Annotated in this window: 47 protein-coding genes and 1 tRNA gene (1 of these 48 running past the window's edge); 21 read left to right on the forward strand and 27 right to left on the reverse strand. The window is 67.3% G+C overall.

The features are described 5' to 3' along the window. The 4 genes from KXR53_RS28340 to KXR53_RS28355 all read right to left on the reverse strand — a co-directional run. Nucleotides 1-986 carry the 5' portion of an ABC transporter permease gene (locus tag KXR53_RS28340; RefSeq protein ID WP_437378652.1) on the reverse strand. Its footprint begins 52 nt before the window's first position, so the window shows 986 of its 1038 coding nt (coding positions 1-986); its start codon is at nt 984-986; its stop codon lies off the left edge, out of view. Nucleotides 987-1050: 64 nt separating this feature from the next. Continuing rightward, nucleotides 1051-2982 carry an ABC transporter substrate-binding protein gene (locus tag KXR53_RS28345; protein ID WP_437378653.1) on the reverse strand — a complete coding sequence of 644 codons (1932 nt, stop codon included), beginning with the start codon at nt 2980-2982 and terminating at the stop codon, nt 1051-1053. 187 nt (nt 2983-3169) lie between these two features. Then, nucleotides 3170-4096, reverse strand: coding sequence for an ABC transporter ATP-binding protein (locus KXR53_RS28350; RefSeq protein WP_437378654.1), 927 nt, complete (start codon nt 4094-4096; stop codon nt 3170-3172). Next, nucleotides 4093-5016 carry an ABC transporter ATP-binding protein gene (locus KXR53_RS28355; protein WP_437378655.1) on the reverse strand — a complete coding sequence of 308 codons (924 nt, stop codon included), beginning with the start codon at nt 5014-5016 and terminating at the stop codon, nt 4093-4095. Before KXR53_RS28355 ends, KXR53_RS28350 begins: the two co-directional genes overlap by 4 nt. Before the next feature lie 124 nt (nt 5017-5140). Between KXR53_RS28355 and KXR53_RS28360 the strand changes: the two genes are divergently transcribed. Then, nucleotides 5141-5968, forward strand: a complete 828-nt coding sequence (locus KXR53_RS28360; protein WP_437378656.1) for a M55 family metallopeptidase — start codon at nt 5141-5143, stop codon at nt 5966-5968. A 55-nt stretch (nt 5969-6023) separates the two neighbouring features. Here KXR53_RS28360 and KXR53_RS28365 read toward each other — a convergent pair whose 3' ends face one another. After that, nucleotides 6024-6632, reverse strand: coding sequence for a helix-turn-helix domain-containing protein (locus KXR53_RS28365; RefSeq protein WP_437378657.1), 609 nt, complete (start codon nt 6630-6632; stop codon nt 6024-6026). A 142-nt stretch (nt 6633-6774) separates the two neighbouring features. Here KXR53_RS28365 and KXR53_RS28370 point away from each other — a divergent pair, with 142 nt between their 5' ends. Genes KXR53_RS28370 through KXR53_RS28380 form a run of 3 tightly spaced genes read left to right on the forward strand, consistent with a single transcriptional unit; the run spans nt 6775 to nt 11053 of the window. Further along, on the forward strand, nt 6775-7938 hold the full coding sequence (locus tag KXR53_RS28370; RefSeq protein ID WP_437378658.1) for an NAD(P)/FAD-dependent oxidoreductase: 1164 nt from the start codon (nt 6775-6777) through the stop codon (nt 7936-7938). After that, nucleotides 7935-9398, forward strand: a complete 1464-nt coding sequence (locus KXR53_RS28375) for a M81 family metallopeptidase (RefSeq protein ID WP_437378659.1) — start codon at nt 7935-7937, stop codon at nt 9396-9398. The genes KXR53_RS28370 and KXR53_RS28375 overlap by 4 nt, the downstream gene beginning before the upstream one ends. 23 nt (nt 9399-9421) lie before the next feature. Beyond that, nucleotides 9422-11053: a serine hydrolase domain-containing protein gene (locus tag KXR53_RS28380; protein WP_437378660.1), complete on the forward strand. Its 1632-nt coding sequence runs from the start codon at nt 9422-9424 to the stop codon at nt 11051-11053. A gap of 36 nt (nt 11054-11089) precedes the next feature. Here the strand turns inward: KXR53_RS28380 and KXR53_RS28385 are convergent, their stop codons facing one another. Continuing rightward, nucleotides 11090-12835, reverse strand: coding sequence for a hypothetical protein (locus tag KXR53_RS28385; protein ID WP_437378661.1), 1746 nt, complete (start codon nt 12833-12835; stop codon nt 11090-11092). A gap of 84 nt (nt 12836-12919) precedes the next feature. Here KXR53_RS28385 and nanR point away from each other — a divergent pair, with 84 nt between their 5' ends. From nanR to KXR53_RS28425, 8 genes are all read left to right on the forward strand, one after another. Continuing rightward, nucleotides 12920-13627: a transcriptional regulator NanR gene (gene nanR, locus KXR53_RS28390; protein ID WP_437378662.1), complete on the forward strand. Its 708-nt coding sequence runs from the start codon at nt 12920-12922 to the stop codon at nt 13625-13627. Beyond that, nucleotides 13627-13932, forward strand: coding sequence for a putative quinol monooxygenase (locus tag KXR53_RS28395; protein ID WP_437378663.1), 306 nt, complete (start codon nt 13627-13629; stop codon nt 13930-13932). The genes nanR and KXR53_RS28395 overlap by 1 nt, the downstream gene beginning before the upstream one ends. 58 nt (nt 13933-13990) lie before the next feature. Beyond that, on the forward strand, nt 13991-14779 hold the full coding sequence (locus KXR53_RS28400) for an HpcH/HpaI aldolase family protein (protein WP_437378664.1): 789 nt from the start codon (nt 13991-13993) through the stop codon (nt 14777-14779). A 4-nt stretch (nt 14780-14783) separates the two neighbouring features. Next, on the forward strand, nt 14784-15839 hold the full coding sequence (locus KXR53_RS28405) for an NAD(P)-dependent oxidoreductase (protein WP_437378665.1): 1056 nt from the start codon (nt 14784-14786) through the stop codon (nt 15837-15839). Nucleotides 15840-15962: 123 nt separating this feature from the next. After that, nucleotides 15963-17618, forward strand: a complete 1656-nt coding sequence (locus KXR53_RS28410; RefSeq protein WP_437378666.1) for an extracellular solute-binding protein — start codon at nt 15963-15965, stop codon at nt 17616-17618. Nucleotides 17619-17681: 63 nt separating this feature from the next. Next, nucleotides 17682-18623 (forward strand): carbohydrate ABC transporter permease, encoded by a 942-nt coding sequence (locus KXR53_RS28415; protein ID WP_437378667.1) that lies wholly within the window; start codon nt 17682-17684, stop codon nt 18621-18623. Next, a complete protein-coding gene (locus tag KXR53_RS28420; RefSeq protein WP_437378668.1) occupies nt 18623-19486 on the forward strand; it encodes a carbohydrate ABC transporter permease in 864 nt (287 codons plus the stop codon). Before KXR53_RS28415 ends, KXR53_RS28420 begins: the two co-directional genes overlap by 1 nt. A 13-nt stretch (nt 19487-19499) precedes the next feature. Then, on the forward strand, nt 19500-20600 hold the full coding sequence (locus KXR53_RS28425; protein ID WP_437378669.1) for an ABC transporter ATP-binding protein: 1101 nt from the start codon (nt 19500-19502) through the stop codon (nt 20598-20600). 106 nt (nt 20601-20706) lie between these two features. Here KXR53_RS28425 and KXR53_RS28430 read toward each other — a convergent pair whose 3' ends face one another. Then, on the reverse strand, nt 20707-21282 hold the full coding sequence (locus tag KXR53_RS28430) for an RNA polymerase sigma factor (protein ID WP_437378670.1): 576 nt from the start codon (nt 21280-21282) through the stop codon (nt 20707-20709). A 193-nt stretch (nt 21283-21475) separates the two neighbouring features. Here KXR53_RS28430 and KXR53_RS28435 point away from each other — a divergent pair, with 193 nt between their 5' ends. The 3 genes from KXR53_RS28435 (at nt 21476) to KXR53_RS28445 (ending at nt 24593) form a co-directional block, all read left to right on the forward strand. After that, nucleotides 21476-22276: a LuxR C-terminal-related transcriptional regulator gene (locus tag KXR53_RS28435; protein ID WP_437378671.1), complete on the forward strand. Its 801-nt coding sequence runs from the start codon at nt 21476-21478 to the stop codon at nt 22274-22276. A gap of 226 nt (nt 22277-22502) precedes the next feature. Then, nucleotides 22503-23747, forward strand: coding sequence for a glycosyltransferase family 4 protein (locus KXR53_RS28440; protein ID WP_437378672.1), 1245 nt, complete (start codon nt 22503-22505; stop codon nt 23745-23747). Nucleotides 23748-23855: 108 nt separating this feature from the next. After that, entirely contained in the window at nt 23856-24593 is a 738-nt protein-coding gene (locus tag KXR53_RS28445) for a hypothetical protein (RefSeq protein ID WP_437378673.1), read from the forward strand. Nucleotides 24594-24680: 87 nt separating this feature from the next. On the opposite strand, the gene KXR53_RS28450 is transcribed toward KXR53_RS28445, so the two are convergent. The 8 genes from KXR53_RS28450 to KXR53_RS28485 all read right to left on the reverse strand — a co-directional run bounded on the left by KXR53_RS28450 (nt 24681) and on the right by KXR53_RS28485 (nt 33608). Beyond that, nucleotides 24681-26114 (reverse strand): hypothetical protein, encoded by a 1434-nt coding sequence (locus tag KXR53_RS28450; protein WP_437378674.1) that lies wholly within the window; start codon nt 26112-26114, stop codon nt 24681-24683. Further along, nucleotides 26111-27823 carry a murein biosynthesis integral membrane protein MurJ gene (gene murJ, locus KXR53_RS28455; protein ID WP_437378675.1) on the reverse strand — a complete coding sequence of 571 codons (1713 nt, stop codon included), beginning with the start codon at nt 27821-27823 and terminating at the stop codon, nt 26111-26113. The genes KXR53_RS28450 and murJ overlap by 4 nt, the downstream gene beginning before the upstream one ends. Beyond that, on the reverse strand, nt 27799-28482 hold the full coding sequence (locus KXR53_RS28460) for a hypothetical protein (RefSeq protein WP_437378676.1): 684 nt from the start codon (nt 28480-28482) through the stop codon (nt 27799-27801). The genes murJ and KXR53_RS28460 overlap by 25 nt, the downstream gene beginning before the upstream one ends. A gap of 51 nt (nt 28483-28533) precedes the next feature. After that, the gene (locus KXR53_RS28465) at nt 28534-29568 is read right to left on the reverse strand and encodes a GNAT family N-acetyltransferase (protein WP_437378677.1); all 1035 of its coding nucleotides are present in this window, start codon (nt 29566-29568) and stop codon (nt 28534-28536) included. 210 nt (nt 29569-29778) lie between these two features. Beyond that, on the reverse strand, nt 29779-30561 hold the full coding sequence (locus tag KXR53_RS28470) for a polysaccharide deacetylase family protein (protein ID WP_437378678.1): 783 nt from the start codon (nt 30559-30561) through the stop codon (nt 29779-29781). 108 nt (nt 30562-30669) lie between these two features. Then, the gene (locus tag KXR53_RS28475; RefSeq protein ID WP_437378679.1) at nt 30670-31416 is read right to left on the reverse strand and encodes a sugar transferase; all 747 of its coding nucleotides are present in this window, start codon (nt 31414-31416) and stop codon (nt 30670-30672) included. Continuing rightward, complete coding sequence (locus KXR53_RS28480) at nt 31400-32530, reverse strand: DegT/DnrJ/EryC1/StrS family aminotransferase (protein WP_437378680.1); 1131 nt, start codon at nt 32528-32530, stop codon at nt 31400-31402. Before KXR53_RS28480 ends, KXR53_RS28475 begins: the two co-directional genes overlap by 17 nt. After that, nucleotides 32511-33608 (reverse strand): Gfo/Idh/MocA family protein, encoded by a 1098-nt coding sequence (locus KXR53_RS28485; protein WP_437378681.1) that lies wholly within the window; start codon nt 33606-33608, stop codon nt 32511-32513. Before KXR53_RS28485 ends, KXR53_RS28480 begins: the two co-directional genes overlap by 20 nt. 520 nt (nt 33609-34128) lie before the next feature. Here KXR53_RS28485 and KXR53_RS28490 point away from each other — a divergent pair. Together KXR53_RS28490 and KXR53_RS28495 are read left to right on the forward strand one after the other, a co-directional pair. Further along, a complete protein-coding gene (locus KXR53_RS28490; protein ID WP_437378682.1) occupies nt 34129-35343 on the forward strand; it encodes an NAD(P)-binding domain-containing protein in 1215 nt (404 codons plus the stop codon). Further along, nucleotides 35318-36595, forward strand: a complete 1278-nt coding sequence (locus tag KXR53_RS28495) for a carboxylate--amine ligase (protein WP_437378683.1) — start codon at nt 35318-35320, stop codon at nt 36593-36595. The genes KXR53_RS28490 and KXR53_RS28495 overlap by 26 nt, the downstream gene beginning before the upstream one ends. A 149-nt stretch (nt 36596-36744) precedes the next feature. On the opposite strand, the gene KXR53_RS28500 is transcribed toward KXR53_RS28495, so the two are convergent. The 3 genes from KXR53_RS28500 to KXR53_RS28510 all read right to left on the reverse strand — a co-directional run bounded on the left by KXR53_RS28500 (nt 36745) and on the right by KXR53_RS28510 (nt 38282). Beyond that, nucleotides 36745-36820, reverse strand: a tRNA-Glu gene (locus KXR53_RS28500). Between the two features lie 70 nt (nt 36821-36890). Beyond that, the gene (locus KXR53_RS28505; protein WP_437378684.1) at nt 36891-37952 is read right to left on the reverse strand and encodes a threonine aldolase family protein; all 1062 of its coding nucleotides are present in this window, start codon (nt 37950-37952) and stop codon (nt 36891-36893) included. A 24-nt stretch (nt 37953-37976) separates the two neighbouring features. Then, entirely contained in the window at nt 37977-38282 is a 306-nt protein-coding gene (locus KXR53_RS28510) for a hypothetical protein (RefSeq protein ID WP_437378685.1), read from the reverse strand. A gap of 8 nt (nt 38283-38290) precedes the next feature. On the opposite strand from KXR53_RS28510, the gene KXR53_RS28515 reads away from it, so the two are divergent. Further along, a complete protein-coding gene (locus tag KXR53_RS28515; RefSeq protein WP_437378686.1) occupies nt 38291-39310 on the forward strand; it encodes an RluA family pseudouridine synthase in 1020 nt (339 codons plus the stop codon). A 101-nt stretch (nt 39311-39411) separates the two neighbouring features. Continuing rightward, nucleotides 39412-40278, forward strand: coding sequence for an RNA polymerase sigma factor RpoH (gene rpoH, locus KXR53_RS28520; protein ID WP_437378687.1), 867 nt, complete (start codon nt 39412-39414; stop codon nt 40276-40278). A 58-nt stretch (nt 40279-40336) separates the two neighbouring features. Here rpoH and KXR53_RS28525 read toward each other — a convergent pair whose 3' ends face one another. Then, nucleotides 40337-40930 carry a phosphoribosyltransferase family protein gene (locus KXR53_RS28525; RefSeq protein WP_437378688.1) on the reverse strand — a complete coding sequence of 198 codons (594 nt, stop codon included), beginning with the start codon at nt 40928-40930 and terminating at the stop codon, nt 40337-40339. A 120-nt stretch (nt 40931-41050) separates the two neighbouring features. Between KXR53_RS28525 and KXR53_RS28530 the strand changes: the two genes are divergently transcribed. Then, nucleotides 41051-42208 (forward strand): PQQ-dependent sugar dehydrogenase, encoded by a 1158-nt coding sequence (locus KXR53_RS28530; protein WP_437378689.1) that lies wholly within the window; start codon nt 41051-41053, stop codon nt 42206-42208. A 47-nt stretch (nt 42209-42255) separates the two neighbouring features. Here KXR53_RS28530 and KXR53_RS28535 read toward each other — a convergent pair whose 3' ends face one another. The 5 genes from KXR53_RS28535 to KXR53_RS28555 form a co-directional block, all read right to left on the reverse strand. Further along, nucleotides 42256-43548, reverse strand: coding sequence for an adenylosuccinate synthase (locus KXR53_RS28535; RefSeq protein WP_437378690.1), 1293 nt, complete (start codon nt 43546-43548; stop codon nt 42256-42258). Between the two features lie 22 nt (nt 43549-43570). Continuing rightward, nucleotides 43571-44713, reverse strand: a complete 1143-nt coding sequence (locus tag KXR53_RS28540; RefSeq protein WP_437378691.1) for an ATP phosphoribosyltransferase regulatory subunit — start codon at nt 44711-44713, stop codon at nt 43571-43573. A gap of 72 nt (nt 44714-44785) precedes the next feature. Next, the gene (locus KXR53_RS28545; RefSeq protein WP_437378692.1) at nt 44786-46039 is read right to left on the reverse strand and encodes a trypsin-like serine peptidase; all 1254 of its coding nucleotides are present in this window, start codon (nt 46037-46039) and stop codon (nt 44786-44788) included. A gap of 3 nt (nt 46040-46042) precedes the next feature. After that, on the reverse strand, nt 46043-46291 hold the full coding sequence (locus KXR53_RS28550; protein WP_437378693.1) for a hypothetical protein: 249 nt from the start codon (nt 46289-46291) through the stop codon (nt 46043-46045). Next, nucleotides 46288-46980 (reverse strand): ion channel, encoded by a 693-nt coding sequence (locus KXR53_RS28555; RefSeq protein ID WP_437378694.1) that lies wholly within the window; start codon nt 46978-46980, stop codon nt 46288-46290. Before KXR53_RS28555 ends, KXR53_RS28550 begins: the two co-directional genes overlap by 4 nt. 137 nt (nt 46981-47117) lie before the next feature. Between KXR53_RS28555 and ypfJ the strand changes: the two genes are divergently transcribed. After that, nucleotides 47118-47969: a KPN_02809 family neutral zinc metallopeptidase gene (gene ypfJ / locus KXR53_RS28560; protein ID WP_437378695.1), complete on the forward strand. Its 852-nt coding sequence runs from the start codon at nt 47118-47120 to the stop codon at nt 47967-47969. A gap of 6 nt (nt 47970-47975) precedes the next feature. Here ypfJ and KXR53_RS28565 read toward each other — a convergent pair whose 3' ends face one another. From KXR53_RS28565 to KXR53_RS28575, 3 genes are all read right to left on the reverse strand, one after another. Beyond that, nucleotides 47976-48509, reverse strand: a complete 534-nt coding sequence (locus KXR53_RS28565; protein WP_437378696.1) for a cupin domain-containing protein — start codon at nt 48507-48509, stop codon at nt 47976-47978. 71 nt (nt 48510-48580) lie between these two features. After that, complete coding sequence (locus tag KXR53_RS28570) at nt 48581-49975, reverse strand: NAD(P)(+) transhydrogenase (Re/Si-specific) subunit beta (protein WP_437378697.1); 1395 nt, start codon at nt 49973-49975, stop codon at nt 48581-48583. Between the two features lie 43 nt (nt 49976-50018). Next, nucleotides 50019-50216, reverse strand: a 198-nt coding sequence (locus KXR53_RS28575) for a proton-translocating transhydrogenase family protein (RefSeq protein ID WP_437378698.1), incomplete at its 5' end; no start/stop codon positions are given.

The following is a 50216-nucleotide window of genomic DNA, read 5'->3' on the forward strand; positions in this document are numbered from 1 at the left end:
AGGTTCAGGGCCACCAGCACCAGCGAGAAATAGAGGGCGAAGCCCAGCACGGCCGGGAAATCCAGGTTGGCGGCCGCGTTCGCGGCGAACTGGCCGAGGCCGTGATAATCGAAGATCGTCTCGGTGATGACGACGCCACCCAGCATCGCCGCCACCTCCATCCCCGCGACCGTGATCACCGGCAGGAGGGCGTTGCGCCGGGCGTGCCGGTTCTGCACCACCCGCTCGCTGAGGCCCTTGGCGCGGGCGGTGCGGACATAGTCCTGGCGCAGCGATTCCAGCATCGAGGTGCGCATGATCCGGGTCATCGAGGCCAGGTTGACGTAGCTGAGGGTCACCACCGGCAGGATCAGGTGGCGCAGCGCATCCAGGAAGATCGGCAGGTTGCCGTTCAGCACTGCGTCGACCGTGTTCAGCCCGGTCCAGCGCCGGAAGCCGTCGCCCCCGACCTCCACCAGCGCCCATTGGCTCAGCCGCCCCGGCGGGAACCAGCCGAGCGACCCGTAGAACACCATCAGCATCAGGAGGCCGAAGACGAAGACCGGGAAGGACCAGCCGAGCACGGTGAACAGGCGGATCCCGTGGTCGACCGGCCGGTTCAGATGCACGCCGGCCCGGCTGCCCAGCCAGATCGCGCCCAGAATGCCGGGCACGAAGGCGAAGAGCACCAGCTCCAGCGACGCCGGGAAGAGCGAGACCAGCGCCTCGGCCACCGGCATCCGCGCCGTCTCCGACCAGCCGAGATTGCCCTGCAGGATGTTGCCGATCCAGCGGCCGTATTGCAGGTGGAACGGGTCGTTCAGCCCGTATTTCTCGATCAGCGCCTGCACCTGCGCCGCGCCGCCCTTCAGCGCGTCCGGGCTGCCGACATAGGTGACCACGCGCTGGGTGGGCGTCAGCATCATCTGCATCGCGAAGATCATCAAGGTCAGCGCGAAGAAAACGATGGGTACGAAGGACAGGCGTCGGATCGCATAGGCGAGCATCGAAAATCCCGGGCAGAAGGCATAACGACCGGGCCGGGCGGGCGCGCCCCGCCCGGCCTGGCGACTACTGCTTTTCCTTCTTGGCAATGGGATAAAAGTCCCAAGCGCCGTACTCGATCATGTTGTGGACGTAACCGTCGACCCAGTCGCGCGTGACGATGAAGCCGTATTCCTCCCACAGGAATTGGGTGGTGGCGTATTCGTGGCTCATCTCCTGCAGCTTCGCGTAGATCTTCTCCCGCTCCGCCGGGTCGACCGTGGTCCAGCCCTCTTTCAGGAGCGGATCGAACTTGTCGCGCATCAGCTGGCGATAGCCCTCGCCGGTCATGCCCGCGACCAGGCCGGTGCTGGACAGGTAGTAGGTCGCGGCGCCCAGCGGCCCGCCCGGATCGGAATAGTCCGGTCCCCAGCCCATGATGGCCATCGGCGCGCTGGGGTCGGCGCCGCCATAGACCTTGTCGGCGAAGGTGGCGGCCTGCAGCTGCTGGATCTTCAGCCTGAACTTCGGATTGATGCGGGCCAGGTTCTGCTGCAGCAGCGACAGCGCCGAATGATACGCGCTGTTGCCTTCGGTCATGTAGGCGGTCAGCTCGAAGCCGTTCTCCCAGACCTGGCCGCCCCAGGCCTTCTTGAAGTGCTCCGCCGCCTTCTCCGGGTCATAGGAATACACCGGGCTGTCCGGCCGATAGCCCATGATGCCGCGCACGGTGGGCCCCCGCAGCTGCACGGTCTTGCCCAGCAGGACATCGTCCAGCAGCAGCTGATAGTCCTGGGCGTAGCTGAAGCCCTTGCGCACGTCGATATCGGCGAAGAAATCGGGCGGGATGCCCTTGCCGTCCAGCTTGCCGCTGCCGATCGCCGGGTTGTCCACCGCGCTGACCGGCCAGATGTAGAAGATCGAACGGCCGAACACCTGGGGCAGGCCCTCGGTCACCTTGATGCCGGGCTTCGCCGCCACCTCATCCAGGAACTCCACCGGCGTCGTCACCACATCGGCGTCGCCGGCCTCGAGCTGCAGCAGGCGGGTGGTCCATTCCGGCACGGACCGCAGCACCACGCGCTCCAGCTGGGCCGGGCCCTGCCAGTAGCCGTTGAACCGCTTCATGGTGATCTTCTTCTCGGACCGGTCCCATTCCTCGACCATGAAGGGGCCGCTGCCGTTCTCGACCTCGAACAGCTTGTCCTCACCCAGCTCAGGCTTATGGAACGTCTTCCAGGTGCCGGCGGTGCCGTCCCAGTCGCCCTGGTCGCGGGCCCATTCCTGGTCGATGATCGAGGTGGCGAAGGGCAGCGCCATGATGCCCAGCGTGGCCGGGAACGGCGCGTCCAGCACGATCGTCACCCGGTCGCCGTCGACCTTGATCTTCTCGGACAGCGCGTCATGCACCTTGGCGAGGCCGGCGGCATCGACCTCGTCGAAGGTCTTCACCCCGGCCAGGTCCATGGCCCAGGCCTCGATGTTCGGATACTTGCCGGCGGTGATCATCTCCGTCACCGCATTGGCCATCCAGCTGTCGCCCTGCAGGATGGCGCGCATCAGCGAATATTTGACGTCCTGGGCCGTCAGCTCGCCATGGCCGGGGACGATCGCCGCCTTCTCCTGCTCGGTCAGATCGTCATACAGCTTCCAGGCGACCAAGCCATCCGCGCCCTTGACCCCGACCTTGTGGGTGTAGACCCCTTTGCGGATCGGGAAGGTGTAGCTGATCGACCCGTTCTCGCCCGGCTTGATCAGCCCGTTCTCCAGCGACGGCACCTCGGTCGACAGGGCCGGGACGAACTCGGAAATCTCGCTGCCCTTGTAGTTCAAGAGCCGCATATAGGTGTTGATCGACACATAGGTGTTGGGTGTGTCGGCCATATAGGCCGGGTCCAGCGTCCGGATGTCGCTGGTCCAGAGATAGACCAGGGTGTTGGGGTTCTTCATCTCGGCCTGCGCCGCGCCGGACAGGGCAAGCAAGGCGATGCCAAGGCTGGGACCAATCCAACTCTTCATCGAGAAGCCTCCTGTTGACGGGCGCTTTCGCCCTTATGGGCCGCCTGGAACGGCGATCTGCCAGCAGTGTGTCTTAGGCCCGACGATAAGACCATACTGAATGCGCTTAATTTTCCCCTTGGGGGAAAAACTTTAGCGTATCGGAATATAACCCAAGCTTATGGATGACCGCGCAACGTGATCCCTTTCAGGCTTCCGCACGCACGAAATGCCGGTCCGACACCTGCTGCATCGGCAGGAACACCGGCTGGAAATCGGGAGGCCGCACCGCGCTCGGGATCTCGTCCGCCAGCAGCAGGCGATTCTCGGGCCGCTGCCGAGGATCGGCGACGGGTACGGAGGACAGCAGCTTGCGGGTGTAGCTGTGCCGCGGGTTGCCGAAGACCTCGCGCCGGTTGCCGATCTCGACGATCTGGCCGAGATACATCACCGCCACGCGATGGGCCATCCGCTCCACCACCGCCATGTCGTGCGAGATGAACAGGACCGAGATTCCCGTCTCCGCCTGCAGGTCCATCAGCAGGTTGATGACCTGCGCCTGAATGGTGACATCCAGCGACGCCACCGCCTCGTCCGCGATCACCAGCTTCGGCCGGGTGCTCAGCGCGCGGGCGATGCAGATGCGCTGCCGCTGGCCGCCGGAAAAGGCGTGCGGATGGCGCCGCGCATGCTCGGGCGACAGCCCCACCCGCTGCAGCAGCTCGGCGACGCGCGCCCGGATCTCGGCGCGCGACAGGCCGCCATGGACCAGCATCGGGTCGGCGATCGCCTGCCCCACCGTCATGCGCGGGTTCAACGAGCTGAACGGGTCCTGGAACACCATCTGCACCTGGCGGCGCAGCGCCTGGATCTCGCGCGCCGGCTGCCCCAGCGTCTCGCGGCCCTCGAACCGGATCGAGCCGGAGACCGGCCGGTCCAGCTGCAAGATGCTGCGGCCGATGGTGGACTTGCCGCAGCCGCTTTCCCCCACCAAGGCCAGCGTCTCGCCCGGGAAGATCTCGAACGACACGTTTTCGACCGCATGAACCCGGCCCGTCACCTTTCCGAAGATGCCAGACCGCAGATCGAAGCGCGTGGTCAGGTTCTCAACCGCCAGCAGTGGGGCGCGGGTCATGCCGACACGGCCTCGACGCTCAAGGCATCGTGGGTCTCGACCAGGCCGGAGGCATCGCTCATCTCGACCAGCGGGAAGCGTTCGGGCTCGTCCTTGTCGGCCATGCTGCCCAGGCGCGGCACCGCGGCCAGCAACGCGCGGGTATAGGCATGCCGCGGCGTCTCGAACACGTCGTAGACCGTCCCGGTTTCCACGATCTCCCCCTTCAGCATGACGCAGATGCGGTCCGCCATCTCGGCCACCACGCCCATGTCGTGGGTGATGAACAGCACCGACATGCCGATCTCGCGCTGCAGCGCCCGCACCAGGTCCAGGATCTGGGCCTGGATGGTGACGTCCAGCGCCGTGGTCGGCTCGTCCAGGATCATCAGCGACGGGCGGCAGCACAACGCCATGGCGATCATCACCCGCTGGCGCATGCCGCCGGACAGATGGTGCGGATACTGGTCCAGCCGCTTCTCCGCCTCCGGCACCCGGACCAGCTTCAGCGCGTTCAGGGCGATCGTGCGGGCCTCGGCTGCGGACTTGCCCTGATGCCGCATGATCGCCTCGCCGATCTGGAAACCGATGCTGAAGACCGGGTTCAGGCTGGCCATCGGATCCTGGAACACCATCGAGATGTCGGATCCTCTCACGTCCTTCATGAGCTTCTGCGGCAGCCGGGCGAGGTCGGCCACCTCTCCCCCTGCCAGGCGCATGCGGATCGATCCGCCGGCCAGCCTGGCGCCGTCATATTCGGCCAGCCGCATGATGGTCATCGCGGTGACCGACTTGCCGCTGCCCGATTCCCCGACCAGCGCCAGCGTCTCGCCCCGCCCGATATGGAACGATATGCCCTTCACCGCGTGCAGGGTCTCGCCCCCGCCCAGTGAGAACGACACCTGGAGATTCTCGACCTCAAGCACGCGATCGTCGTTCATGGCGGCTCCGATGCTGGGCGATCCGGAACGTCGGGCAAGAACGTATTTCCTATACGCTAAAAAATACCGTATGCAACAATAGTCTCCATCACAAGGCATCGACGAACAAGCCGGGAGGAAGGGCATGCGTCTGTACATCTCCGCCGACATTGAAGGGATCGTCGGCGTCGTCACCCGCGACCAGACGGGTCCCGAGGGCTTCGAATACGAGCGGGCGCGCGACTGGATGACCGACACCGTTGTCGCTGCCTGTGAAGCCGCGCAGGCGGCCGGGGCGACCGAGATCGTGGTCAGCGATTCCCACGGCAACGGCCAAAGCCTCAAGATCGAGAAGCTGCCGGAGTGGGTTCAGCTGGTGCGCAGCTGGCCGCGGCCGTTGTGCATGATGCAGGGGATCGAGGTCGGAGAGTTCGCGGGCGCCCTGCTGATCGGCTACCACTCCGGTGCCAGCAATCCCGCCGGGGTGCTGGCGCACACGCTGAGCGGCACCGCCTTCCAGGAGGTGCGCGTCAAAGGCCAGGTGCTGAACGAGGCGGGGCTGAACGCCGCCATCGCCGGCCACTACGGCGTCCCGATCATCTATGCCTCGGGCGACGACGTGGCGACGGCCGAGATCCGCGACATCGTCGGCGACATCGAGACGACGACGGTGAAATGGGCGCATAGCACCCGCTCCGCCCGCACCCTGACGCCCGCGGCGGCCCATGCGGCGGTGCGGGAGGGCGTGAAGCGCGCGATCGCCCGGATCGGCGGCGCCAGACCGTTCCGGCTTGCACCGCCCTACGCCCTGGAAGTCCGGTTCCGCCACCGCCTGCCGGTCGAGTACCTGGCCTATCTGCGCTTCGTGACCCAGCTCGACACCTACACCATCCGCTACGAGGCGGCGGACACGGTGGACCTGTCGAAGTTCCTGATGTTCCTGTTCGGCTACAGCGTCACCGCGACGATGTAGCGGCGGGCGCCGCAGCCATCCGGACCCGGCCCCACGGTCCGGTCGCGACGGCCCGTCAGATCGTGAACAGGGAACGGAGGGTCCCCTCCAGGCCGGGATCGGGGCTGGAGCAGACGCAGATGATGGTCGCGTCGCTCTCGCCCACCGAAACGAAGCCGTGGCCCATGGTGCTGTCGATGTAGATGCTGCCGCCCTTCTCCAGCCGCACCGGGGCGTAGTGGTCGGTGTGCACCTCGATCGTCCCCTCAAGGACGTAGATGAACTCCTCCCCCGAATGGCGGACCAGAGGACCGAACTCGGCGATGTCGCGGGTCTTGACCTTGGCGATCACCGGCACCATCCGCTTCCGCTGCAGCTCGGTGCAGAGATAGAGGTAGTCGTAGTTCGGAGTGACCTGGAGCAGCCCCTCCTCCGGCTGGCTGATCGATCGCCGCGCCAGCGCCGTTCCCGCCCCCGCCGGCGTCGACAGCAGCTCGGCCAGGTTGATGCCCAGCCCCTCGCTGATCTGCAGCAGCTTGTCGTAGGTCAGCGACATCTGGTCGTTCTCGACCTTCGACAGGGTCGAGACCGCGACCCCGGTCCGCTGATTGACGTCTTGAAGCGTCCACCCGTGCCGGCGCCGCAGCGCCTTCAGGCATTCCCCAAGCTTGGGCTGACTGGACATACATGGTACCGGAGCCGATTGATGGTCGACCACCCTATGTCGGGCACCAAGCTTATCGCAACAACCATTAATTTTCTTATGTGACAAACTGTTTGACATAAACGCTATGGCCTTACAGTCTTCGGGCAAAGGGAGGCTGCGGATGGATGTCGTCGACATCGCCGTGATCGGGGGAGGCATTGCCGGCGCGTCGCTGGCCCGGGCCGCTGCGGACGGATGTCGGGTGCTGCTGCTGGAACGCGAGGGTCAGCCCGGGTATCACTCCAGCGGCCGGTCCGCCGCCCTGTTCTCCGAAACCTATGGCAACGCCGTGGTGCGCGCCCTGTCGACGGGCAGCCGCGATTTCTTCCGTTCCCCGCCAGAGGATTTCGCAGGCTTCGTCCTGACCCGCCCGCGCGGCGCCATGCATGTCGGCCGGCCGGGCCAGGAGGGTACGATCCGCAGCCGGGCAGAGGCGCTGGCGGCGCTGGTCCCGAGCGTGCGCGAGATCGGCGCCGCGGAGGCCGTCGCCCGAGTGCCGGTGCTGCAGCCGCACCGCGTCGCCGGCGCGGTGTTCGAGCCGGAGGCGCTGGACATCGACACCAACGGCCTGCTGCAGGGGTCGCTGCGCGGCCTGCGCCGGCGCGGCGGCGAGGTCCGCACCGGGGCCGAGGTCACGGCGCTGGCGCCGCTGCCCGGAGGCGGCTGGCGGATCGAGACCGCGGCCGGCCCGGTCGAGGCCGGCGTCGTGGTCAACGCCGCCGGGTCCTGGGCCGACGCGATCGCCGCCCTGGCCGGGGTCGCGCCAGTCGGGCTGGTGCCGAAGCGGCGCACCGCCTTCCTGTTCGACGCACCGGGCCACGCCGTCGACGAGTGGCCGCTGGTGGTCGACCTGGACGAGACCTTCTACTTCAAGCCGGATGCCGGCAAGCTGCTGGGCTCCCCCGCCGACGAGACCCCGAGCCCGCCCTGCGACGCGCAGCCGGAGGAGATCGACGTCGCCGTCGCGGTCGACCGGATCGAGACCGCGACCACGCTGAGGATCCGGCGCTTGACGCATCGCTGGGCCGGGCTGCGCAGCTTCGTCGCCGACAAGACGCCGGTGCTGGGCTTCGACCCGGAGGCGCCGGGCTTCTTCTGGTGCGCCGGCCAGGGCGGCTACGGCTTCCAGACCGCACCGGCCTTGGCCTGGCTGGGCGCGGCCCTGCTGCGCGGCGATGCCGTTCCCGAGGATCTCGCCCGGCTGGGCATCACCGCCGCCGCCCTTTCCCCCGGCCGCTTCCGGGCGGGTGCAGGCGGCGCCATCGAGACGGAGGTGCATCCGTGAGGATCTTCATCGCCGCCCTGGTCACCGAGACCAACACCTTCTCGCCGCTGCCCACCGGCGCCGCCAGCTTCTATGCCCCCGAGACTTACCGGCGGCGCGACGCCAGCCTGGACGACACGGCGGCCGAGACGATCTGCCAGAAGACCTGGCGCCGGCTGGCCGAGCGCGACGGGCATGAGGTGGTCGAGAGCGTCACCGCCATCGCCCAGCCGGCCGGACGCGCCATCCGGTCGCTCTATGAGAGCCTGCGCGACGACATCCTGGACGATCTGCGGCGCGCCGGGCCGGTCGATATCGTGCTGCTGCTGATGCACGGCGCGATGGTGGCGGACGGCTATGACGACTGTGAGGGCGACACCGCCGAGCGGGTGCGCGCGATCGTCGGCCCCGATGTGCCGGTCGGGATGGAGCTGGACCTGCACTGCCACCTGACCGACCGGATGATCGAGGCCTGCACCGCGATCATCGGCTTCAAGGAATACCCGCACACCGACATGGAGCCGCGGGCGGTCGAGCTGTACGAGCTGTGCTTGCGCGCCCGCCGCGGCGAGATCCGGCCGGTGATGGCGCTGCACGACTGCCGCATGATCAGCATGTGGCGCACCCCGGTGGAGCCGATGCGCGGCCTCGTCGACCGCATGCAGGCGCTGGAGGGCCGCGACGGTATCCTGTCCGTCACCTTCGGCCACGGCTTCCCCTGGGGCGATGTCGAGGATGTCGGCGCGCGGATGCTGGTGGTCGCCGACGGCGACCGCGACCGGGCCCGCCGGGTGGCCGAGGATCTGGGGCGGGAGATCTGGGAGCTGCGCCACGCCACGGCGACGCCGCACGACACGGTGGACGAGGCGCTGGACCATGCGCTGGCGGCGCCGCGCGGCCCGGTGGTGCTGGCCGACGTGGCCGACAACGCCGGCGGCGGCGCGCCCGGCGACAGCACCTTCATCCTGCGCCGGATCATCGACCGCGGCATCGGCAACGTGGTCAGCGGCTGCTACTGGGACCCGCAGGCGGTGGCGCTGTGCGAGGAGGCCGGCGAAGGCGCCAGCTTCGACCTGCGCATCGGCGGCAAATGCGGCCCGGCCTCCGGCGACCCGGTCGATCTGCGGGTCACGGTCAAGCGCGTGCTGCCGGCCCTGGTCCAGACCGGGCTGAGCGAGGACTGGGCGCCGCTGGGCCGCGGCGTGTGGGTGCAGGCAGCCAACGAGGTCGACCTGGTGCTGGTGACCCTGCGCAGCCAGACCTTCGCGCCCGACGCCTTCACCGCCTTCGGCATCGACCCGACGCGCAAGGCGATCGTGGTGGTGAAGTCGACCCAGCATTTCCATGCCGGCTTTGCCCCGATCGCGGCCGAGATCCGCTACGTCACCACGCCGGGGGCGATCCCGCCCGACTACGCCGGCATCGGCTACACCAAGCGTCGCCTGCCGTTCTGGCCGCGCGTCGAGAACCCCTTCGCCTGACAACCGGTTCCCGGGAGGACGCCATGAGCCATGAGAGCCCGCTGCCTCCGGGCCTTCCACGTGATTTGGGGGCCCGGATCGACGCGCTGTTCGCGCGCTGGGCCCGGCCGGATTCGCCCGGCGCCGCGGTCAGCGTCACCCGGCACGGGCGCGAGATCCACCGCGGCTTCTACGGCATGGCCGACTTGGCTCATGGCGTACCGATCGACGAACGCACGGTCATCCGCATCGGGTCGCAGACCAAGCAGTTCACCGTGCTGCTGGCGCTGATGCTGGAGGCCGAGGGCAGGCTGTCGATGGAGGACGATGTCCGCCGCCACCTGCCCTGGCTGCCGGAATATCCGGAGACGGTGACGCTGCGCCACCTGGCCGCCAATGTCGGGGGCCTGCGGGATTTCCTGGAGATCATGATCCTGGGCGGGCTGCCGATCTCTGCGCCGTCCACCCGCGCCTGGGCGCGCCGGATCATCAGCGGGCATGGCGGCGTGAACTTTCGGCCCGGCACCGACCTGATCTACTGCAACACCGGCTTCTTCCTGCTGTCGGAGATCGTCGAGCAGGTCTCGGGCAAGACCTTCAACCACCTGCTGGAGGAGCGCATCACCGGGCCGCTGGGCATGCGTGACACCCGGCTCATGCGCTGGGATTCGGAGATCCTGCCGCGGCTGGCGGATCATCACACCCGTGGCCCGGACGGCGGCTGGCACAAGGCGCAATGGGGCGTGGTGCTGGGCGGCGAAGGCGGCATGGTCTCGACGCTCGAGGACATGAAGCTCTGGCTGGCCAATCTCGACCAGCCGAGGGTCGGCACGCCGGAGATGATCGCCCGGATGTCGGCGCCCGGTGCGGTGATCGACGGCATCCCGTCGCCCTACGGGCTGGGGCTCGTCACCTGCCGCTACCGCGGCCTGGCCAGCATCGGCCATGGCGGCGGCGTCGCCGGCGGCCGCTCGGAATCGGTGCGCTTCCCGGAGGCCGGGATCGGCATTGTCATCCTCGGCAACACCGACGACATAGGCCCGTTCTCTTTGGCCCGCCGGATCCTGGATCTGGTGCTGGGCCATGAACCCGGCCCGCCACGCGCCGCCGGCGCGACCGAACGGCTGGCCCGCGCCCAAGGGCTGTACCGGGCCGAGAACGGCGACGACGTGTTCGGTATCGCCATGAAGGACGGTGAACCGGTGGTCGTCAGCAACATGGGCGGCGGCATGCCGATCGAACAGATCGGCGACGACAGCTTCATGCCCGAGCGGGGCATCGTGCCGCTGGAGTTCACGCCGCGCGACGACGACACCATCGACACGCGCTGGTTCGGCCGGGCGCGGCGCTTCCGCCGCTTGTCCGACGCCGTCCTGCCGATCGCGCCCGGCCTGGCCGGCCGCTATGCCGACGCCGCCACCGGCTTCGAGGCGGAGATCGGCCAAGACGGGGACGAGACGGTGCTATGCCTGCGCACGCCCTACGGCGTCTGGGAGACGGCGCTGGAGGCCCGCGCCCCGGACCTGCACTTGGCGCTGCCGCGGCGGGCCACCACCGACTTCCCGCCCCCGGCGATCGAGGCCGGCGGCTGGCTGTTCACGGTCCGCCGCGTTCCTGAAGGACTCATGCTGAACGACGACCGCACCAAGCAGCTGATGCTGGCCCGCACGCCTTGACGCCACGGTCCGGCCAGGACCGCGCCTCTGTCCAATTCAGAATATTTCCTGTTTGGACCGAAGGACCCACGCAACGCCGAACGGACCAAGGCGGAAGTCCATGGACGGGTGGTCCACGAATCCGGCCCGCGTCAACATCTCTGCCCTGTGCCACTTCCCTGCCGGCAGCGTCAGCGTGACTTCGTCGTTCCGGAGATGGGCGATGCAGAGTGCGTCGTGGTCCGGCATCTGGATCAGCAGTCCACGCACCCGCGGGCGCCCGGCCCAGCGCAGAACCGAAGCGGTCCGGCCGGCGCAGCCCGACAGGCGGGCCAGAAGATGCGCCGCGGGAGTCCAGGTGCCGTCGTCCGCAATCAGCCCTTTGGGCCCGGCAGGCTCGAAGAAGGTCAGTGACTCGACCTCTTGATCCAGAAAGCCTGCCGTGGTGCCGGCCAGCCAAGCGGCCGCGATGACCTGGCCTTGCCGCGGGTCGGGGGGCGCCGCGCTGCGGCGGCCCTCCGGCGACGTGGCGTTCGGATTGTAGCGCAGGCCGAGCGTCATCGGGCCGATCTGGAAGCGTCGGACGGGCAGCTTGGCTTTGGCGGAAATCAGAATGTCGTCGAGCGGCTCGGTCGTCTCCCCGATCGTGTCGTCGTCCGAGCCGTGCACTGTGGGATTGGAGGTCCAGGCCAGGTAGTCAGCCGCCGGCCAGTGGGCCATACGGTTGAGCTCCGTGAAGAAGGCCCCCGTCCCCGCCCCGATGGCGACGCCGGGCAGCACGGCCCGAGCCGCCGCGACGACGGCGTCGGCCTCCCACAATGACACGCCGACCATGGGCCGGCCCGTCAGGACTGGGGAAAGCTCCTCCACCGCCGCGATCATGTTCGGCGCAGCGCTGCCCCTGATGTCAATGCGCAGCGGGTTCGGAACGGCTGATATCTTGGCACGCGTCTCTTCCAGCCAAGCCGGATCGGACAGGTCGATCTCGATCGCGGTGAAGCCGAGGCCGAGCGCCTCGAGCGCACCGGCCTGGACAGGCGTCACAGGCCCCGGCGGAAGACTCGTTCCGAAAATGGGAAGAGGCGCCGTTTTCTGGACGGTCGGCTCGCCCGATTGGATGTGAACCGCTGGAGCCGCCGCCTGCGCCAGGATCTCCAGCCGCACGACCTGCTCCACCACCGCGGACGGTTCGATCCGATACGGGTACGGGAGCGCCAGGGGCCGGCAGTAGGTCTTGTACGACGCGTCGGTCCAGTTGCGCTGGTCCTCGGTCTCGAACACCTCGCCCTCAAAGGTCAGGTGCAGCCGATGGCCGGCGCTGGTTTCATAGTCCATGCCCGCTATGTCGAAGAACGGCTGATGCGGCGAGACCAGTTCGGGAAACCGCGCCTCCTCGATGCGGCCGTCCGGGTGGGTCACCGCGACCGGCCGGCCCCGCGCTGCCCCCAAGCTATGCAGCACGACGAAGCCCGTCCGGTTGGTCTCGAAGCCGGAGGTCGACGTCACCCGGGCCCGTCCCTCGATCATCCGGTCTGTCACTGTCCAGGTGACCGACCAGCTCAGGTCGCCCGCCGGATGGTCGAGGGTGCCGGAAGCCGTGGCGGTCGCCCGGCCAGGTTCACGCGTCACCCTGGCCTCTGCGGGCAGGTGGGGCGTCCCCCAATTGGCATCGCGGACGACGAAGCCGATGCCCCGGAACAGCTCCTCCCCGTCGAGGACGATCTCGCGGGCGAAGGCGCCGTTGCGGTCGAGCCGAAGCGCGAGGGGCCCCAGCGTGAGAGGTTCGGACGAAGTCGCGGTCATGACGGCCTCCCTGCATGGATTCCCTTTGACGAGGGGGTTCGGTCCGAATAGCGTAACGCGAGGCTGGTATAAAAGGTATACCAAATGGCCACGGTGGCGATCCGGCGCCGCAAGCTCTACGAGGATGTGGCAGAGCACCTGGAGCGGATGATCCGGGACGGCACCTACGCGCCGTCGGACCTCCTTCCTTCCGAGCGCGATCTGATGCGGCAGTTCGGGGTCGGCCGGCCGGCCATCCGCGAGGCGCTGTTCCATCTGCGGAAGATGGGGCTGGTGGAGCTCCGCTCGGGCGAGCGTGCCCGGGTGACCCGGCCGACGCCGCAATTCGTCATCGACGCCCTGTCCGGCACGACCCGGCACATGCTCGCCGCACCCGGCGGCGTGCAACATTTCCAGAGCGCCCGCAGCTTTTTCGAGACCGGCCTCGCCCGTTATGCGGCGCTGCATGCCACCTCGGAGGATCTGTCGGATCTCGAGGCCGCGCTCGCCGCCAACCGGGAGGCGGTCGGCGACCTCAAGCGCTTTCAGGAGACCGATGTCGGCTTCCACTACGTCCTGGCGGTGATCCCGCGCAATCCGATCTTCATCGCCATCCACGAGGCGCTGGTGGAATGGCTGCTGGAGCAGCGCAAGACCACGCTGACGGCCGGCGGCTTCGAAATCGCCTATGAGGCGCACCGGCAGATCTTCGAGGCTGTGGCGGCCCGCGATCCCGATCGCGCCGAACAGGCTATGCGCGATCATCTCGACTACGTCGCCCGCCGCTACAACGAGATCGTCGGGGGGCAGTGATGGGCGGCTATGTCGTCCTGGTCGAGTTCCGGTTGAAGAGCGGGTCGCGCGGCGACTTTCGGTTGCTGGTGGACGAGAACGCCCGGATGTCCACTCGCGTGGAAGCCGGGTGCCGCCGCTTCGATGTGATCGAGCCTGCGGACGATCCCGACACCGTCCTGCTCTATGAGATCTACGACAACCGTGCCGCCTTCGACGCGCATGTGGCGTCCCGGCACTACGCCAAATTCGACGCCGAAAGCGCCGGCTACGTCGTCGGCAAGTCGGTCACGGTGGGCAAACTCGTCTGCGAGGGGTCGGTCTAGGAGTTTCGAACAGGCGCCCAGGACCAAAGAGCCGGGCGCAGCAATGGGAGGAACCGGAGTGGCGTACGAAGACCTCAAGACCATGGTCGGCACCAAGGCGCCGAAGTTCGGGCACTTCATCGTCGAATTCGCCACGCCGGGCATCGGGCACATCCTGAAATCGGCAGGCTGCGATTTCGTGCTGTTCGACCTCGAGCACTCCGGCTTCCATTTCGAGACGGTGAAGAGCGCGCTGCGCTATTTCGAGGCCGCGCAGCTGCCGGCGATCGTGCGGGTGCCGTCGCGCGAATACCATCACATCGCCCGGGCGATGGACATGGGCGCCGAAGGGCTGATGCTGCCGATGGTCGGGTCCGCCGCCGAGGCGCGCGAGATCGTGCGATCGATGAAATACCATCCGGCCGGCGGACGAGGCGTCGCCCTCCAGGTCGCCCACGACCGGTATAGGCCGGGCAGCGTGGCGGACAAGCTTTCCGCCGCCAACCGGCGCTCGACGCTGTTCTGCCAGATCGAGACGGCCGAGGGCGTGAGGGACGTCGAGGAGATCGCGGCCACCGAAGGCGTCGACGCCCTTTGGGTGGGACATTTCGATCTGTCCGTCTCGCTCGGCATCCCAGGCCAGTTCGACCATCCCGACTTCCGGCGCGCCATCGACCGGACGATCGAGGCCTGCGAGAAGCACAAGAAGGCGCTGGGGCGCTTGGTGCCGACGGTCGCCCAAGGCATCGAACTCAACGCCGCCGGCTTCGATTTCATCTGCTATTCCGGCGACGTGTGGGTGCTGCACGACGCCTTGGCCGACGCCATGTCGCGCCTCCGCGAAGGCGCAAAGGCCGTGGGGAGCTGAGGCCATGACCACGCCGTTCCGTGTTGCCCTCTCGGGCGATTTCCGGAAGGCCGACGGGTCGCCGACCTATCCGGATTTCGATCTCTCGCCCCTCCGCTCGGCCCCGGGGGTCGAAGTGACGTTCCTCGAGCCGGCCGATCCGCTGCGTGCCGACCAGCTCGAGGATATCGATGCGCTGATCCTGCTGGCCCATCGCTTCACGGCGGACAGCGTGCCGCGGAGCGGCCGCCTGGCCGCCGTCGCCCGCTTCGGCGTCGGCTACGACACAGTGGATGTGAACGCGTGCACGAAGGCCGGGATCGCCCTGGTGATCACCCCGGACGGGGTGCGCCGCCCGGTGGCCGTGTCGATCATCACGCTCATGCTGGCGCTGACCGGCAAGCTGCTGATCAAGGACCGGCTGACGCGGCAGAGCGCGGCCGGCTTCGCTCGGCGGTCCGAGCACATGGGCATGGGCCTCGTCGGGCGGACCCTCGGCTCGATCGGCATCGGCAATATCGGCGCCGAGATGTTCCGGCTGGCGAAGCCGTTCGACATGAAATTCATCGCCCATGACCCGGCGGCCGACCGGACGGTGGCGGAGGAGCTGGGGGTCGAGCTGGTCGGGCTGGAGGACGTGTTCCGCCGCGCCGACGTGGTCTCGGTCAGCTGCCCGCTCACGCCGGAGACCCGCCATCTCGTCAATGCCGACCGGCTCGCGCTGATGAAGCCGACGGCCTATCTGATCAACACCGCGCGCGGTCCGATCGTGGACCAGGCGGCGCTCACCCGGGCTTTGCAGGAACGGCGGATCGCCGGGGCCGGGCTCGATGTCCTGGAGCGGGAGCCGCCGGATGCGGACGACCCGATCCTCAAGCTCGACAACGTCATCCTCACGCCGCACGCCCTGTGCTGGACCGATCAATGCTTCGCCGGCAATGGGGCCGCGGATGTCCGGGCGGTGCTGGAGGTGCAGCAGGGGCGCGTGCCGCGCGGGGTCGTGAACCGGGCCGTGCTCGACACGCAGCTCTGGCGGCAGAGGCTGGAGGATCTGGGGCGGCGCTTCGGCGCCGGACCGTAAGAGCGGTACCCCTTCCGATCGAGGGCGGTCGCCTGAACGCGGCGCTCGCGGACGGAAGAGAAGAGTGAAGAATGGATTGCAGCCGGCGCTGACGACCGGCAGTTCCAGGGAGGACAGGCGACCATGAACGATCGGAAGAGGCGCGAGTTCGAAGCCGGCTTGGCAGCCGAGGTCGACGCCTGGCTTCGGGGAGAGCCCACCCGGCGCAGCTTCATCAAGAGGTTCGGCCAGATGACCGGTATGCTGGCGGTTTCCGGCCCGCTGCTGGCATCGATCAGCCGCTCGGCGCTGGCGCAGGCGGCAGCGCAGCTGGCCGACCCGTCGACGCCGCTCGGCCAGGCCCAGGCCGCCGCGGTCAAGGCCTCCACCGAGGGCCCGGCCGACGGATCGGCCTACCGGGCCGTCCAGGCCGCCAAGCAGTACCAGGGCATCGCCCTGAACATGACCTATGAGTCCGGGCTCCAGGCGCTCGATCCGCGGCATTTCTCCGGGCCGCTGTGGGAACAGCTGACCGGCATCAAGTCCAACGTGATCGAGCTGTCGCATCCCGACCAATATTCCAAGCCGGTGGCCGAGCACATCGCCGGGTCCGGCGCCTACGACATCCTCGACATCGAGCCGGCCTGGACCCCGTCGCTCGCCGAGGGTGGAGTCATCGCGCCGCTGGACGACTACATCGCCCAGTACATGAACAAGGCGGATTTCGACGACTATCATCCGCTGTACAAGGCATTGCCGACCTATAAAGGCAAGATCTGGGGCTTCTTCGATGACGGCGACATGTTCGCCCTGTACTACCGCAAGGACATCTTCGCCGATCCGAAACTCAAGGATGCGTACAGCCAGAAGTTCGGCAAGCCGCTGGAGGTTCCGAAGACCTGGGAGGACTACGCCCAGGTCGCCCAGTTCATCACCGACCAGATGGCCCCCAATCTCTACGGCGCCGGACATTTCCGGAAAGCCGGCAGCCCGGGCAACCAGTTCGATTTCCTGCAGCAGTTCCGGGCGAACAAGGGCGAGCTGTTCGACGGCAACATGAAGGCCCAGCTGGCCTCGCCTGCCGGAATCAAGACGCTGGAGAACATGATCGCGGCCAACAAGGCCTCGATCCCGGGCAACGACGAGCTCGACGCCGTGTCGCTGTGGGCCGCCTTCCTGCAGGGCAAGGTCGCCATGATCTATTCATGGCCGCCCACCGGCCGCATGACCGCGAACTATTCGCAGAGCGACGCGGCCATCAACTTCATTCCGCGCTCCTCCATCGCCGGCAAGGTCGGCTATGCCGTCGTCCCCGGAAACCCGGAGCACGCGTCCGGCTACACCAAGGCGCTCGCGGCGGACTCCGCCAACCCCGAGGCCGCCTATCTGTTCATGCAGTGGGCGACCTCCCCACCGGTGTCGCTGGCCCGTACGATTTTGCCCTACGCGCTGCGCGATCCTTATCGCCTGTCGCACTACAAGTCGGAGCTGTACGGCGCCCTCTGGCCCGATGCGAAGGAGTACCTCGCCAATCTCAGCAACTCGGCCAATGTCGGCCTCCTCGACATGATCATGCCCGGCTGGCAGGACTACGCGCTCAGCCTCGATCGCATGTGCTCCTCGGTCTGGGCCGGCGCCGATCCCAAGGCCGCGCTGGAGACGGCAGCGGCGGAATGGGACCAGACGACGGAGCGGCTGGGCGTCGACAGCCAGAAGGCGTTCTACGAGGAATACAAGAAGCTCCCCGGCTCCTCGGCCGATCACACGGTCGAGGCGCTCGGGATGGCCGTGAAGCTGTGACGCGACGGCGGCGGCGGACCGCATGGTCCGCCCCGTCGGCCATCATCATCGACGGGTAGCGGCATGATGTCTGACGCCTCCCCCGCCCTCTCCTCGACACGGCGCCTGCCGCGCCGAAGGGCGGGCTTTTCCGAATGGAGCGACCGGCACTTCAGATGGCTGCTGGTGATCCCGGCCGTGCTGCTGATCCTGTCGCTGTCGATCTACCCGCTCGCCTTTTCCCTCTGGGTTTCCTTCGTCAATTACGACTTCCAGATCCCGGGCCATGCCTTCGTCGGCCTGAAGAACTTCTCGATGGTGGTCTTCGACCCGGTGGCGCAACGCTCGCTGGTTCTGACGATCCTGCTGTCGGCGGCCAGTGTCGCCATCGAGCTCGGGCTCGGCCTTGCGCTCGCGCTGGCCATGGTCCGTCGCTTTCCAGGGCGCGGGCTGGTGATGTCGATCCTCATCATCCCGCTCTTCATCAGCCCGGTTATCGTCGGACAGGCCTGGACCCTGCTGCTGCAGCGCCCGTTCGGGCCGACGAACTATCTGCTCAGCCAGCTTCTCGGGCAGGAGGTGACGATCAGCTGGCTCACCCAGGCCCCGTGGCTCTACATCGCCCTGATCATCGCCGATGTGTGGCAGTGGACGCCGTTCATGTTCGTCATCCTGCTCGCCGGCCTGACGGCGATCCCGCCCAATCTCTACGAGGCGGCCGAGCTCGACGGCGTCGGCGGCTGGCAGGCGTTCCGGCTGATCACGCTGCCGCAGATCGCCCCGATCATGATGGTAGCGATCATCTTCCGGCTGCTCGATGCGGTGCGCCTGTTCGACACGATCTTCATCATGACGGGGGGCGGGCCCGGCACCAAGACCTACACCAGCTCCTACTACCTCTACACCGTGGGCTTCACGCAGTTCCACCTGTCGCAGGCGACGGCGGGAAGCTGGATCTTCCTGATCCTGATCTCCGTGCTGGTCGGGCTGCTGGTGAGGCGCCTCGTGAAATCGGAGCCGGCCTGATGTCGACCACCCTGCAGACGCGGCCCATGCCCGCCCGCCGGCGACGACGCCGCCGGCCCGCGATCGGCCGCTTCCTTTTTCTCGGCCTGTTCGTCGCCTTCGTGCTGGCGCCGATCTATTGGATGTTCGTGACCTCGATCAAGCCGAGCGACGACTATCTGGCCATCCCGCCGGTCTGGTTCCCGGCGGAGCCGACCACCGTGCACTACACGGCCGCGCTCTTCGCCTATCGCGGGCTGCAAGGCCTGATCAACAGTCTGATCGTGTCGGCGGCGGCGACCGTGTTGTCGGTGCTGATCGGGACGGCAATGGCCTACAGCCTCGCCCGCTTCAACACGGGCGGGAGGCACCTGTCCTTCTGGGTCCTGTCGCAGCGCTTCCTGCCGCCGATCGCGGTGGTGCTGCCGATCTTCCTGATCTACCGCAGCGTGGGCCTGCACGACACCCGCCTCGGCCTGATCATCGCCTACACCGTCTTCACGCTGCCCGTGTCGGTCTGGATGATGCTGGCCTATTTCCGCAGCATGCCGCGGTCCATGGAGGATGCGGCCCTGGTCGACGGCTGCACGCAGTGGCAGGCCTTCTGGCAGGTGGCGGTGCCGCTGGCGGCGCCAGGCATCGTCGCTGCAGCCGTCTTCGCCTTTATCGCCTGCTGGACCGAGTTCTTCTTCGCCCTGGTGCTGACCAGCCGCACGGCGTTCACCCTGCCGACCGTGTTCCGCGCCTTCCTCGGCTTCCAGGGCGCGCAGTATGGCGAGGCCAGCGCTCTCGCCATCGTCTCCCTCGCGCCGTCGATCGCGCTCGGGGTGCTGGCGCAGCGGCATCTGGTGCGCGGGCTGACGCTCGGCGCCGTTCGCGGATGAAGGGAGCTTGTCGATGGCGGATGTGAAGATCAGCGGCCTGCACAAGCGCTTCGGTCCCTTCCATGCCGTGCAGGGGATCGATCTCGAGATCGCCGATGGCGAGTTCACGGTGCTGGTCGGACCGTCCGGCTGCGGCAAGAGCACATTGCTGCGCACGATCGCCGGGCTGGAGGAGGCCAGCGAAGGCACCATCATGATCGGCGGCGAGGTGGTGAACGACATGCGGCCCCGCGACCGCGACGTGGCCATGGTCTTCCAGGACTACGCCCTCTACCCGCATCTGACGGTCGAGAGGAACATCGGCTTCGGGCTGCGGGCCAGGAAGATGCCGGCGGACGAGATCGGTCGGCGGGTCAGGCGTGTCGCCGGGATGCTCGGCATCACGCCACTGCTCGACCGCTACCCGCGCCAGCTGTCCGGCGGCCAGCGGCAGCGCGTCGCCATCGGCCGCGCGATCGTGCGCGAGCCGCAGATCTTCCTGTTTGACGAGCCGCTGTCCAACCTGGACGCGCAGCTGCGGGACGAGATGCGCGGCGAGATCAAGCGGCTGCATCGGGACATCGCCACGACGATGATCTACGTCACCCACGACCAGATCGAGGCGATGACGCTGGCCGATCGCATCGTCCTGATGCGCGACGGCCGGATCGAGCAGATGGGGTCTCCGGGGGAGCTGTTCGAAAGACCGGCATCCCGCTTCGTCGCCGGATTCCTCGGCTCGCCGAGGATGAGCTTCCTGCCGGGAAGCGTCGTCCGGCGAGAAGGAGAAACGGCCGTCCTGGTCGACGGCAGCGAAACGCCCCTGCCTTTGCCGGCTGGGCGTATCCCGGACGCGATCCTGGCCGGAACCCGCGTGCTCCTCGGGCTGCGGCCGGAGCATGTCGGGCGGGCGCGGCACGGCGTATCGTTGCCCGGCTTCGTCCGCATCGATGCGACCATCGAGCTGCTCCAGCCGACCGGCTCGCGAACATTCGCGACGTTCCGCCTCGGCGAGACACCCGCGCTCGCGGAGCTTCAGGCTCACGACGTCAGCAGTCCCGGCGAGACCATCGGGCTCGAGATCAACCTGAACCGCGCCTCGGTGTTCGACGAGGAGACCGAGCGGGCGCTGTAGCTCCAGGGCGGCGTTGCGCCGCCCCGAGCCCCGGCCGGACGGTGCCATTCCGGACATGGACGAGCTGCGACACGGCGGACAATCGATTGATCAGCGCTCGCGCCCGTTAGTGGCAGCCCCGATGTCCATCTGCCGGACCGAGCTGCGTCGGTGTATGGACGGGACGCAGCGTGTTCCGAGCCCGATGGAGCCGAGACCGGAGAGTCCCGAGCGGCAGCCGCAGGCGTTCGGCCGCCTCATCATAGGACTCGCCCCCGATGGCGATGCGCTCCAGCACCTCGCGATGATCCTTCGACAGGGTTGGCCATCGCGCCTCGAGCTCTCTGAGCTCCACCACAAAGTCCTGTGAGGATTGGATGCCCAGGTCGCGGCCGTCGAGCGGAACGATCTCCGGCTTCGCGCGACCCGCTCGCGTATACTGCGTCAGGAAGATCCGGCGCATGATCACGATCAGCCATCCCATCATATTGGTGCCGGGCCGCCAGAGATGGAGCTTGAGGCAGGCGCGCAGAAGAGTGTCCTGCAGCAGATCGTCTGCGTCTGCTGGATTTCGGGTCAGCAGCCCAGCGTAACTTCGGATGGCAGGAAGATGCGGCTCCACGACCATATGGAATTGGCGTTTTGTGACTGCAGAAATCATCGGCACCTTACACCCCAATTCGCCTGACGAACCACGAAACATCCACCTTCCCACTCAAGTCACTCGATATAGGAATGTAGGGAATTTTACATAGGAATGCTTGTGGACTATTCTCCTATATCGGACAAGAACTCCACGATGTTAACCTTGGACTATCCTATTCTTCTCTTTGATAAAATGCATCATAAATGAATCGAAACAGCGGAGGGGAATTGCGAATTCGACAGTGAGGGTGATGAACATGGTTGCCACCGAAGCCTACGGCGAGGCTCATCGGGATCTGTCATTGATGGAGTATGCACCGGGTCCACTCGCGCATCCCGCGGAGTTCCACACGTCAGACCATCGGCTGCCGCTGATCGCCGTGGTCGATGCCCGTCGGCTCGAATTGCAGTGCCTGGCCCAAGCCCTTAGCGCCGACGTAGCCGGGTTTCGAGTCCGAGCCTACGCCAGCCTCGACGACTGGCGCGTCGCTGCGGAGATCCACCCGCAGGTGTCGGCACTCCTCTTCGGAATCGGCTGCAAGCAGGCGGACACCCCGGAGCTGGCACAGGATCTCCAGGCGCTGGCCGCCGAGTTCCCGCAGATGCCGACGATCGTGATCGGGGACATCGAGACGCCGGCCCATGTCGTCCAGGTGCTGGCCTATGGCGTGCGTGGTTACATTCCCACCAGCGTTGATCTCAACATCGCGATCGAGGCGATCCGGCTGGCTCAGGCCGGCGGCATCTTCGTGCCCGCCAAATGCCTGGTTCAATCAATTCGCCAGGGGCACGCCCAGCCAATGGCATCGCACCCGCTGTCCGGCCTCTTCACCAAGCAGCAGGCGGCGGTGGCCGACGCCCTCCGGCGCGGCAAGGCGAACAAGGTCATCGCCTATGAGCTGAACCTCGCCGAGAGCACGGTCAAGGTTCATATTCGCAATATCATGCGGAAGGTGCAGGCGAGAAACCGGACCGAGGTCGCCTTCAAGATCAGCAGCTACCTCGGCCAGTCGTCCGCGCCGGGTGTCGGATCAGGCGCCGTGATGGGATGAGGCGCGAGGCTCGGATCGTCGGCACCTCGTCGCGCGGCGTCGCCGTGCGCGAGCCAGACGCCCCTTCCTGCGTTCCGGCCGGTAGGCCAAGGCGGTCGTTCAATCGACGCCGGAGACCCACAGTCGGCCGCCCCGGCCGCGCCAGGCGACGACGCCGAGAACCAAGGTGTTGTACGGCTGGCCCTCCGCAGGGACGGCACCTGCCGACAGCTGCCGGAGACGGCCTATGATCCAGCGGTCCAGTGGGTCCAGCAAGGGGAGCATATGCATTGTCCGGCATGGCTTTTACCCCTCCGAGCTCAGCGTAAGGCGTGAGGCCGAAGCGCTTCGCGAGAATGGCTACCGCGTGCACGTCATCTGCCTGCGCAAGCAGGGCGAGGCGGCTCATGAGATCGTCGATGACATCCATGTCCGCCGCGTGCCGATAGGGCATCGGCGAGGGAGCATTGGCCGCTACCTCTTCGAGTACAATGCCTTTTTCGCTGCAGCGTCACTGGAACTCGTCAGGCTGCATCTGCGCGACAGGCTGCGCGCGGTGCAGGTCAATACCATGCCGGACTATCTTGTCTTCTGCACTTTGCCCCTGCGGGCAGCCGGCGTGAAGGTCATCCTCCACATGCACGAACCAATGCCGGAGCTGTTCGGCACTCTTTTCGACAAGACGCGCCACCGCCCGCTTCATGTCGCGGTCAAGCTGGCCGAACGTCTGAGCCTGGCCTATGCCGATCGCGTTCTCACCGTCACGGCAGAGATGCGTCAGAACCTCGGCCGGCGCAGGGCGGATCTCAGTAAGACCACAGTCATCCTGAATGTGCCCGACGATCGCATGTTCCGTCCGGATCGATACACTCATCTCGAAGGACGTGTCGCGCGGCAGAAGGAGGAGGATCGCCGCGCAGGCGTCTTCCGGCTGCTCTGTCACGGCACGATCGAGGAACGGTACGGTCTGGATCTGGTTGTCGGTGCTGTGGCCCGGCTGAAGAACGTGATCCCGGGCGTCCAGTTTCGGTTCATGGGCCAGGGCGAGCACCTCGCGGCGGTCCTCGCCAAGGCGCAAGAGCTGGGCGTCTCGTCCCGCATCCATTACCTGGGGTTTGTGCCTTTCGAGACGATGATCGAGGAGATCCTCTGTGCGGACGTAACCCTCGTGCCGATGCGGTGCAATCCCTATTCAGTCCTCGTTCACACCAACAAAATGTTTGAATACATGGCGCTTGGACGCCCGATCATCGCGTCCCGGCTCGATTCGGTTTTCAGCTACTTTCCGGAAGATACGCTGCTGTACTTTGAGCCTGACGACGAGGGTGACCTCGCCGAGCGGGTGCTTCACGTCTTCAACCACCCCCAGGACATCCAGTCCCGGATCCGTCGAACGACAGAGTTGTATCAAACGTATCGCTGGGAGCATGAGAAGAGAAAATATCTCGGCGTGTACGATGCTTTGCTTGGCGACAGTGCACGGGAACGCTAGTCAGTGGCCAGTTCCAGCTCGGCCTTGCCGGCTGCGTGCTCGGAACAGTTGCCGCCGCAGGTGCTTCGGGTGCACATACGATCGAGGGGCTGACCGGGATCAGACCGCATGAGCCGAGCGTTGCGTGCCATGTTCCTGCTGGTGCTTGCTGTCGGCTTGATCGACATCGCGCGCCCCAACAACGGCTTTGCGGAGCCGCATTATTTCTCCACTTTAAGGCCAGGTGCGGCTCTGCCCAGTGATTGTGAGCGACGCGTGCGCCGCTCCTCTTGGGAACCGCGTCCACTCAACTACGAAGCGAATCACACGCGCGGAAGAAACGGCGTCACGATTGACGGTGCCAGCGCCGATTTCAACCGGAGGTTCAGAGACCGCGTGGACGGAAATTTCACGGGCACCACCGACGAGATCATTCAATGGGCCGCCTGCAAGTGGGGATTTGATGAGGATTTGACGCGCGCCCGAGCGGTCCAGGAAAGCTACTGGCGGCAGTCCAAGCTGGGCGACCGGTCCGGCGACGCCCGGACCTGCGCACTGATCGGCAAGAGAGCCCCGTGCTGGCAGAGCTACGGAATTCTGCAGGTCAAAAGCACGGTCCACAAAGGGACCTATCCCCTGGCCGAACAATCGACTCCGTTCAATGTGGACTATGCCCTGGGTTGGCTCCGGGCTTGCTACGAAGGCGCCTTCAGCCACTGGCTCGGCGACGACTACGCCCCGGGTGACGAATGGGGCTGCATCGGGGCGTGGTATTCTGGCGAATGGTACGACGACGGCGCCACCCGTTACATACAAAGGGTGAAGACCCATTTGGCTGCGCGCGCGTGGAAGAAGCCGCGCTTCTGAGCAAGCCGCAGCGCTGTGCGGCCATGTCCACCCTCATCTCAGCGGCAAGCTCAACGCACTGGTCGACGTGTTCGCGCGCATCACGGCTCATCCGGCGGAGCTGGCGGCCTTCTGCGGATGCCTGACGAATGCAAGCGCCAGCAGGGCAAAGAAGAGATCGGCAGAGCCGCGCATGGTCAGATGTGGGTCGAACAGCATCAAGGTGACTATCGTCGTCAGGCCGACCGTCGCGGCGGCCGCGGCGACGCGCATGGGCTCCTGCTCGCTGCGCAGCGCCGGTGCAAGCGAGCGGAACGCCGCCCAGACGAACCATGCGAATGCCGCGAGCATTGGCAGACCGCCGGTCCAGAGGACCCAGGCGTAGCCGCTCTCGATGTAGATCCAATCCCGCCACGGCTCGGGTGCGGCAATCCTGGCTGAGGGCCTGACCCCGACCAACCAGTTGAATCCCGAGGTCAGCTCCGGCCAGACGAAGCGTTCGAGGTTATACAGCCGTCCAGCCCAGCTCGGCGGAAGACCGTCCGGGCCGCCGAAGCCGCCCAACCGTCTCTCGATCAGAGGCCAGAAGAACACCAACCCTGCCAGCGCGGCGGGGAGCAAAGCCGTGATGAGCTTGAATACCCGGCCGGTCACCACTCCAATCGTCAGGAGGGCCACCCCGAGCCCGATGGCGGCGGAAAACTGGGCTGAGGCGATACAGCCGAAAACGGACACGCCGGCGGCCATGATGAGGCCCGCCCTTCGCCACCCGCGAACGACGTGTAGCCAGGCCAGGGCGATGGCCAAGCTCATCACCATCATATCGGCCATGGCGAAGGACGAGGCCACGGTGGATGTACCGCGATCGGTGACGAGCCCCGTAATACCTTCGAACGGCCGGTCGTAATAAGCCCACAGCAGCTCGGGGACTCCAAAGAGGCCGAGCACCTGCATGACAGCGACCAAGGCCACCATCGCCGACGACACCATGGCCAACCACAAGCAGACCTGCACCTGCGCCGCGGTTGTGACGGTGTAACGAAAGAGGCCGTAAACGAGGAGGAACTTCCACAGGACGAGTGCGTACAGAGCATCGTCGGTGGAGATCAGCAGCCCACGGCCGAACCTCAGGAGCAGAGGCGGGATTGAGGCCGTGAAGGCAAGGAGCACCAGCGCCAGTTCGACCCGGTCGAATGCAAGGCGCGGCAGTCTCCCCCGCAGACCATCCGAGAGTATGCGCACCAGCCAGGCCGCGAGGATCAGGATCAGCAATCCCTCGCTGGGCCGGATGTACGGGGCGATGACGCCCCGGGGCATGCCGATGATCAACGGCGCGATCGCGAGATAGAGATATGCTCCGAATTGCGGGCGGAGCGCTATGGCGACGACGATCGGCACGGCGAGGATCGGCAGCACCAGGTGCTCCGCGATGCCTGCCAATGCCCCCGCCACCGCCGCCGAGCCGAGAACGCCGATACTGATCGCTGCCCAAGACCCCGGAGTCCGAGACTGCGCCTGCGCTCCTGAATAAAGGCGGGTCATTCGAAGGTCTTCCCCGCTCGCGTATCACCAGCCGAACCCGACGCGGGTTCGTCCCCGCCGGAGAGCGGGGAGCCGCGGCGGAGAATCGTGCCCGACAGCAGCTGCCGGAGCTCTTCCGAGCCGCGCAACCGCTGCAAAGTCAGGTAAAGGATGCCCGCTGTCAGACTGGCCGCGAGAGCAACTCCGATCCTCCGGTAACTTGACGGTGCTGGATCGCTTAACCAGTCGGCGACCAGGATGCTGAGTCCGCCCGCAGCGCAGGATGCGGCGAAGTGGCCAGACAGGCCACGGAACCAAGTCCCACCATGCAGGGACACGACGCCCTTCAGTTTGCCATGAAGGATCACGGCGCCTGCTATATTGGCTGCGGATACCGACAACCCTAGCGTCCAGATGACGAAGGGCCCGTCGACGGCTCCCAGCGCGACCGCCATGCCGCCACATGTGATTGCGACGCGCACCGCCATCGCCTGCAACGGCATGATGGCGTCTCGACGGGCATAGGACGCCGACATCGAGACGACGAACAGAGCCTCCCCGATGATCCCGAGGCCCAGGCTCCCGATGGCCGCGGCCACCAGGACAACGCCATCGGGGCTTGCCATTCCGCCAAAGGAGACCGCATTCGCAAGAGTCCCGGGTATGGCGAAGAACAGGAGGCTCGCCGGCAGCCCGAGGAATGTGGTGAATGCCAGGCCAGTACGGTAGAGCTCGGCGAACGCCGCGAGGTCTCCCCGATCGAAGCTGCGGCTCAGGAGCGGAAGCTGGGCAGCGGCGACCGGCCGGGCGCAAAGGGCCACGGGCAAGCTGAAGAAATTCCAGCCGATCCGGAAGGCCACGGCTCCCCCCGGAACGCTACCCGCCACAACCAGCGAGCCCAGATAGGCGAGGCCGCCGAGGCCGGTGCAGGCGCTGGACGGCACCACATTGCGAAGCATGGTGCGAAACTCGGTATCCCGCCAGCCCCCCCGGACGAAGAGCGGAATCCCGGCCCGATACGCTCCCCACCATTGGATCGCAGCATGGAGCCCGACAGTGGCCGTTGAGCCAAGGCCAAGAAACAACAGATGGGCGTTGGTGATCGCGCCCAGGTCGCCCCCCGCCCCGAACATGGCAGCCGACGCCAGCATGACCGCTATGATGCCGACGTTCTCCAGCGCAGGTGCGGCCGCAGCGAGCCCGAACCGGCGCTGCGCATTCTGCGCTGCGGTGGCGACGGCGATGATGCCGTAGAAAAACATCTGCGGCATCAACATGGCCAGCAGCGGCCAGCCGATCCGCAGCTGCCACTCGCGGACTGTCGGATCACGTACGGCGCCCGTGATCAGTGCCAGAAGCAGCGGTCCGCCCAGCACCGTCAAAGCCACCACTGCAAGGCAGACGAGCAGTGTGAGGCCCAGGAACCCGCCTGCCAGCCGACAGGCGCCGGCAAGGTCCTGTCGCTGGACGGCGTGCGCGAGTGGCGGCACGAGCAGCGCGGTGATGAGCGATCCCGCGAGCGAGTCGACGATGAGACTGGGCAGGATGGTCAGCGTCTGGAACAGATTGCCGAAGTAGGTCGGCCCCAGCACGGCGCCGATGGCGATCACGCGTCCAAACCCGGTGATGCGGCTGACCAAGGTCCATACGGCAACTGTGCGGGAGTCGGAAGCGAGCCAGGCAATCTCGGCCGAAGTGCTTCCGATCAGGTGTGATGGTTCCTTCGCCACGGCTGCACCCACAGGATGATCCCGATCGCGGCGAGCGCCATGCCGACAACGGCCCCGATTGCCGCAGCCCGCAACGGCTTTGGTGAGACGGGCTCGTCTAAGAGGAACGGCGGGGTCAGCGCCTGCAGGCGCATCTCCTCCTGCGATGCAAGTCTCTCCAATTCCAACAGGTAGCGCTTGGTGATGGCGGTGGTGATGTCCAGCGCCCGAGCGGGGTTTGCATCCTCGTACTGCAGCCGGACGATGCTGCTGTTGCGGATCGGCTCGGCGCTGAGCCGCCGCTCCAGATCGCGAACCGGGACCCCAAACATCTCGGCGACCGGTGCCAGAACGGCCCGGCTTTGCGCCACTGCAACTTCTGTTGCGACGAAGCGTTCAGCGGTATCCCAGCCCAGGTTCCGCAGGTCCAGGACGATCTCGCTGCGTCCTGCGTAGATCTTCTGACTTACCGAGGCGATGGCGAATGCGGCTGAGGCTGACACCAGGACGGGCAGGATGAGGAGGACGATGAACTGCCAAGCTCTACGTCGGTTTGATTGCGAGGACGGCAAGGCTCGATGTCCGGCTTCGACGCCGTCTGGAAATCGCGTTCGGCCTTCCGCCGCGCCGGACAGGCTCGACGGGTGAACCTCGCTACCGGGCGCATTCTTCTCTTGCATCTCAGCGCGCCTCCTGAAAAATCGGTGGTTCCTCCGGATTTCGTCGGTTCGTCAAGCAAAGAAGCGGTAGAATCTCTCCCCCGCTGCTCGCGTAATCTCGTCGGGTATTGAGGGGTCGGTCAGCAGCCAGGTGACATGGCTGAGCGTCTCCGAAGCTTCTTCTGCCCTCGGGTCGCGCATGTCCTTCGGCAACCACTCGAAGAAGAAGATCTCTCGTTCCTCGGTCGCGAATTTTCTCTTGTAACGGATCAATCCCGGCTGATCGAGGTCCGATAAGCCCAAGTCCAGCATCGCCAACCCTCGGCGATGACCCAACAGTATCGCCTGCCAGAGCAATAGCTCGTTCGGGCGATAGCTGTAGTCGAATGAGGCGCTGAACTTGTAGTAGAGGACGCCCTGCCATTGCAGCAGAAAGATCCCGGCCAACGGCTCGCCGTCACGCTCCGCAATGAGCACCGTTGCGTGATCGTCTCGCGAAAACGCCTCGCGAATGTTCTCGAACAGAGCAAACGGCGGGGCCAGCAGGCGATATTTCGATTTGCGGAGCCGAAGGTGCATCTGGTGGAACAGTCGTATGTCTTCCAGACACTTCCCCTCGCGAACAACGACCCCCTTACGACAGGCATACCGTATGTTCTGACGCGCCTCCCCTGCGAGACCGGCCCATAGGTCATCCTCTGCACGGGCCAGGTCGACGCCATGCCACTTCGCTTGCTTGTACAGAATAAAGCGCGGATCTCGGCGCGGGAGGTTGTTCCGCAAGCACCGCATTCTGACTGGCGCATTGATCAGGAGAAGTGGCTCGACCAATTCAGTCCAAAGATCGGCGTCCTCCACGAGCGGATCGCAATAATCGGAGAAGGGCAGGCAAACGACCCGACCGCCGCGAAGGTCGTGGATATGGCTGAAGAGAATAGCGGCATCCGCACTGCTGCCGCGAGCGGGCACAGCCGCCATGATCTCGAAGCCATATGTGCGAGAGACGGCTTCGATCCATGGGGGCGATGAGAACAGGCTGCCGAAACGATGATCCGCCAAGCCCTGGCCCCACCCGTACTCGCGCGCGGAGACCAAGGCGGCACTCATGTCCCCCGCCCCCTCGGTGCTCGCGCTCCCACGCCGGGCCCGCATCGCCCGTCGCGGAGCAAGGCCGGGGGCCGGGTTGCACGCAGGTCGCGCAGTAGCGCAGTCCCTGCCGGAGAGGGCCCGGCGCCAGGCTGACCTTCGCCCCCGGAGGGCGCCGCTGGCCCACGGTTCGGAAAATGCCCTTCTGGCCGGAGGTGGAACATCATTTCCTCAGGGGAGGCCGTTCGCCCAATCCAGCGCGTCCTGCAGCGTGGTTACCCATACCTCCTGCCGATGCGCGTCGAGCCAATCAAGCAACGCTTCGTGGGCCTCAGTCGAGACCTTGAGATATTCGCCGCCCACGCCGTGGAACGCGAAAACGGCCATGCCGCCGCCCGCTCGCGCCTGTTCCGCAAAATCGATCAGTTGCTCCCCTGTCACTCCCTCCGGGAACCCCCGGGCTGGGATGCGCATCGGGTCGATCGCGGATACGTCCGCACTCAGATCGGCCGGCGTGGCGGTAACGCCGCGCGAATAGCTCACCAGGTTTGCCGCCCGGAGAGGCTCCAGATAATCCTTCCCGCCGGCCAGGGTTTCTCCACATGGAGGGGCGAAACCGTGACGGAGCTTTCCGTCGATCGCAGTCAGGAGCACATTCTGCTGTCGGATTTCCGCCAGCATGCTGTCCGGCGTGTAGGCTTCCAAGGTGTAGCGCGGATCCCACGAAACGGTTTTTGCCGAACAGGGGTGAAAGATCGTGTGATTGGCCAGTTCATGGCCGTTGCCGGCGACGGCGCGCCAACGCGGCACGTCGGCCTGCCTGACATTGCTGAGGAAGAATGTTCCCTTGAAGCCTCTTTTATCGAGTGCCGGAACAGCGTTGTCGAGTTGCGAGGTCAGCGCATCGTCATAGGTCAGCACGATCGCCGCCTTCGCACCGTTGGGCCACGGCGCTGCCATGGCCGAGGAAGCCCCGAAGGTAAGGGCGAGAGCAAAGGCAAGGAGGGTTCTCATACGCGGGCCTCCTGTAGCTTGATCATCGCCACTTCGGGATCGGCATGGACATATCTCGCGGGCTTCGGCGGGCTTTGAAGGTCGAGTGGCGTATACATTGCCATCGCCTCAAAGCGTGTCGCTTCGCAGGACAGCAGGCAGGGTTCGCCAGAGAATCTTAAGATCTAGGAGTAAAGAGCGCTGCTCGACATAGATAAGGTCAAGCTCCAGCATCTGCTGTACACTTAAACGGTTTCGTCCACTCACTTGCCACAGGCCGGTCACGCCCGGCAGGCATTCGTGGCGGCGTCGCTGCTCCGGAGTGTAGAGCTCCACTTCCCATGGCAAGGACGGGCGCGGTCCAACGAGCGACATCTCGCCTCGTAGAACGTTGATGAGCTGCGGCAGTTCATCGACGCTGTACCGTCGAAGGAACCTGCCGACAGGGAGCACGCGAGGATCATTCTTGAGCTTGTATATACCGTCGTCGCTGGGAACGGCTTCACCGCGCAGCTCTCGAATATTGAATTCCCGAAACGCGCTGTCGTCACTGCCGACATACATTGTCCGCAGTTTGAGCATCACGAACGGACGGCCGCCCTGCCCGATCCGAACCTGTCGGAAGAACACAGGCCCAGGGTCGGCCAGCTGCAACAGCACGATCGCCACCAGCATGATCGGCGCCGCGGCAACAAGTGCTGGGATGGCGATTGCGACATCAAGCAGCCTTTTGCTTAACCGGCCGCGGACGGCTCCATGTGAGACTTCATCCGCGGAAGGGCCGCCATGGGCGGGGCGACCATGCGACCGCCGGTCCGAAGGGGGCGCACCCTCGTTGCGTTCTCCGTTCTCGGCAGGATTACGACTGAGATTCATGGGCTACATCCAGGGCAGCCAAGGCACGACCGATCGCCTCGGCGACCCGCGCAACTTCGGACTGCGTGAGATGCGGGGCCATAGGCAGTGACAGGACGCGCTTGGCCGCGCGTTCGGCGACCGGGAGGCACGGTGCATTCGTCGAACCCAGCGCCGGCTGGCGATGACAGGCGGTCGGGTAGTGGATCCCGGTGGCAATACCCTCTGCGCGGAGCCGCTCCCGGATATGGTCACGATGCGGGGTTTGGATGACGGCGAGATGATGGTTGCTGCGGGCCCCGGCCGCCATGTGCACCGGCTCGACGGCAAGCTCGCGCAGAAGTGGCTCGTACCAGGCCGCGACGCGCCGTCTGCCGTCGTTCCAGGCATCGAGCCGCCTGAGCTTGACGGAGAGGATCGCGGCCTGCAATGCGTCGAGCCGATGGGTGCCGCCGAGGTACTCGTGCCGACAGTGGTCGTCGCGCGCGCGTCCGTGATTGCTGAGCGAGCGGATTCGTTCGGCTAGTCCCCGGTCGTTCGTCACCACGGCGCCGGCGTCGCCAAAGGCGCCGAGATTCTTCCCCGGATAGAAGCTGAAGCAGCCCACATGCGAGAGGCTGCCGGCCCGCCTGCCCAGCCAGGTGGATCCATGAGCCTGCGCGGCATCCTCAATGACGGCGAGGCCCGCGGCGCCAGCCACTTCGCCAACGGCGTCCATGTCGACCGGCTGGCCGTAGAGGTGCACGGCGATGACCGCCGCAGTCCGCGGCGTGATCGCATTCTCGACGGCGGCCGCCGTCATCAGGAGCGTCGAAGGGTCGACGTCGACGAACACGGGCTTGGCCCCGACGGCGATCACGGCCTCGGCGGTCGCGAAGAACGTATTGGCCGGCAAAATGATTTCGTCTCCGGGACCGATGCCCAATGCGGACAGGCCGAGCTGCAGGGCCGCGGTGCCGCTGGCCAGACCGACGCAATGCGCCGTGCCGCAGTAAGCGGCCCACTCCTCCTCGAAGCGATCGACGAACTCGCCGCCGATGAACTTGCTGGATCGGCTGACGAGGCGCCAAGCGTCGTCGAGCTCAGCCTCGAGCTCGGCGTGCATCGGGGACAGGTCAAGGAAGGGAATGCTCAAGGCCGTCGCTCGACACCTGCTTCAGCTGGATGGTTGGGTTCAATTCGGCGGGCATGCGGACCCTGACCGCGCTCCCGGTGTGCAGCGACTCGTCGATCGCTTCGAGCACTGCGACAACAGCGAGCCCGTTACGGCCATCCGTCAGCGGGATGGCGCCGTCGCGAATGCAGTCGACGAAGTGCCTCACCTCGAGCGACAGCGGCTCCTCGAACCGGATATGCGGCGAGATGATGTCACCATAACGATAGGACAGCGGCCGCTCGAAGGGCGTCACCTGCTGCTCGTCCCACTCGACCCCGCGGTCGAAGATGCGCAGTCGCTCCTCGTGCAAGTCGTTGTAGACCGCCATCCTCTTGCTGCCGATCACAGTCACTTCGCGCACCTTGTTCGGATCGAGCCACGAGACGTGGACATAGCCGGTTACTCCGAGCTCCTCATACTGGAGCCGGATGTAAGCCAAGTCCTCGACATCCGCCCACGCATTCCTCGAGCCCCAAGCAGTAACAGAGGATGGGATGGCCTCTAGTAGATAGTTCATTATGGAAACATCATGAGCAGCGAGATCCCAGACGACATTAACATCGGATCGATAGAGCCCAAGATTCAGTCGTGATGAGTGGATATAGTAGATTTGGCCAAGTTCTCCGAGCCCGACGCGACGCTTGAGTTCGCGAACTGCGGGATTGAACTCGAAGGTATGACCGACCATCAGCACCAATCCCGATCGGCGTGCTTCCTCGACGAGCAGACAAGCTTCCGCCGCCGAAGTCCCCATGGGCTTCTCCGTCAGGACGTGCTTGCCGCAACGAAGGGCGCTCATCGCCAGCTCAACATGGGTGCGTGGCGGAGTGGCGATGATCACGGCATCAACATGCCGAAATGCCGTCTCGAGACGCGCAAACGCACGAACGCCGGGGAAAGCGGCCGTGATATTGTCGCGGGCGTGTTGATCGATATCGACCGCGACGACTTCGGCCACGTCAGGCAGGCAGTTCAGGACCCGAACATGCTTGGAACCCCAGTAGCCGCAGCCGACAACGGCAACGCGCAATCGAGGGGCGCACACCGCTGCCGCCATCCCGCCGCGTGCCACACGTGGTATCCATCTCCCGCGCGGTAGCAAGGCTTGCGGCTTCACAGGCCCGGGACCCCGGTAGCCGTAGCCAATGACAACGCGCAACCGGGGCGCGTATATCGGTGCTATCCCACCGCGTACCACGCGTAGTGCCGAACTCCCGCGCGCTAGCGCGATTTGTGGCTCGCCCTCCAGCCCACTGCCCATTTTCATCGGACAGTTCCCCCCTCAGCTGAGCAGGATGCGTAGGGTCGTCAGAGGTAGGTTAGTTGTGCCTCACGCTGGCGATAATCCCTCTAAAGTGTCGTCCTATTACACCTTTCGGGTTAACCACGCGCTCCGACCTCCGAGGTGAGTTACCTACCTCAAAAGTAGTAATCCGTCCGAAACGCCCCGCGAGGTAGTCTGATGCGGTCTGGTGACGCCGCGCATCCCGTCACTTTGATCGCTTCGCGCGGAGTTGGCCTGTCAAGATCATCGCACCGGCAGACGACAGCGTCAGTGCGCTCGCAGCGGGGGAGCGATGCCGACCTCTGTAGCGATAGTAGGTGCCGGCCCCCATGGCCTGTCGATCGCAGCGCATCTGCGTGATGCCGGGCTGCAGCCGCATGTTTTCGGCGAGGTGATGGGATTCTGGCGTCGGGCCATGCCTGTCGGGATGCTGCTGCGCTCGGAGAGGGCCGGGTCGCACATTGCCGACCCGCATCACAGGCTGACCCTGGACCAGTATGAGGCCGAGCACGCGAAGAGGCTTCCCCGCCGGGTTCCGCTCGATGAGTTCATCGCCTACGGTCTCTGGTATCAGAAACGCGCCGTCCCGGAGGTCGACGATCGGCGGGTCGTGCAGATCGGCTGCGAATCCGACCGCTTCCGTCTTGCGCTTCAGGACGGCACGACAGTCATGGCGGAACGGGTGGTCGTCGCGACCGGATTTGAGGGCTATGCATCGCAGCCATCCGCCTTCGCAAATGTGCCCGCATGCCTCGCCCCCCACTCCTCCGAGATCCGCGACACTGCACGCTTCGCGGGCCTCCGGGTCGCGGTGATCGGGGCCGGGCAGAGCGCATTGGAACTGGCCGCTCTCCTCCATGAGTCCGGCGCAATGGTCGAAGTCATCGCAAGATGCCCGGCTGTGCGCTTCCTCTCGGGCCGCGATCTCTTGCGCGGATCGCCGGTCCACCCGCTGATCTATCCGCCCGGCGAGCTCGGGCCGCCGGGCATCAACTGGATCATTCAGCTGCCAGACCTGTTTCGCTCGCTCCCCGCAGGCCTGCAGCAGCGGGTGGCGCGGCAGGTAGGGCCGGTTGGCGCGGCCTGGCTCCGGTCGCGGCTCGCGGACGTCAAAATCACCGCCGGCCGCCGCATTGTTGCTGCGAGCGCAGTCGGCAATCGTCTGCGGTTGACCCTCGATGATGGTAGCGAGCGCACGGTCGACCAGGCGGTCCTGGCAACCGGATTTCGGGTGGACCTCGACAAGAATCCCGTCCTCGACCCGAGACTGGTCCGGTCGTTGCGGCGACTCAACGGGTCACCAGAGCTGTCGCGGGGCTTTGAGTCTTCGATCCCGGGTCTCTACTTTGCAGGGGCAGCCGCTGCCGCCACGTTCGGGCCGTTGATGCGCTTCGTCGCCGGATCCGGTTACGCCGCGCGGTCGATCACCCGCCATATCGTGGTGTCGAGCGCGACGGCGCGGCGGCTGTCGTGTTGGTCCAATGACTGCCCGCGAGGCCTGCGCTGAGTCCGCAGCGGGGGACGGCCGCGGCCCGCCCGGAGCCGTGGTCATCGGTGGCGACTATATCGCGCTGGGCGTCGTCCGCAGCCTTGGCCGACACGGCATCCCGGTATGGGTCATGCACGACGGCCTGCATGTCAGCGCCGCAGCCTCGCGCTTCGCCCTGCGTCGGCTGCCCTGGCCGGCGGACGAAGCGGATCGCCTGGCCTCCTTGCGTGAGATCTCAGCGCGATATGGCCTGTTCGGCTGGGTCCTCTATCCGACCGACGATGAATCGGCCGCACTCGTGGCGCGGAATCACGAGGCGCTCTCAGGCAGCTTCCGGCTGACCACCCCGCCATGGGCGGTGTTGCAGTGGGCCTATGACAAGCGGCTCACCTATGGGTTGGCATCGCGCCTGGAGATCGATCACCCTTGGACGCTTTATCCGCAAAGCCGGGGTGAGGTCGCGGCTCTCGAGTGCCCGTTCCCGGCCATCCTGAAGCCGGCGGCGAAAGCCCAGAGCAACCGCTTCACGAGGGCACGGGCATGGCGGGTCGATGACCATCGCCAGCTGCTCGCCCGCTATGCTGAAGCCTGTGAGCTCGTCGACCCCAGCTTGATCATGATCCAGGAGTTCATCGCGGGCGGTGGCGAGGCCCAGTTTTCGTTTGCGGCGCTGTGCGCCGATGGTCAGCCATTGGCTTGGCTTGTCGCGCGTCGAGCCCGGCAGCACCCAATCGACTTCGGCGGTCACGGCAGCACCTTTGTGGAAACCGTCGACGAACCGGCGATCGAGGAGGCAGCGCGACGGCTGCTCGCAGCGATCGACTACAGCGGACTGGTCGAGGTCGAGTTCAAGCGGGACTCACGATCGGGCCGGCCGAAGCTTCTGGACATCAACGCCCGCATGTGGGGCTGGCACACTCTGGGTGGAGCTGCGGGAACAGACTTCCCTTACCTCGCCTGGCAGCAGGCACAGGGAACTGTCATCCCGAGCACTCGCGCGAGAGCAGGCGTCCGCTGGGTCCGCGCTGTCACCGATGTCCCGGCCGCGATAGGCGAGCTCAGACGCGGCCGGCTGTCCGTAGGCGAGTACTTCCGTTCACTCCGTCCGCCCATCGAGCGGGCGATCTTCGCGTTGGACGACCCATTCCCAGCATTTGCCGATGTGCCGTGGCTCCTGTATCGCCGCTGGCGGCGCGTCTCGGACGGGACGAATTTCCTCAGAACCATTCGATACATTCGAGAAAGCACTGGTCCTGGTCACCGCCTGTGACGGAAGAGCCTGAGCCCTGGCGCAGCGCGTCGACGTCATCGACGGCCGGGAAATCCGGATTACAGGATCGACAGGGAAGCTTCCGCAGGCGTTACCGCGACCACCGGTGCGGAAACGGCGGCGATTGGCCCGCGGTTTCATTCCGGAAGTGGCGTCCCCTACGGGATTCGAACCCGTGTTGCCGCCGTGAGAGGGCGGTGTCCTAGGCCTCTAGACGAAGGGGACTGAGGCGCCGGCCGGATATAGGGGAGACGCCGCGCCGACGCAAGCGGTTTTCGTAACTTTTTGGGACGCCTTACACGACCGCGGCCGCGGCGCCCGGCGCGAGGCAGGCCCGCGCCCGCTCCAGCGCCGCCTCGACCGTCGCGGAATCGGTGTCGAAGGCGGTGACGAAGCGCCAGACCTCGCCCTCCCAATGCGCCGCGGCCACGCCCTGCCGCCGCAGCCCCTCCGCCAGTGCCGCGGGCAGGCGCACGAACACCTCGTTCGCCTCGACCGGATGCACCAGCTCCACCCCGGGCAGCGCCAGCAGCCCCTCGGCCAGCTGCCGCGCCCGGGCATTGGCGTTGCGCGCCAGGCGCAGCCACAGCCCATCGGCCAGATAGGCCTCGAACTGGGCCGAGACGAATCGCATCTTCGACAACAGGTGTCCGGCGCGCTTGCGGCGGAAGGCGAAGTCCGCCGCCTTGTCCGGATCGAAGAACACCACCGCCTCGGCCATCACGCAGCCGTTCTTGGTGCCGCCGAAGGACAGCACGTCGACCCCCGCCTTCCAGGTCAGCTCGGCCGGTGAGCAGCCCTGCGCCGCCAGCGCATTGGCGAAGCGCGAGCCGTCCATATGCACCGCCAGGCCCCAGCGCCGCGCCGTTTCGGCCAGCGCGCCGATCTCGGCCGGGCTGTAGACGGTGCCGGCCTCGGTCGCCTGCGACAGGCTCAGCATCGCCGGCTGGCTGCGATGCACGTCGTCGTGCCAATCGGCCGGGAAGACGGCCGCCAGGGTCGCCGGGGTCAGCTTGCCGTGATCGCCCTCGGCCAGGATCAGCTTGGCGCCGTGGGTGTAGAATTCCGGCGCGCCGCATTCATCGACCGCGACATGCGCCTCGCGGTGGCACAGCACCGCGCCGTAGGGCGGGGTGAAGGTGGCCAGCGCCAGCGCGTTGGCCGCGGTGCCGGTCGGCACCGGGAAGGCGGCGACACGGCGCTCGAACAGCTCGGATAGGCGCTGCTCCAGCCGGCGGGTGAACTCGTCGGCGCCGTAGGAGGGCACCCGGCCCTCGGCGGCGCGGGCGATCGCCGCCAGGATCTCGGGCGCGGCGCCGGCGACGTTGTCGCTGGCGAGGTTGATCACGTTCGTCATGCCGAAATCCTCGGGGCGGGTCGGTTACGGGGCGGTGGTCAGAAGGGTCGTGGCGGCGCCGGTGCGCGGGTCGATGCTGCGCAGCTCCTGCCCGCCGCCGGGCAGTGTGATCAACATCACTGCGCGATTGCCGATTGCGGTGATGCTGGTGATGCGGCTGCCCGCGGGCAGCGCGGACGGCGCGGCGGTGGCCGCCGGCGCCGTGGCGGGAGCAACGGCGGACGGGGCCGATGTCGAGCCTGCGGAGAGAAACCGGCGCCCCAGTTCCCCGAAAACCACGGCGGTGAGCAGGATGATGACCACAAGCATCGCCCAAACGGCTATCTTCACCGCCCGCAATGTCCCAGCTTCCAGACGCACCCGCCGAACCCCTTCTCCCGGACCGGACCATTCCCGTCGTCATCGGCCCGGACGCCGCCGGCCAGCGGCTGGACCGCGCCCTGGCCGCCGCGGTGCCGGACCTGTCTCGGTCACGGCTGCAGGCGCTGATCGCCGCGGGCTGCGTGCGGGAGGGCGAGCGGACAGTAGAAGACGCCTCGGTCAAGGTCAAACCCGGCCAGCGCTTCGAGATCCGCGTGCCGCCGCCGGCCCCGGCCGAGCCCGAGCCGCAGGCCATAGGGCTTGATATCGTGTACGAGGATTCCCATCTGATCGTCATCGACAAGCCGGCCGGACTGGTGGTCCACCCCGCGGCCGGCAATCCCGATGGCACCCTGGTCAACGCGCTCCTCGCCCATTGCGGCGGGCAGCTCTCCGGCATCGGCGGCGTCGCCCGTCCGGGCATCGTCCACCGGCTGGACAAGGAGACCAGCGGGCTGATGGTGGTGGCCAAGACCGACGCGGCGCACAAGGCGCTGTCGGCCCAGTTCGCGGACCGTACCCTGTCGCGCACCTATCTCGCCCTGGTCTGGGGCCGGCCGACCCCGTCGGCGGGCACGATTGAGGGCGCGATCGGCCGCGACCCGCGGAACCGGCAGCGGATGGCTCTCGTTAAGACCGGTGGCAAGCCGGCGCGGACCCATTACCGGGTGCTGCGCCCGGCCGGGCCGGAGGCCAGCCTGATCGCCTGCACGCTGGACACCGGGCGGACGCATCAGATCCGTGTGCATATGACCTCGATCGGCCATCCGCTGATCGGCGACCCGGTCTATGGCCGACGCCCGCGCTCGGCCATCGGGCCCAAGTCAGGCGGGAACGAGGCGGCGCGCAGCTTTCCGCGGCAGGCGCTGCATGCGGCCAAGCTGCGCTTCCGCCATCCGGCGGATCAACGTGAACTCGAATTCACGAGGCCGCTTCCGGGAGACATGCGACATTTGCTCGTCTCCCTCGCGGGGGAAGACCGTATACCTGACTATTGAAGTCGGGTATTATGACGATGTCCGGGTGAAGAACCCGGAGGGCGCCAGCTCTAGGGTGGGGCGCCGGAGAGGGAGCAAGATATATGGCACAAGTGTCGACCATGCCCGTCGTGGGCGCTGAATCCAACCTCAGCCGCTACCTGCAGGAAATCCGTCAGTTTCCGATGCTGGAGCCGCAGGAGGAGTACATGCTCGCCAAGGCATGGCGGGAGCATGGTGACACCGAAGCGGCACATCGGCTGGTGACCAGCCATCTGCGGCTGGTCGCCAAGATCGCGATGGGTTACCGCGGCTACGGCCTGCCGATCTCGGAGCTGATCTCCGAAGGCAATGTCGGCATGATGCAGGCGGTGAAGCGGTTCGACCCGGAACGCGGCTTCCGCCTCGCGACCTACGCGATGTGGTGGATCCGTGCCGCCATCCAGGAATACATCCTGCACAGCTGGTCGCTGGTGAAGATGGGCACCACCGCGGCGCAGAAGAAGCTGTTCTTCAACCTGCGCAAGCTCAAGGGCCAGCTGCAGGCGATCGAGGAGGGCGACCTGAAGCCGGAGACGGTGAAGAAGATCGCCACCGAGCTGTCGGTGCCGGAGCAGGACGTGATCTCGATGAACCGCCGCCTGGCCGCGCCGGACCATTCGCTGAACGCGCCGCTGCGCGTCGACGGCGAGGGCGAGTGGCAGGACTGGCTGGTCGATGAGCGCGAGAGCCAGGAGATCACGCTGGCCGACCGGCAGGAGCTGGGCAAGCGCCGGCAGCTGCTGAAGGACGCCATGGCGCATCTGAACGACCGCGAGCGCCGGATCCTGAGCGAGCGCCGCCTGCGCGACGAGCCGACCACGCTCGAGGATCTGAGCCAGGAATATGGCATCAGCCGCGAGCGGGTGCGCCAGATCGAGGTGCGCGCCTTCGAGAAGCTGCAGAAGGCGATCCGCAACGCCGCGGTCGAGGCCAAGCTGGCGCACTGACCGCAGGATCGGATTGAAGCTGAACGGCCGGAGCATGCTCCGGCCGTTTTTGTTTGCCTCAGCCCCCCGGCACCCGGTCCACCAGAGGTATGCCGGCGGCGCAGAGCGGACAGTCCTCCGGCCGCCACATGCCGCGCTGCAGCGTGGCCAGGGCCAGGAGCGGCACGCCGTGGGCCGCAGCGATCCGGCCCGCCGCCTCGCCAAGGGTCATGAGGCAGGCGACGCCGGCCGGCACGGCACCGTGGCGCGCCAGCTCTTCGAGCGTCAGGCCGAGCGCCGAGCCGGCGTTGATCGCGTCGTCGGCCACCAGCACCCGCCGCCCGGCCACCGCGGCCGCGAGCGGAGCCGGGATCCGGTACTGCACCGTGCCGCCGTCCATCCGGCGTTCGGCGTGGACGAAGCCGAGGCCGAGCTCGGCCGCGATCAGCTGCGCCAGGAAGGCGCCGCCGGTCAGCGGCCCGCAGACGATCTCCGCCCCCAGCGCCGCCGCCCGGCCGGCCAGGACCGCGGCCCAGCCGCGCATCCGGGCGGCGGCGAGGAACAGCGGGTCGAGATCGAGCCAGAGGTCGCCGTGATGGCCCGATTCGTAACGGAAATGCCCGCGCTCGGCGGAAACCGCCTGCAGCAGCGCCTGTTCGATCGTGTCTGTCATCCGCCTGCCCTCCCCGGCCGCGTCACGATGTCCGCGAACCGCTTCGCATCGAAGTGTTGTTTGAGATGTCCTTGCCCCCAATTTCAACCGGACGGACACCGAGACGAGGAGCCCTGCCCGATGCGCATGACCGTCCCCGCCTTCGCCGCCCCTGTCCTCGCCGCCGCGGCCCTGCTGATTCCCGTCACGGACGCCGCCGCGGTCGACGCCACCTACGATACCGAGAAGGGACGAATCCGGGTCCAGACCGTCGGCGAGGGGCTGAGCCATCCCTGGGGCCTGGCCTTCCTGCCCGACGGCCGGATGCTGGTGACCGAGCGCGACGGCGATCTCCGCCTCGTCGTCGCCGGCGGCCGCCCCTCCGCCCCGATCGCCGGGGTGCCGAAGGTGGTTGTCGGCGGCCAGGGCGGACTGCTGGACGTCGTCGTCGACCCGTCCTTCATCCAGAGCCGCATGGTCTATCTCAGCTATTCCGAGCCGGGCCGGGGCGGCAACTCCACCGCCGTGGCGCGCGGCCGGCTGAGCGAGGACGGGACGCGGCTGACCGGAGTGGAGGTGATCTTCTCGCAGAAGCCGAAGCTCGACAGCTCGATGCATTTCGGCTCGCGCCTCGTCTTCGACCGGCAGGGCCATCTCTTCATCACCCTCGGCGAGCGGTTTCAGGCGCGAACCCGGGACCAGGCGCAGCAGCTGAACTCGCATCTCGGCAAGGTGATCCGGATCTGGCCGGACGGCTCGGTGCCCGAGGACAACCCCTTCGCCGGCCGGAAGGACGCGCTGCCGGAGATCTGGTCCTACGGCCACCGCAACATCCAGGGCGCGGCGCTGGACCCCGACACCGGCGTACTGTGGATCAACGAGCACGGGCCGCGCGGCGGCGACGAGATCAACATCCCGGAGGCCGGCAAGAACTACGGCTGGCCGGTCGTCTCCTACGGGGTCAACTACAATGGCAGCCCGGTCGGCACCGGCAAGCAGGAGGCGCCGGGCATGGTCGGGCCGATCTACCACTGGACGCCGTCGATCGGCGTCTCCGGCATGGCCTTCTACACCGCCGACGCCGTGCCGGGCTGGCGCGGCAACATCTTCGTCGGCGGCCTCGCCATCCCCAAGCTGGTGCGGCTCGAGCGTAACGGCGACCGGATCACCGGGTCGGAGGATCTGCTGGAAGATCTGGCCCTACGCATCCGCCAGGTGACGCAGGGCCCGGACGGCGCGCTGTACCTCCTCACCGACGAGAGCGACGGCGAGATCCTGCGGGTCGGGCCGGCATCATAACCGGCGATAACGGGCGGCGCCGGTCCATCAGACCGACGCCGTCGGCCTCAATCCGCAAACGGATCCCGGACCAGGATCGTGTCGTCGCGCTCCGGGCTGGTCGAGAGCATCGCCACCGGCGCCTCGATCAGCTCCTCGATCCGGCGGATGTACTTGATCGCAGTCGGCGGCAGGTCGGCCCAGGAGCGCGCGCCCTTGGTGCTCTCCTCCCAGCCGTCCCATTCCTCGTAGACCGGCTTGGCGCTGGCCTGCGCCGTCTGGCCGGCGGGGAAGTGGTGCAGCACCTGGCCGTCGAGCTCGTAGCCGATGCAGATCTTCAGCGTCTTGAAGCCGTCCAGCACGTCCAGCTTGGTCAGGGCGATGCCGTCGATGCCGCCGGTCTTGACCGCCTGCCGCACCATCACCGCGTCGAACCAGCCGCAGCGCCGCGGCCGGCCGGTCACCGTGCCGAACTCGTGCCCGCGCTCGCCCAGGCGGCGGCCGATCTCGTTGTCCTGCTCGGTCGGGAACGGGCCGGAGCCGACGCGGGTGGTGTAGGCCTTGGTGATGCCCAGCACATAGCCGACGCCCTTCGGCCCCATGCCGGAGCCGGCGGCCGCCTGCCCGGCCACGGTGTTGGACGAGGTGACGAAGGGATAGGTGCCGTGATCGATGTCCAGCATCGCGCCCTGGGCGCCCTCGAACAGGATGCGCTTGCCCTCACGCTTCAGCGCGTCCAGCCGATCCCAGACCACGCCGACATAGGGCAGGATCTTCGGCGCCACCTCGCGCAGCCGGGCCAGCAGATCGGCGGGATCCACCTCCTCCGCCCCCAGCGCGCGCAGCAGCGCGTTGTGGTGGGCCAGCAGGTTCTCGACCTTGCCTGGCAGCGCCGCGCCGTCGGCCAGGTCGCAGGCGCGGATGGCGCGGCGGCCGATCTTGTCCTCATAGGCCGGACCGATGCCACGGCCGGTGGTGCCGATCTTGCCCTCGCCGCGCGCCGCCTCGCGGGCGCGGTCGAGCGCGCCGTGCACCGGCAGGATCAGCGCCGCGTTCTCGGCCAGGAGCAGGTTCTCCGGGCCGACCTCGACATCCTGGGCGCGGATCCGCTCGATCTCGTCGAGCAGCGCCCAGGGGTCGACCACCACGCCGTTGCCGATGACGCCGAGCTTGCCCGGCCGGACGATGCCCGAGGGGAGCAACGAGAGTTTCAGCACCTTGTTGCCGATCACGAGCGTGTGGCCGGCATTGTGGCCGCCCTGGAACCGCACCACGACATCGGCGCGGCTGGACAGCCAGTCGACGATCTTGCCCTTGCCCTCGTCGCCCCACTGGGCGCCGACCACGGCCACATTCGCCATCGGAATACCTCTTGCCTAAGTCTTAGATCTCGTCGAGACGGTCGTTTCGGAGGACCCAGCCGCAGCCGAGGCGGCGCGCCTCGACGAGAGGATCGGCGCCGGGCTCCAGCCCGGCGATGGTGACATAGCCCTGGGCGCGCAGCGCGGCGCCCTCGCCCGGCGCGGTGCCGCGGGGCAGGAACACCCGGCGCGGCGCCTGGGCCGGCGCGGCCGCGCGCAGCACCGTGTCCATGTAGAGGGTGAAGCCGGTCGCCTCCTCGCCCTCGGCGCCATTGGCGCGGTAGCGGCCGCCGCGGCCGACCTCGCCGCGGGCGCCGCGGGCGAACAGGGTGAAGGCGACGCCGGTGTGGTACTCGAAGCCGCGGTGCTCGACGAAGTCGACCGTCACCATCAGCTCCGGCGCCGAGGCGCGGATCAGCCGCACCACCTCGGCGAGGCGGTCCAGGATCGGCCGGGTCACCGCCGGCAGCGCGATGCCGTCGAGCGCGGCCAGCGCCGCATCGGCCGGGCCGGAGGCGGCAAGCAGCGCGCCGAGCGCCGCGGCCGCGGCGCCGCCGAGTTGGGCAACGGCGGCGGCGTCCTTGCGGTCGAGCGCGTGACGCAGAGCGGTCCCGGCCTCCCCGTCCACCCCGAGGGCGCAGAGCAGCGCCGGCACCAGGGTCGGCTCGGTCAGGTCCAGCGCCAGCCGGTCGACCCCGACCGCCTGCAGCGCCTCGACAGCCAAGAGGGCCGCCTCGGCATCCGCCGCCGGCTGGGCACCGCCGATCAGCTCGGCGCCGACCTGGGCGAATTGCCGTTCCGGGCGAAGCTGGGTGCCACGCACCTGCAGCACCTGGCCGGCATAGGCCAGGCGCAGCGGCCGAGGTGCTGCGGCCAGGCGCGAGCGGGCAATGCGGGCGATCTGCACCGTCATGTCGGCGCGCAGGCCCAGCATGCGGCTGCCCATCGGGTCCATCAGCCGGAAGGTGTGCCGCGCCATGCTGGCGCCGACGCCGGAGAGCAGCGTGTCCTCGAACTCGACCAGCGGCGGCTTGACCCGGTCGTAGCCGTGGCCGCCGAGCACCGCCATCATGCGTTCGATCACCGCCGCTTCCTGCGCCGCTTCGGGCGGAAGGACGTCGTAGAATCCCTCGGGCAGGAGGGCGGCGTGGGTCGCGTCTGTCATGACGTGCCGCACGCTAGGGCCTTCCCGCCCCCGGCGCAACGACGAAGCACGCCCCTCCCCCTCGTCCCGCGCTCATCCCCCATGCGCGGCCAGGTACTCCTCCAGCGCATCGGCGAAGGCGCGGCTGTCGACCGCGAGATAGGCATTGTCCGCCCCGCCGTCCTGGAAGAAGCGGGTGACCACGGCGATGACGGCATAGCCGCCGCCGGCCTCCTTCATGAAGATCGGGCCGCCGCTGTCACCCTTGGTCATGTCGCAATCGTGCTTCAGCGTGTTGTCGCGGCGCAGGGCGAGGGCGCGACAGCCGCTATGGGCCGTCATCCGGTCCGGCGCGTCCCAGGCATAACCGGCCTGGATCAGCGGCTCCCAGGTCCCGGCCTTGATCCGCGCCTCGTCCTTGGCGGTCAGCCGACGCACCGCCATGGTGCCGGCTGTCTCGCCGATCGGGGCGTCGAGCAGGACGAAGGCCCAGTCCGAGCCGAAGGCGGCGCCCTGCCCCTCCTCCTCATCCGCTTCGGCGCGGTAGTCCGGCGCCAGCCGGACCGAGACGATGTCGGCCTCCGCCACCGCCTCGTTGCCGTCCCGGCCGGCGCGGAAGCCGAGCGGCTTGTCGCGCCGGCCATCGTCGCGGAAGAAGCAGTGGGCCGCGGTCAGCACCACGCGCCGGCCGACCAGGGTGGCGGTGCAGGAGCCGCCGCTGTCGAAGCTGATCTCGCCGATCGCGCTCCACGGCAGCCGGTCGGGCCGGACCATGCGGCGGTCGTCATGGCCGAAGAAATGGTCGCGGATGCCGGGAACGGTGTCGCGGCCCAGGCAGTCGGCGGTGTCGCTGCGCGCGTCGCAGCGCCCGGTGCCGATCCCGGGCTCGTCGCAGACGTCGTCGAAGGCGGTGGCGCAGCTGTTGACGTGGTTGCGCCGGGCATAGAACGGCCGGCAGTCGCCGAGATCGGTGCCGTCCGGGCAGACCCCGGTGCCGATCCCGGGCTCGTCGCAGGCGCCGTCGCGCGACCAATAGCAGCTGTCGCCGCCGCCGGCGCGCAGCGGCCGGCAATCCGTGCTGTCGCGGCCGGCGTCGCATTCGCCGGTGCCGATCCCGGGCTCGTCGCACTGGCCGTCAAAGGCCCAGCGGCAGCTGTTGTCGCCGGTCTTGAAGCCGGCGCAGTCGGCGTCGTCGGTGTCGGTGGCGCATTCGCCGGAACCGCCGAAGCGCTGCTCGTCGCATTGCCCGTCGCGGGCCCAGCGGCAGGAATCATCGGCGGCGGCCGGCCCGGCGAGGCCGGCCAGGGCCAGCGCGGCCAGCGCCGCGGCGACGGCCGGCCGCCTCATCGCTCAGCCTCCATGGGTGGCGACGTATTTCGCCACCGCCTTCTCGAAAGCCCGGCTGTCCACCGCGAGATAGACCGAGCGCCGGCCGTCGCTGCCGCCGGCGCAGACCCCGGTGCCGATATCCGGCTCGTCGCAGCTGCGGTCCTCGGCCCAGCGGCAGCTGTTCGGGCCGGGCTTCGCGCCGCCGGCCTCGGCCGGGTGCGCCCCCGCAAGGCACAGCAGGGCGACGGCGATCCGCAGGCGCCGCGTCAATCGGCGCCTCTCGATTCGAGCTCCATCGACACCAGCCGGGCCAGCAGGATGGCGGGGAACAGCTGGCCGCACAGCGCCTCGAGATTGGCCAGCGATCCCGCCAGCGGGAACACCGGCGTGATGTCGCCGTAGCCGACCGAGGTCAGGGTGGTGAAGCTGAAATAGATCATCCGCGACAGCAGCTGCACATGCTCCGTCTCCAGCGCCTGGGCGAAGCTGTAGGCGTCCTCGCCGACATGCAGCACCAGGAGCGTGCCGAGCAGGGCGAAGATCAGGCCGAGATGCAGGTAGACCGCGACCGCGCCGAGGATGCAGTGCAGGTTGATCCGGCTGCGGCGGAACACATGAACCAGGATGATCCAGCTCAGCAGCGCCAGGAAGGCGACGAACAGCAGGATGTAGAGCGAGGTCAGCCACAGCAGGCCGAGATAGAGGCTGACCGGCTGCAGCGGGATCAGCGCGACGCCGAGGCCGACCAGTAGCCTGGCCAGGCGGGTGTGGCGCGAGATGGCGAAGATCCCGGCCAGGACGATGAAGCAGAAGTTGAAGACGAAGATGTGGCGCGAGGCGTCGTGGATGCCGGACAACGGCCCGAACACGAAGATCGCCAGCAGCTCGAAGCCGACCAGCGCGCTGAGGCTGCGGTCCCGGCCGATTCCCGTCGGTGTGGCAGGGGCGTTGGCGGGCATCTGGGCTCGAGGAAACCATCCGCAGCGAAGCGTTCCCCTATCCTATGCGAAACGATGGCGGATCGCGCAATCGGCTATAATGGAACCGGACGGACCGCGGCGGGTTTCCGGCTGCGCGATCAGGGGAGAGAACATCCATGCGGTGGCGGGATCTGAGGCGCAGCAGCAATGTCGAGGACCGGCGCGGCATGCGCCCGGCCGCGGTGGGCGGCGTGGGCGGCATCGGCGCGATCGTGATCGTGCTGCTGGCGCTGTTCTTCGGCGTCGACCCTTCGGCGCTGCTGCAGCAGGTCGACACCGGCCCGGAGTCGTCCCGGACGGAGACGGCCACCGCCCCCGGCGGCGCGCAGGATGAGATGTCCCAGTTCCTCGCCGCCGTGCTCGGCAGCACCGAGGACACCTGGGGCGCCATCTTCCAGGAGGCCGGCAGCCGTTACGCGCCGCCGAAGCTGATCCGGTTCGCGGGATCCACCCGCTCCGCCTGCGGCTTCGCCGACGCGGCGATGGGGCCGTTCTACTGCCCGGCCGACCAGATGGTCTATATCGACACCGCCTTCTTCGACGAGCTGGGCCGCCGCTTCGGCGCGCCCGGCGAATTCGCCGAGGCCTATGTGGTGGCGCATGAGGTCGGCCACCACGTCCAGAACCTGCTCGGCATCATGGACAAGGTGAACGCGCTGCGCAGCCGCGGCGGCGGTGACGGCAACGAGCTGTCGGTGCGGGTCGAGCTGCAGGCCGACTGCTTCGCCGGCGTCTGGGCCAAGCGCGGCGATCAGCAGAGCCGGTTCATCGAGCCGGGCGATGTCGAGGCAGCGATGCGCGCCGCGGCCGCGGTCGGCGACGACACCTTGCAGAAGCGGTCCCAGGGCTATGTCGTGCCCGACAGCTTCACCCATGGCAGCGCCGAGCAGCGGGTGCGCTGGTTCCGCCGTGGCTACGACAGCGGCAGCCCGACCACCTGCGACACCTTCTCGGCGCAGACGCTGTAGCGCCGCCTATGCGGGCTTGGCCTCGCGCCAGATCTTGACCAGCGGCCCGTCGGCGCCGAGCACCGGGTCGGTCGCGGGCACCGGCACGGCGCGGATCTGCTCGCGCATGGTGCGGCCGACCTCCTCGCCTTCGCTGACCATGTCCGGCTCGGGGCCGGGCGGATAGGCGCCGATCACCATCAGATCGGTGCTCGCCTCCTCGCTCTTGTGCCCGACCCCGGCCGGGATCACCACCACATCGCCGGCCATGAGCTCGAGCGAGACGCCGGAGGCGCCGCCGAACCGCACCTTGGCGCGGCCGCTGGCCAGGCCCAGCACCTCATGTGCGTTGCTGTGGAAATGGTGGAACGGGTAGATGCCGTTGCGCCAGCCGTTGCCCCAGCCGTTCCGGGCAAAACGCGCCTCGATCGCCGTGGCCATGTCGCCGAGGCCGAGGCCGCTGACCGAACGGTAGACCAGCAGGGGCAGGGCCGGGTTGTTCGGCACGCTGCCGCCATCCTCGAAGTAATGGGCCTCGACGCCCAGATCGGCTTCGGTCATGGCCTATCTCCTCGGCTGCTGAGCAAGGAGTCTGGGCTGAGGGCGGCGGGCGGCAAGGGCCGGCGTGAGGGTTAATCCAAGCTCTTCGCGATGTCCTCGCACATTTTCTTGGCGTCGCCGAAGAGCATGAGGGTGTTGTCGCGGAAGAACAGCTCGTTCTCGACCCCGGCATAGCCGGAAGCCATGGAGCGCTTGACGAACAGCACCGTCTTGGCGTTCTCCACATCCAGGATCGGCATGCCGTAGATCGGGCTCGCCGGGTCGGATTTGGCCGCCGGGTTGGTGACGTCGTTGGCGCCGATGACGAAGGCGACGTCGGCCTGGGCGAAGTCGCGGTTGATCTCCTCCAGCTCGAACACCTCGTCATACGGCACATTGGCCTCGGCCAGCAGCACGTTCATGTGCCCGGGCATGCGCCCGGCCACCGGGTGGATGGCGTAGCGCACCTCCACCCCCTCCCCCTTCAGCAGGTCCGACATCTCCCTGAGCGCGTGCTGCGCCTGCGCCACCGCCATGCCGTAGCCCGGCACGATGATCACCGASCGCGCRTTCTTCATCACGAAGGCCGCGTCCTCSGCCGAGCCCTGCTTCACCGCCCGGTCGCCSGCSGCSCCGCCCGAGGCGGCGGCATTGGCCTCGCCGCCGAAGCCGCCGAGGATGACGTTGACGATCGACCGGTTCATCCCCTTGCACATGATGTAGCTGAGGATCGCGCCCGACGACCCGACCAGGGCGCCGGTGACGATCAGGAGGTTGTTCTGCAGGGTGAAGCCGATGCCCGCCGCGGCCCAGCCGGAATAGCTGTTCAGCATCGACACCACCACCGGCATGTCCGCCCCGCCGATCGGCAGGATCAGCAGGAAGCCGAGCGCCAGCGCCACCCCGATCAGCAGCCCGAAGGCCGCCCCCGACTGCCCGGCGCACATCCAGATGATCAGCAGCACGATCAGGAGCCCGAGGCCGGCGTTCAGCGGGTGCTGGAACGGGAACACCAGCGGCTTGCCCGAGACCAGRCCCTGCAGCTTGGCGAAGGCGACCAGCGAGCCGGTGAAGGTGATCGCCCCGATCGCCGCCCCCAGCGCCATCTCGATCAGGCTGCCGACATGGATCGCCCCGGGCGTGCCGATGGCATAGGCCTCGGGGTCGAGGAACGCCGCCGCCGCCACGCACACCGCCGCCAGCCCGACCAGGCTGTGGAACGCCGCCACCAGCTGCGGCAAGGCCGTCATCTGGATCCGCTGCGCCACCACCCAGCCGATGCCGCCGCCGAGCGCGATCGCCGGCACGATCAGCCAGTAGTTCCGCACCTGCGGCAGCAGGATCAGGGTCGTCGCCACCGCGATCGCCATCCCGGCGATCCCGTACCAGTTCCCCTGCCGGCTCGTCTCCGGGCTCGACAGCCCCCGCAGCGCCATGATGAAGCACACCGCCGCCACCAGATACGCCAGCACCGCCAGGCTCGTCATCGCGTCCCCTCGCCTTCTCTGATTGTCGCCTGTATGGCCGCTGTCAGGACTTCTTCCGGTACATCGCCAGCATCCGCCGGGTGACCAGGAAGCCGCCGAAGATGTTCACCGAGGCCAGCAGCACCGCCAGCGCCCCGAGCAGGCTCGAGGCCCCGATCACCGCCGGCCCGGCCGCGATCAGGGCGCCGACCACGATCACCGAGGAGATCGCGTTGGTCACGCTCATCAAGGGCGAGTGCAG

This window comes from Inquilinus limosus, assembly GCF_051487185.1.
GTDB classification, from domain to species: Bacteria; Pseudomonadota; Alphaproteobacteria; order DSM-16000; family Inquilinaceae; genus Inquilinus; species Inquilinus limosus_F.

Bases quoted from the DNA above. Each gene is read 5' to 3' on its own strand.
- KXR53_RS28395 (WP_437378663.1), top strand. From the start codon at position 13,627: ATGGGCGGCTATGTCGTCCTGGTCGAGTTCCGGTTGAAGAGCGGGTCG.
- KXR53_RS28365 (WP_437378657.1), bottom strand. From the start codon at position 6,632: ATGTCCAGTCAGCCCAAGCTTGGGGAATGCCTGAAGGCGCTGCGGCGC.
- KXR53_RS28430 (WP_437378670.1), bottom strand. From the start codon at position 21,282: ATGTTTCGTGGTTCGTCAGGCGAATTGGGGTGTAAGGTGCCGATGATT.
- KXR53_RS28535 (WP_437378690.1), bottom strand. From the start codon at position 43,548: ATGGCGAATGTGGCCGTGGTCGGCGCCCAGTGGGGCGACGAGGGCAAG.
- KXR53_RS28385 (WP_437378661.1), bottom strand. From the start codon at position 12,835: ATGACCGCGACTTCGTCCGAACCTCTCACGCTGGGGCCCCTCGCGCTT.
- KXR53_RS28495 (WP_437378683.1), top strand. From the start codon at position 35,318: ATGACTGCCCGCGAGGCCTGCGCTGAGTCCGCAGCGGGGGACGGCCGC.
- KXR53_RS28515 (WP_437378686.1), top strand. From the start codon at position 38,291: ATGTCCCAGCTTCCAGACGCACCCGCCGAACCCCTTCTCCCGGACCGG.
- KXR53_RS28525 (WP_437378688.1), bottom strand. From the start codon at position 40,930: ATGACAGACACGATCGAACAGGCGCTGCTGCAGGCGGTTTCCGCCGAG.
- KXR53_RS28505 (WP_437378684.1), bottom strand. From the start codon at position 37,952: ATGACGAACGTGATCAACCTCGCCAGCGACAACGTCGCCGGCGCCGCG.
- KXR53_RS28545 (WP_437378692.1), bottom strand. From the start codon at position 46,039: ATGAGGCGGCCGGCCGTCGCCGCGGCGCTGGCCGCGCTGGCCCTGGCC.
- KXR53_RS28475 (WP_437378679.1), bottom strand. From the start codon at position 31,416: ATGAATCTCAGTCGTAATCCTGCCGAGAACGGAGAACGCAACGAGGGT.
- KXR53_RS28440 (WP_437378672.1), top strand. From the start codon at position 22,503: ATGATCCAGCGGTCCAGTGGGTCCAGCAAGGGGAGCATATGCATTGTC.
- KXR53_RS28435 (WP_437378671.1), top strand. From the start codon at position 21,476: ATGAACATGGTTGCCACCGAAGCCTACGGCGAGGCTCATCGGGATCTG.
- KXR53_RS28460 (WP_437378676.1), bottom strand. From the start codon at position 28,482: ATGCAAGAGAAGAATGCGCCCGGTAGCGAGGTTCACCCGTCGAGCCTG.
- KXR53_RS28485 (WP_437378681.1), bottom strand. From the start codon at position 33,608: ATGGCGGCAGCGGTGTGCGCCCCTCGATTGCGCGTTGCCGTTGTCGGC.
- KXR53_RS28425 (WP_437378669.1), top strand. From the start codon at position 19,500: ATGGCGGATGTGAAGATCAGCGGCCTGCACAAGCGCTTCGGTCCCTTC.
- KXR53_RS28405 (WP_437378665.1), top strand. From the start codon at position 14,784: ATGACCACGCCGTTCCGTGTTGCCCTCTCGGGCGATTTCCGGAAGGCC.
- KXR53_RS28470 (WP_437378678.1), bottom strand. From the start codon at position 30,561: ATGAGAACCCTCCTTGCCTTTGCTCTCGCCCTTACCTTCGGGGCTTCC.
- KXR53_RS28565 (WP_437378696.1), bottom strand. From the start codon at position 48,509: ATGACCGAAGCCGATCTGGGCGTCGAGGCCCATTACTTCGAGGATGGC.
- KXR53_RS28530 (WP_437378689.1), top strand. From the start codon at position 41,051: ATGCGCATGACCGTCCCCGCCTTCGCCGCCCCTGTCCTCGCCGCCGCG.
- KXR53_RS28350 (WP_437378654.1), bottom strand. From the start codon at position 4,096: ATGACCCGCGCCCCACTGCTGGCGGTTGAGAACCTGACCACGCGCTTC.
- KXR53_RS28345 (WP_437378653.1), bottom strand. From the start codon at position 2,982: ATGAAGAGTTGGATTGGTCCCAGCCTTGGCATCGCCTTGCTTGCCCTG.
- KXR53_RS28445 (WP_437378673.1), top strand. From the start codon at position 23,856: ATGAGCCGAGCGTTGCGTGCCATGTTCCTGCTGGTGCTTGCTGTCGGC.
- KXR53_RS28420 (WP_437378668.1), top strand. From the start codon at position 18,623: ATGTCGACCACCCTGCAGACGCGGCCCATGCCCGCCCGCCGGCGACGA.
- KXR53_RS28465 (WP_437378677.1), bottom strand. From the start codon at position 29,568: ATGAGTGCCGCCTTGGTCTCCGCGCGCGAGTACGGGTGGGGCCAGGGC.
- ypfJ (WP_437378695.1), top strand. From the start codon at position 47,118: ATGCGGTGGCGGGATCTGAGGCGCAGCAGCAATGTCGAGGACCGGCGC.
- KXR53_RS28410 (WP_437378666.1), top strand. From the start codon at position 15,963: ATGAACGATCGGAAGAGGCGCGAGTTCGAAGCCGGCTTGGCAGCCGAG.
- rpoH (WP_437378687.1), top strand. From the start codon at position 39,412: ATGCCCGTCGTGGGCGCTGAATCCAACCTCAGCCGCTACCTGCAGGAA.
- KXR53_RS28370 (WP_437378658.1), top strand. From the start codon at position 6,775: ATGGATGTCGTCGACATCGCCGTGATCGGGGGAGGCATTGCCGGCGCG.
- nanR (WP_437378662.1), top strand. From the start codon at position 12,920: ATGGCCACGGTGGCGATCCGGCGCCGCAAGCTCTACGAGGATGTGGCA.
- KXR53_RS28355 (WP_437378655.1), bottom strand. From the start codon at position 5,016: ATGAACGACGATCGCGTGCTTGAGGTCGAGAATCTCCAGGTGTCGTTC.
- KXR53_RS28555 (WP_437378694.1), bottom strand. From the start codon at position 46,980: ATGCCCGCCAACGCCCCTGCCACACCGACGGGAATCGGCCGGGACCGC.
- KXR53_RS28490 (WP_437378682.1), top strand. From the start codon at position 34,129: ATGCCGACCTCTGTAGCGATAGTAGGTGCCGGCCCCCATGGCCTGTCG.
- KXR53_RS28540 (WP_437378691.1), bottom strand. From the start codon at position 44,713: ATGACAGACGCGACCCACGCCGCCCTCCTGCCCGAGGGATTCTACGAC.
- KXR53_RS28380 (WP_437378660.1), top strand. From the start codon at position 9,422: ATGAGCCATGAGAGCCCGCTGCCTCCGGGCCTTCCACGTGATTTGGGG.
- KXR53_RS28415 (WP_437378667.1), top strand. From the start codon at position 17,682: ATGATGTCTGACGCCTCCCCCGCCCTCTCCTCGACACGGCGCCTGCCG.
- KXR53_RS28360 (WP_437378656.1), top strand. From the start codon at position 5,141: ATGCGTCTGTACATCTCCGCCGACATTGAAGGGATCGTCGGCGTCGTC.
- KXR53_RS28450 (WP_437378674.1), bottom strand. From the start codon at position 26,114: ATGACCCGCCTTTATTCAGGAGCGCAGGCGCAGTCTCGGACTCCGGGG.